This window comes from Litoreibacter roseus, from assembly GCF_009811795.1.
GTDB lineage: Bacteria > Pseudomonadota > Alphaproteobacteria > Rhodobacterales > Rhodobacteraceae > Litoreibacter > Litoreibacter roseus.
Map to the genome: position 1 here is coordinate 571,999 of NZ_BLJE01000001.1, position 55,933 is coordinate 627,931.

At 59.2% G+C, this 55,933-nt stretch carries 56 protein-coding genes, 1 tRNA gene and 1 other RNA gene (2 of these 58 running past the window's edge); 36 read left to right on the forward strand and 22 right to left on the reverse strand.

What is annotated here, in order from left to right:
• The 3 genes from KIN_RS02850 to KIN_RS02860 all read right to left on the reverse strand — a co-directional run.
• A protein-coding gene (locus KIN_RS02850; RefSeq protein ID WP_159804437.1) for a capsule polysaccharide biogenesis protein crosses the window boundary here: on the reverse strand, window positions 1-1,480 show its 5' portion. The gene continues 566 nt to the left of window position 1, outside the view; 1,480 of the gene's 2,046 nt are visible here — the first part of the coding sequence; it begins with the start codon at window positions 1,478-1,480; its stop codon lies beyond the left edge, outside the window.
• Between the two features lies 1 nt (window position 1,481).
• Complete coding sequence (locus KIN_RS02855) at window positions 1,482-2,618, reverse strand: polysaccharide biosynthesis/export family protein (RefSeq protein ID WP_505712030.1); 1,137 nt, start codon at window positions 2,616-2,618, stop codon at window positions 1,482-1,484.
• Between the two features lie 81 nt (window positions 2,619-2,699).
• Window positions 2,700-3,986, reverse strand: a complete 1,287-nt coding sequence (locus tag KIN_RS02860; RefSeq protein WP_159804438.1) for a capsule polysaccharide biogenesis protein — start codon at window positions 3,984-3,986, stop codon at window positions 2,700-2,702.
• Window positions 3,987-4,175: 189 nt separating this feature from the next.
• Between KIN_RS02860 and KIN_RS02865 the strand changes: the two genes are divergently transcribed.
• The 6 genes from KIN_RS02865 (at window position 4,176) to KIN_RS02890 (ending at window position 7,906) form a co-directional block, all read left to right on the forward strand.
• On the forward strand, window positions 4,176-4,775 hold the full coding sequence (locus tag KIN_RS02865; RefSeq protein ID WP_159804439.1) for a riboflavin synthase: 600 nt from the start codon (window positions 4,176-4,178) through the stop codon (window positions 4,773-4,775).
• Window positions 4,772-5,344, forward strand: a complete 573-nt coding sequence (locus KIN_RS02870) for a hypothetical protein (protein WP_159804440.1) — start codon at window positions 4,772-4,774, stop codon at window positions 5,342-5,344. The genes KIN_RS02865 and KIN_RS02870 overlap by 4 nt, the downstream gene beginning before the upstream one ends.
• Before the next feature lie 89 nt (window positions 5,345-5,433).
• Entirely contained in the window at window positions 5,434-6,531 is a 1,098-nt protein-coding gene (gene ribB / locus KIN_RS02875) for a 3,4-dihydroxy-2-butanone-4-phosphate synthase (protein ID WP_159804441.1), read from the forward strand.
• Between the two features lie 2 nt (window positions 6,532-6,533).
• Window positions 6,534-7,073: a 6,7-dimethyl-8-ribityllumazine synthase gene (locus KIN_RS02880; protein ID WP_159804442.1), complete on the forward strand. Its 540-nt coding sequence runs from the start codon at window positions 6,534-6,536 to the stop codon at window positions 7,071-7,073.
• On the forward strand, window positions 7,070-7,546 hold the full coding sequence (gene nusB, locus KIN_RS02885; RefSeq protein ID WP_159804443.1) for a transcription antitermination factor NusB: 477 nt from the start codon (window positions 7,070-7,072) through the stop codon (window positions 7,544-7,546). Before KIN_RS02880 ends, nusB begins: the two co-directional genes overlap by 4 nt.
• A 75-nt stretch (window positions 7,547-7,621) precedes the next feature.
• Window positions 7,622-7,906, forward strand: a complete 285-nt coding sequence (locus tag KIN_RS02890) for a hypothetical protein (RefSeq protein ID WP_159804444.1) — start codon at window positions 7,622-7,624, stop codon at window positions 7,904-7,906.
• Between the two features lie 2 nt (window positions 7,907-7,908).
• Here KIN_RS02890 and ssrS read toward each other — a convergent pair.
• A non-coding RNA gene (gene ssrS, locus KIN_RS22800) (6S RNA) lies at window positions 7,909-8,067 on the reverse strand.
• Window positions 8,068-8,168: 101 nt separating this feature from the next.
• Between ssrS and KIN_RS02895 the strand changes: the two genes are divergently transcribed.
• Window positions 8,169-8,633, forward strand: a complete 465-nt coding sequence (locus tag KIN_RS02895) for an MmcB family DNA repair protein (RefSeq protein ID WP_159804445.1) — start codon at window positions 8,169-8,171, stop codon at window positions 8,631-8,633.
• Window positions 8,634-8,643: 10 nt separating this feature from the next.
• Here the strand turns inward: KIN_RS02895 and KIN_RS02900 are convergent, their stop codons facing one another.
• Both KIN_RS02900 and KIN_RS02905 read right to left on the reverse strand, forming a co-directional pair.
• A complete protein-coding gene (locus KIN_RS02900; RefSeq protein ID WP_159804446.1) occupies window positions 8,644-8,844 on the reverse strand; it encodes a DUF6324 family protein in 201 nt (66 codons plus the stop codon).
• A 154-nt stretch (window positions 8,845-8,998) separates the two neighbouring features.
• Window positions 8,999-10,105: a serine hydrolase domain-containing protein gene (locus KIN_RS02905; RefSeq protein ID WP_159804447.1), complete on the reverse strand. Its 1,107-nt coding sequence runs from the start codon at window positions 10,103-10,105 to the stop codon at window positions 8,999-9,001.
• A gap of 210 nt (window positions 10,106-10,315) precedes the next feature.
• Between KIN_RS02905 and KIN_RS02910 the strand changes: the two genes are divergently transcribed.
• Window positions 10,316-10,804: a GNAT family N-acetyltransferase gene (locus KIN_RS02910; protein ID WP_159804448.1), complete on the forward strand. Its 489-nt coding sequence runs from the start codon at window positions 10,316-10,318 to the stop codon at window positions 10,802-10,804.
• A 43-nt stretch (window positions 10,805-10,847) separates the two neighbouring features.
• Window positions 10,848-10,924 (forward strand) — tRNA-His (locus KIN_RS02915).
• Window positions 10,925-10,927: 3 nt separating this feature from the next.
• Here the strand turns inward: KIN_RS02915 and KIN_RS02920 are convergent.
• Window positions 10,928-11,236, reverse strand: coding sequence for a DUF6476 family protein (locus KIN_RS02920; protein WP_159804449.1), 309 nt, complete (start codon window positions 11,234-11,236; stop codon window positions 10,928-10,930).
• On the opposite strand from KIN_RS02920, the gene KIN_RS02925 reads away from it, so the two are divergent.
• Window positions 11,235-12,263, forward strand: a complete 1,029-nt coding sequence (locus KIN_RS02925) for an RluA family pseudouridine synthase (RefSeq protein WP_159804450.1) — start codon at window positions 11,235-11,237, stop codon at window positions 12,261-12,263. The genes KIN_RS02920 and KIN_RS02925 overlap by 2 nt on opposite strands.
• Window positions 12,264-12,423: 160 nt before the next feature.
• Window positions 12,424-13,320 (forward strand): RNA polymerase sigma factor RpoH, encoded by an 897-nt coding sequence (rpoH, locus tag KIN_RS02930; RefSeq protein WP_159804451.1) that lies wholly within the window; start codon window positions 12,424-12,426, stop codon window positions 13,318-13,320.
• Window positions 13,321-13,421: 101 nt separating this feature from the next.
• On the opposite strand, the gene KIN_RS02935 is transcribed toward rpoH, so the two are convergent.
• Window positions 13,422-14,582 carry an IS30 family transposase gene (locus KIN_RS02935; RefSeq protein WP_159804452.1) on the reverse strand — a complete coding sequence of 387 codons (1,161 nt, stop codon included), beginning with the start codon at window positions 14,580-14,582 and terminating at the stop codon, window positions 13,422-13,424.
• Between the two features lie 130 nt (window positions 14,583-14,712).
• Here KIN_RS02935 and KIN_RS02940 point away from each other — a divergent pair, with 130 nt between their 5' ends.
• Entirely contained in the window at window positions 14,713-15,105 is a 393-nt protein-coding gene (locus KIN_RS02940) for a RidA family protein (protein ID WP_159804453.1), read from the forward strand.
• A gap of 203 nt (window positions 15,106-15,308) precedes the next feature.
• Here the strand turns inward: KIN_RS02940 and KIN_RS02945 are convergent, their stop codons facing one another.
• From KIN_RS02945 to KIN_RS02970, 6 genes are all read right to left on the reverse strand, one after another.
• A complete protein-coding gene (locus KIN_RS02945; protein ID WP_159804454.1) occupies window positions 15,309-15,767 on the reverse strand; it encodes a cyclic nucleotide-binding domain-containing protein in 459 nt (152 codons plus the stop codon).
• Window positions 15,764-16,711 carry a cyclase family protein gene (locus KIN_RS02950; protein ID WP_159804455.1) on the reverse strand — a complete coding sequence of 316 codons (948 nt, stop codon included), beginning with the start codon at window positions 16,709-16,711 and terminating at the stop codon, window positions 15,764-15,766. Before KIN_RS02950 ends, KIN_RS02945 begins: the two co-directional genes overlap by 4 nt.
• Window positions 16,712-16,730: 19 nt before the next feature.
• Window positions 16,731-17,249, reverse strand: a complete 519-nt coding sequence (locus tag KIN_RS02955) for a VOC family protein (protein ID WP_159805321.1) — start codon at window positions 17,247-17,249, stop codon at window positions 16,731-16,733.
• Window positions 17,246-17,824 (reverse strand): nuclear transport factor 2 family protein, encoded by a 579-nt coding sequence (locus KIN_RS02960; protein ID WP_159804456.1) that lies wholly within the window; start codon window positions 17,822-17,824, stop codon window positions 17,246-17,248. Before KIN_RS02960 ends, KIN_RS02955 begins: the two co-directional genes overlap by 4 nt.
• A 61-nt stretch (window positions 17,825-17,885) precedes the next feature.
• Window positions 17,886-18,746 (reverse strand): SDR family oxidoreductase, encoded by an 861-nt coding sequence (locus KIN_RS02965; protein ID WP_159804457.1) that lies wholly within the window; start codon window positions 18,744-18,746, stop codon window positions 17,886-17,888.
• A gap of 46 nt (window positions 18,747-18,792) precedes the next feature.
• Window positions 18,793-19,641 (reverse strand): oxidoreductase, encoded by an 849-nt coding sequence (locus KIN_RS02970; RefSeq protein ID WP_159804458.1) that lies wholly within the window; start codon window positions 19,639-19,641, stop codon window positions 18,793-18,795.
• 118 nt (window positions 19,642-19,759) lie between these two features.
• Between KIN_RS02970 and KIN_RS02975 the strand changes: the two genes are divergently transcribed.
• The gene (locus KIN_RS02975; RefSeq protein ID WP_159804459.1) at window positions 19,760-20,668 is read left to right on the forward strand and encodes a LysR family transcriptional regulator; all 909 of its coding nucleotides are present in this window, start codon (window positions 19,760-19,762) and stop codon (window positions 20,666-20,668) included.
• Window positions 20,669-21,062: 394 nt separating this feature from the next.
• Here KIN_RS02975 and KIN_RS02980 read toward each other — a convergent pair whose 3' ends face one another.
• The 5 genes from KIN_RS02980 to KIN_RS03000 all read right to left on the reverse strand — a co-directional run bounded on the left by KIN_RS02980 (window position 21,063) and on the right by KIN_RS03000 (window position 28,816).
• Complete coding sequence (locus KIN_RS02980; protein ID WP_159804460.1) at window positions 21,063-21,653, reverse strand: VPLPA-CTERM sorting domain-containing protein; 591 nt, start codon at window positions 21,651-21,653, stop codon at window positions 21,063-21,065.
• Window positions 21,654-21,809: 156 nt separating this feature from the next.
• Window positions 21,810-23,642, reverse strand: a complete 1,833-nt coding sequence (locus tag KIN_RS02985; protein WP_159804461.1) for a M3 family oligoendopeptidase — start codon at window positions 23,640-23,642, stop codon at window positions 21,810-21,812.
• Between the two features lie 91 nt (window positions 23,643-23,733).
• On the reverse strand, window positions 23,734-24,120 hold the full coding sequence (locus KIN_RS02990) for an MAPEG family protein (RefSeq protein ID WP_159804462.1): 387 nt from the start codon (window positions 24,118-24,120) through the stop codon (window positions 23,734-23,736).
• Window positions 24,121-24,170: 50 nt separating this feature from the next.
• The gene (locus KIN_RS02995; RefSeq protein ID WP_159804463.1) at window positions 24,171-27,608 is read right to left on the reverse strand and encodes a pyruvate carboxylase; all 3,438 of its coding nucleotides are present in this window, start codon (window positions 27,606-27,608) and stop codon (window positions 24,171-24,173) included.
• Window positions 27,609-27,673: 65 nt separating this feature from the next.
• Entirely contained in the window at window positions 27,674-28,816 is a 1,143-nt protein-coding gene (locus tag KIN_RS03000; RefSeq protein ID WP_159805322.1) for an alpha-hydroxy acid oxidase, read from the reverse strand.
• Window positions 28,817-28,918: 102 nt separating this feature from the next.
• Between KIN_RS03000 and KIN_RS03005 the strand changes: the two genes are divergently transcribed.
• On the forward strand, window positions 28,919-31,303 hold the full coding sequence (locus KIN_RS03005) for an ATP-dependent helicase (protein ID WP_159804464.1): 2,385 nt from the start codon (window positions 28,919-28,921) through the stop codon (window positions 31,301-31,303).
• Between the two features lie 23 nt (window positions 31,304-31,326).
• Entirely contained in the window at window positions 31,327-31,965 is a 639-nt protein-coding gene (locus KIN_RS03010; RefSeq protein ID WP_159804465.1) for a DUF998 domain-containing protein, read from the forward strand.
• A 157-nt stretch (window positions 31,966-32,122) separates the two neighbouring features.
• On the opposite strand, the gene KIN_RS03015 is transcribed toward KIN_RS03010, so the two are convergent.
• Window positions 32,123-32,722, reverse strand: a complete 600-nt coding sequence (locus tag KIN_RS03015; protein WP_159804466.1) for a LysE family translocator — start codon at window positions 32,720-32,722, stop codon at window positions 32,123-32,125.
• A gap of 73 nt (window positions 32,723-32,795) precedes the next feature.
• On the opposite strand from KIN_RS03015, the gene KIN_RS03020 reads away from it, so the two are divergent.
• A complete protein-coding gene (locus tag KIN_RS03020) occupies window positions 32,796-33,248 on the forward strand; it encodes an Lrp/AsnC family transcriptional regulator (RefSeq protein WP_159804467.1) in 453 nt (150 codons plus the stop codon).
• A gap of 196 nt (window positions 33,249-33,444) precedes the next feature.
• Here the strand turns inward: KIN_RS03020 and KIN_RS03025 are convergent, their stop codons facing one another.
• The gene (locus KIN_RS03025; RefSeq protein WP_159804468.1) at window positions 33,445-33,654 is read right to left on the reverse strand and encodes a DUF1127 domain-containing protein; all 210 of its coding nucleotides are present in this window, start codon (window positions 33,652-33,654) and stop codon (window positions 33,445-33,447) included.
• 304 nt (window positions 33,655-33,958) lie between these two features.
• On the opposite strand from KIN_RS03025, the gene KIN_RS03030 reads away from it, so the two are divergent.
• The 9 genes from KIN_RS03030 to murD all read left to right on the forward strand — a co-directional run bounded on the left by KIN_RS03030 (window position 33,959) and on the right by murD (window position 44,644).
• Entirely contained in the window at window positions 33,959-35,029 is a 1,071-nt protein-coding gene (locus tag KIN_RS03030) for an Mrp/NBP35 family ATP-binding protein (protein ID WP_159804469.1), read from the forward strand.
• A 519-nt stretch (window positions 35,030-35,548) separates the two neighbouring features.
• Window positions 35,549-36,070 (forward strand): division/cell wall cluster transcriptional repressor MraZ, encoded by a 522-nt coding sequence (gene mraZ / locus KIN_RS03035; RefSeq protein ID WP_159804470.1) that lies wholly within the window; start codon window positions 35,549-35,551, stop codon window positions 36,068-36,070.
• A gap of 4 nt (window positions 36,071-36,074) precedes the next feature.
• Window positions 36,075-37,073 (forward strand): 16S rRNA (cytosine(1402)-N(4))-methyltransferase RsmH, encoded by a 999-nt coding sequence (gene rsmH / locus KIN_RS03040; protein ID WP_159804471.1) that lies wholly within the window; start codon window positions 36,075-36,077, stop codon window positions 37,071-37,073.
• Window positions 37,073-37,441: a cell division protein FtsL gene (gene ftsL / locus KIN_RS03045; protein WP_159804472.1), complete on the forward strand. Its 369-nt coding sequence runs from the start codon at window positions 37,073-37,075 to the stop codon at window positions 37,439-37,441. Before rsmH ends, ftsL begins: the two co-directional genes overlap by 1 nt.
• Complete coding sequence (locus tag KIN_RS03050) at window positions 37,438-39,222, forward strand: peptidoglycan D,D-transpeptidase FtsI family protein (RefSeq protein ID WP_159804473.1); 1,785 nt, start codon at window positions 37,438-37,440, stop codon at window positions 39,220-39,222. The genes ftsL and KIN_RS03050 overlap by 4 nt, the downstream gene beginning before the upstream one ends.
• A 13-nt stretch (window positions 39,223-39,235) precedes the next feature.
• Window positions 39,236-40,720, forward strand: coding sequence for a UDP-N-acetylmuramoyl-L-alanyl-D-glutamate--2,6-diaminopimelate ligase (locus KIN_RS03055; protein WP_159804474.1), 1,485 nt, complete (start codon window positions 39,236-39,238; stop codon window positions 40,718-40,720).
• On the forward strand, window positions 40,720-42,153 hold the full coding sequence (locus KIN_RS03060; protein WP_159804475.1) for a UDP-N-acetylmuramoyl-tripeptide--D-alanyl-D-alanine ligase: 1,434 nt from the start codon (window positions 40,720-40,722) through the stop codon (window positions 42,151-42,153). The genes KIN_RS03055 and KIN_RS03060 overlap by 1 nt, the downstream gene beginning before the upstream one ends.
• Window positions 42,154-42,155: 2 nt before the next feature.
• On the forward strand, window positions 42,156-43,241 hold the full coding sequence (mraY, locus tag KIN_RS03065) for a phospho-N-acetylmuramoyl-pentapeptide-transferase (protein ID WP_159804476.1): 1,086 nt from the start codon (window positions 42,156-42,158) through the stop codon (window positions 43,239-43,241).
• Between the two features lie 2 nt (window positions 43,242-43,243).
• On the forward strand, window positions 43,244-44,644 hold the full coding sequence (murD, locus tag KIN_RS03070; RefSeq protein ID WP_159804477.1) for a UDP-N-acetylmuramoyl-L-alanine--D-glutamate ligase: 1,401 nt from the start codon (window positions 43,244-43,246) through the stop codon (window positions 44,642-44,644).
• On the opposite strand, the gene KIN_RS03075 is transcribed toward murD, so the two are convergent.
• Window positions 44,641-46,353, reverse strand: a complete 1,713-nt coding sequence (locus KIN_RS03075; RefSeq protein WP_159804478.1) for a tetratricopeptide repeat protein — start codon at window positions 46,351-46,353, stop codon at window positions 44,641-44,643. The two genes, murD and KIN_RS03075, sit on opposite strands and share 4 nt — an antisense overlap.
• 222 nt (window positions 46,354-46,575) lie before the next feature.
• Between KIN_RS03075 and KIN_RS03080 the strand changes: the two genes are divergently transcribed.
• The 11 genes from KIN_RS03080 to ftsA all read left to right on the forward strand — a co-directional run.
• A complete protein-coding gene (locus KIN_RS03080) occupies window positions 46,576-46,869 on the forward strand; it encodes a response regulator transcription factor (protein WP_159804479.1) in 294 nt (97 codons plus the stop codon).
• Window positions 46,870-46,996: 127 nt separating this feature from the next.
• Window positions 46,997-48,163, forward strand: a complete 1,167-nt coding sequence (locus KIN_RS03085) for an FtsW/RodA/SpoVE family cell cycle protein (RefSeq protein ID WP_159804480.1) — start codon at window positions 46,997-46,999, stop codon at window positions 48,161-48,163.
• A gap of 2 nt (window positions 48,164-48,165) precedes the next feature.
• Window positions 48,166-49,260, forward strand: coding sequence for an undecaprenyldiphospho-muramoylpentapeptide beta-N-acetylglucosaminyltransferase (gene murG, locus KIN_RS03090; protein ID WP_159804481.1), 1,095 nt, complete (start codon window positions 48,166-48,168; stop codon window positions 49,258-49,260).
• Complete coding sequence (gene murC / locus KIN_RS03095) at window positions 49,257-50,669, forward strand: UDP-N-acetylmuramate--L-alanine ligase (RefSeq protein ID WP_159804482.1); 1,413 nt, start codon at window positions 49,257-49,259, stop codon at window positions 50,667-50,669. Before murG ends, murC begins: the two co-directional genes overlap by 4 nt.
• A 64-nt stretch (window positions 50,670-50,733) precedes the next feature.
• Window positions 50,734-50,988 carry a DUF2484 family protein gene (locus tag KIN_RS03100; RefSeq protein WP_159804483.1) on the forward strand — a complete coding sequence of 85 codons (255 nt, stop codon included), beginning with the start codon at window positions 50,734-50,736 and terminating at the stop codon, window positions 50,986-50,988.
• Window positions 50,985-51,257 carry a DUF2484 family protein gene (locus tag KIN_RS03105; protein ID WP_159804484.1) on the forward strand — a complete coding sequence of 91 codons (273 nt, stop codon included), beginning with the start codon at window positions 50,985-50,987 and terminating at the stop codon, window positions 51,255-51,257. The genes KIN_RS03100 and KIN_RS03105 overlap by 4 nt, the downstream gene beginning before the upstream one ends.
• A 40-nt stretch (window positions 51,258-51,297) precedes the next feature.
• On the forward strand, window positions 51,298-52,482 hold the full coding sequence (locus KIN_RS03110) for a hypothetical protein (RefSeq protein WP_159804485.1): 1,185 nt from the start codon (window positions 51,298-51,300) through the stop codon (window positions 52,480-52,482).
• Between the two features lie 132 nt (window positions 52,483-52,614).
• The gene (gene murB, locus KIN_RS03115; protein ID WP_159804486.1) at window positions 52,615-53,538 is read left to right on the forward strand and encodes a UDP-N-acetylmuramate dehydrogenase; all 924 of its coding nucleotides are present in this window, start codon (window positions 52,615-52,617) and stop codon (window positions 53,536-53,538) included.
• Window positions 53,539-53,625: 87 nt separating this feature from the next.
• Window positions 53,626-54,540, forward strand: coding sequence for a D-alanine--D-alanine ligase (locus tag KIN_RS03120; RefSeq protein ID WP_159804487.1), 915 nt, complete (start codon window positions 53,626-53,628; stop codon window positions 54,538-54,540).
• On the forward strand, window positions 54,528-55,436 hold the full coding sequence (locus KIN_RS03125; RefSeq protein ID WP_159804488.1) for a cell division protein FtsQ/DivIB: 909 nt from the start codon (window positions 54,528-54,530) through the stop codon (window positions 55,434-55,436). Before KIN_RS03120 ends, KIN_RS03125 begins: the two co-directional genes overlap by 13 nt.
• A gap of 3 nt (window positions 55,437-55,439) precedes the next feature.
• A protein-coding gene (gene ftsA, locus KIN_RS03130; protein WP_159804489.1) for a cell division protein FtsA crosses the window boundary here: on the forward strand, window positions 55,440-55,933 show its 5' end (the start). 841 nt of this gene lie beyond the right edge of the window; only the first 494 of its 1,335 coding nucleotides appear in the window; its start codon is at window positions 55,440-55,442; its stop codon lies beyond the right edge, outside the window.

The window sequence follows — 55,933 nt, forward strand, 5'->3', positions numbered from 1 at the left end:
CCGGCACCAAGATCACTGTTTTATCAGTATCGAACGATGGGACCTCGCCGCCCAGATTGTACTTCGTTAGCGCCTGCTGAACGATGCTGTGTCGTAAGAGCTCAGCCCGCCGAATTGCACCCTTCGGCAATTGGACGGACGCCGCAATGAAGTCTTCAAGGGCACTGGGGGCAGCCGGGTCATAGTAGATGCCCTCGGGATCGGCGACCAGGGACAGCGGCGCCACGAGCTCAGCGCCCAAGCCGCGCGAGCGCAGAAATCCATCTTCCACCCGGACAAGTGGGCGACCTGAACCAACCGAAATCGCGGACATATCCGGCGTGGCACGGTTTGCCCAAGTCAAGAGTGGGGCGGTCCCGCTTGGGGATTGCTTGTATCTGACCGGGGCCCCGGCTCGACCAAAAAAGTCTTGAATGGCGCGGCGCTTCCAGAGGCGTATCCCCGCCGCCTCATATCCCTGCCGATCTTCTCGGCATGCGCGGGCCTGCGCAGCAAGCGTTGCAATTACATCCTCAATCTCGCAGAGGCGGTCGCGGTACGGATCGTACCATTTTGAATAGAGCATCATCGCGCCTGCAAAAAGCTGAGCTCGGGTTAGGCTTCGCTGCCGTCGGTCTATGGGATTTCGATCATCGGTAAGACCCCATCCCGCGTAGAAGGGCTGACCAAATACAATTGGCCTGTGGCCCGCCAGGACCGCCTCAAATCCCATCGTCGAGCTGACGGTGTAGACGGCGATCGCGCCTTCCAGCAGGGCATAACTTGGGACGGCATCGGAAAGACGGAGTATGTCAGGGCCAAGGGAGGCCCCGTCAAAATGGCCTGCCCGGGCCCCATGCGCTGTTTCTGGATGGCTCTTTACAATAATACGCGCACCGGGATGTTCTTCCTGAGCGAATGCGAGCATTTCCCGAAAGCTATTGGCGTCCGCATTGCCATGGGTGATTGCAGCGTCCCCTTTTGTCTGGTCCAGCACCAGAACGTAGCCGGGTGCGGGCAGGTCGATCGTGGGGTCGAAATCGCTGTACTTTGAAATCTGATGATAACGCAGAAGATCCATTGCATTGCGTGCGCGGTCCAGCACGGCAGTGTCGTCAAACGGCGCGGTCGCCAGCAATGTTTCCAGATCGGATGGTCCGCCGCTGTCAAAGTAGGGGCGTTGAGTGTCGATGGTCAGACCAATTGGTGGTTCTGCCCCGATGCGACCCGGTTTTACGGACCGCAGAAACGCATCCTCGATATGGACCAGCCGGGAATTTGTCCGGTCGGCAACTGCGGTGCCCCTGCCAGATGTCGGACTTTTGCCCCAGACTGCCACCAGATCGTCGGGGCCGGGTTTTCCCAGCTTCAGATCATATCCTGAAAGGGTGAGTATGCGGCGCACCTGCTTCTGCGTGAAGAACCCACCGTTGAAATAGAAAAGCCGCGGGCGAGGGGGCTCGTCCGCGGCTTGGGGTGTTGGTCTCTGCGCCCGTGTCACGTCATTGGGTGCCGGTCGCGGCAGTCAAGGCATTCGCTGATTGGAGCGAGCCCGTCAGAGCGCTGATTGTTTTGTTCCATGTGACAAACGGCGCTTCGGTGACGTAGATCGTGTCTCCATCGCGGATCGAGAAGTCACGGGCATCGAACACGCCAGTGGGTCGTGTCAGATCGAGAATGTAGGCGAGCCGTTGCGTGCCGTTGATATCGTTTCGTCCCAAAACGTTCTGGGCGATGTTTTCCGGCTCGTCCCGGAAAATAAAAATGCCAGTTGGATCGGCGATATTGGTGCTGAGGCCACCGACCTGCGCCAAAGCTTCAATGGCCGAAAGCATCTGTGTTTCGAATTCGACCCGTGCCTGACCGCCTGTCGCACCGAGGACCGTAAAGGCGCGGCTGTCCTGCTCGACAAGGATCCGATCATTCCCACGTAAGGCGACGTCAAACTCAGGATGGGTGAACAGATCTTCGAACCAGACCGTGCTGCGATGGCCGCCCCGTAGAAGGGTGATGAGTGCGACCTCCGTCGGGATGGCAACGCCACCGGCTTGTGCAAGCATCGCCGACAAGGTGCGGGTGGGGCGCTCAATCGGGAAGACGCCCTGCTGGCTGACACCGCCCACGACGGTCACAGTTGAGCCGTCACCGGCCAAACGCCGGACGAGAACCTGCGGGTCGGGGGTCTGACTTTCCAGCTTTCCTGTGATGACACGGCGCAACCCTTCCGGCGTATTGCCGCTGGCCTTCATCCGGCCCGCGTAAGGTACGAAGATGAAGCCGTCGCCATCAACCTGAACTTCGGTCAGATCGGTCGCACTTGCACCCGCTTGCGCCAGAAGCCCGTCATCTACATTTTCCCAGATGGTCAATCCAAGGACGTCACCCGGGCGGATGATATCGGATCCGACCACGCCTGCGCTCAGAAAGCCGTCCGTAAAGCCGAGTGCTGGTTGTTTGCTTGCTTCGCGAGCGACCCTTTGATCCACGGTCACGATGTAGGCGTTGCCTTCTTGTTCAACGGAGCCTGAGAAAATTTCGGCTTTGCGGGGCCCGGATCTGGGCAGACCGCAGGACGCGACCATCAAAGCTACGAGGAAAAATAACGCAACGCGGGCGCTGCGTGGTCGCAAGTGTTTCACTGCCAGGGCTCCTTGACTGGAAAATGCCTCAGTTTTTTTCTGACACCCTACGCAATTCGGTCCGAATTGGAAGAGTCCCGCCTATCCCACCACATGTAACTGTTGCCGGGGCGTCGCAGTGCCTGTTGTTAGGGCGTCATAAGGATCTTCGATCACCAGCATCATATCCACGACTTGCCGTAGCAGCCGACGCCTTGACCGGCTTGCGTAATAGCCACCGGTTACTTGCGAGGTCTCAAGCAAATAGTGCCGGTAGTCACGATAGGCCGCCCCATCAGGTCGCTGGGGATTGGCGAAGAAATCCGGCAGCGTCTGACTGGAGGTAAAGCTGCGTTTTTTGTAAACGGCATCCCCGAAGGCTTTCAGGGGAAGGCCCCGCCAAAGCACCTGTTGTGCGGCTGTGGAATTGACCGTTACCGCGCTCGATGCGAAATTCAGAAGACGCGCCAGCTTTCCGCCACGCACGTAGTGGACCCGTTTGCTGATGCCGTGGTGTTTGGCAAGGGACCGGATGATCTGACGGATCGGCACGCGGCCATCCTCTAGCGGGTGTGCTTTGAAGACCAGATGATGGTGACCCGGTGCGCCGTCCGCAAAGCCTTTCACCACCAGCTCAAGGAACTCTCCCAAGGTGGAAAAAGGCGAGTGATTTTGGAAGCTTGCATCGTGTTCCAACTGCAGCAGGCACAGATGATATGGAAAGCCGCCCGAACTGATTTTTGTGGTAGCTAGAGCGCGCTCTGTGGCGGTGAAAGGCAATAGGATCAGGCGTTTAAGATAGAGAAGAAATTCTTTCGGAACACTCAGCGCTCTATGTGGTCTGAAATTCGGGTAGCCTTGGTTAAAGAGCAGGACGAAGAAGTGATATGCCATACCGTAGAATATGTGCTGGCGCATGTCGCCCCAGCGGGCAGGGGCATCTGGAACGTCCAAATCAAGCCCTTCTAAGGCCGCGCGCATTTGGTCCACGGTCATACTCATGAGGCGCGAATGTCCGTTGCTGCCATCGCGTTCATAGGTGATCCAGTAGGGCCGCAAGTAGCCTTCTTCAAAGACATGGATCCGTAGACCACGTTCTTTGGCCAACGCGATCGCCTGCACGTGAATTTCTCGTGTATCGCCGTAAAGCACGACATCGGTGATCCGCTTGTCTGTCAGAATCTCACCGACGGCGCTTGGCCAGGTTTCCGCAGTGCCGGTGAACGGAATGTAGGTCTTGCGGTCGAACCAGAAAGCCTCGTCACCCTTGTTGAAGCCGATGCGCCAGACGTTCGAACCCGCCTCGCGCAGCATTTGCGACAGGCGATAGAAAAAAGGCCCGTGGGGGCCCTGCAGAAACAGGAAAGTTTTGCCGCGGCCTGACACCATGGGCCAGAGATCCTCTCGAAGCTCGGATTCATGCTTAATTGCATCTCTACATGTTAAATCCCCGTTAAATAGGGCACGGGCGTGGTCTTGGTTAATTCCATTGCAGGTGTTGTGGCGCGGCGTCAGGGGAACTTGCACGCGTTTTTCACTCGCGCTACGCAGAAACCGCAGACACGAAGGAGCGGCGGAATGTTTACGGGGATCATCACGGATGTCGGAACCCTCAAGGCGTTGGATCAGCGCGGCGATTTGCGAGCGCGCATTGGTTGCCGGTACGACCCGGCGGGTATTGATCTGGGTGCATCCATCGCCTGTGACGGCGTTTGTCTGACAGTGGTCGATAAGGGCCAGGATGACACACCTTGGTTCGATGTGGATATCTCGGGCGAAACCGTTTCAAAAACCAACATCGCGAACTGGGCGGTTGGACGCGGCGTAAACCTTGAGCGGGCCCTCCGCGTTGGCGACGAACTCGGCGGGCATATCGTGTCGGGTCATGTGGACGGTGTTGCCCACGTCACAAATGTCGCGGAAGACGGTGACAGTACGCGGGTGACCTTCGAGGCACCCGGCGCGTTGGCCCGGTTCATTGCACCAAAGGGGTCAGTTGCCCTGAACGGCACATCACTGACCGTCAACGAGGTCGATGGCGCCTCCTTCGGCATCAATTTCATTCCGCACACGAAGACATCGACGACATGGGGAACGGTTAAGGCTGGCGATCGCATCAACTTGGAGATCGACACGCTGGCCCGTTACGTTGCCCGGCTGAACGAGGTCGCCGCATGACGATGCTGGGTCACAACAACGGTCCGACCATGGAAGGCGGCCGAAGCTGGCGCAAGCACAGTTGGACCAAGGCCCGCGCGGCTCTTTTGCCGACACTACCGATCGAGGTTGTGCGCTTGCGTGTGCGCCGCGCGAAAGAGCTTGGCCTGCCCTACAAGACCTATGCGTCCGTGCGTGCCAGCACCGGGCGAGACGTGGTGGGATTTCTATTCTCATCCAATGCGCTTGGCGCGCATGCGGGATCTATATCAGTGCCACGCGGTGCGAAATTAAGGGATCTGCAAAATGTCGCCATTGCCGGTTTGGCTCTTCCCCCGCTATCGCCCGACGCGCTCGCCTCCCTGATTGCGGCTGAAACGGGTATTCAGCCGGTCTGTGGCAGCCCGCCAAAGCTATCAGATGGGTGGTCGTCTGCGCGGACAAAGATTCACCTGCCGCTCAAGGTGATGAAGCTGCCGCGCGACGGCGTGCTCGTGATTGGAGAGACCGATCTAGAGCGGGAATGGTCCGATATTGGCCAACTTGCGGGCTACCTCAAAGCTGAGACATACTTTGCAACCGCCTCTTAAAGTGGTTGCGACGTCACGATAGCGCCGCACCCCCTTTCCAACACAGCGTGCAGGGGCTATCTGCCCGGAAGAACAGGAAAGATCCAAGTATGAGCGACGTCGATTATTCAGATGCCATATCCTCGGTCGATGAGATCATCGACGACGCCCGAAATGGCCGGATGTTCATTCTGGTGGATCACGAGGACCGGGAAAACGAGGGCGATCTGGTTATTCCTGCGCAGATGGCGACACCGGAAGCGATCAATTTCATGGCGACGCACGGGCGCGGATTGATCTGCCTGACGCTACCAGGCGAACGGATCGACGCTTTGGGTCTGCCCCTGATGGCATCCTATAATTCGTCCCGCCACGAAACCGCCTTCACGATTTCCATCGAGGCGCGGGAAGGTGTGACAACCGGTATCTCGGCCCATGACCGGGCGCGGACCGTCGCGGTTGCCATTGATCAGTCCAAGAGCGCGGCTGATATTGCGACGCCGGGCCATATATTTCCCCTGCGCGCGCGCGATGGTGGGGTTTTGGTCCGGGCCGGTCACACGGAAGCAGCAGTTGATGTGGCGCGCTTGGCGGGCCTTAACCCATCCGGCGTGATCTGCGAGATCATGAACGAAGACGGGACCATGGCCCGGTTGCCCGATCTGGTCGCCTTCGCACAGTTGCACAATCTCAAGATCGGTACGATCAGCGATCTGATTGGATATCGGCGCCGTCACGACAATCTCGTGAAAGAAGCCTCTCAGAAAGCAGTGTCTTCCGTTTACGGTGGCGACTGGATGATGCGGGTTTTCACCGACGAGACACAGGGCGCGGAACATATCGTTCTGACGAAAGGCGACCTTAACCAGCCGGGGCCGGTTCTGACCCGGATGCATGCGCTTAACCCGTTGGAAGATGTGCTGGGCATTGGCGGCGGTGGGCCGGAGCTGCCAGCGGCGATGAAAGCCATCGGGGAAGAGGGGCGCGGAATTGTTGTCCTTCTCCGCGATACCACGATGAAACTGGTCATGGCCGGGGAAGCTTCACCCCAGACATTGCGCCAATACGGTCTGGGTGCGCAAATCCTCGCGGCCCTCGGGCTGAGCGAACTTGAGCTGTTGACCAATTCGCCCTCACCCAAGGTTGTCGGGCTTGAGGCATACGGCCTGCGCATCACGGGCACACGGCCCATTCCGAAGGACAGCTGATCATGGCAACTGCAGAAACGCACCACGTACTCGATACGCCGACCTTTGACGAACCAACGAAGCTGCTGATCGTTGTATCACCCTATTACAAGGATATCGCGGACAACCTCGTGTCAGGTGCACAGGCCGAATGCGAAAAGGCAGGCGCGACATGCGAGGTAGTCGAAGTGCCCGGCGCTTTGGAAATTCCCCCGGCGATCCGCATCGCTCATCGTCAGTCAAACTTTGATGGGTTTGTTGCTTTGGGCTGCATCATTCGGGGCGAAACCACACACTATGAAACGGTCTGCAACGACAGTTCGCGGGGCCTGATGCTGCTGGGGCTGCAAGGTGCAAATATCGGCAATGGCATCCTGACCGTCGAAAACCGAGAGCAAGCCGAGGTGCGGGCCGATGCCGATGGCCAGAACAAAGGGGGCGGTGCCGCCGCGGCGGCCTTGCACCTGATCGCACTACAGCGCAAATACGGTCAGAAATCCAAGGGCGTTGGCTTCAAACCGCGCCCCACACTTGATGACGACGAAAGTTTTCAAATCGCATGACAGCCACCACTCCGTCCGGCAATCAAAAACGTCAGATGAAATCGGCGGCCCGGCTTTACGCGGTGCAGGCCCTGTTTCAGATGGAACATTCTGATCAGACGGTTGACGCCGTGCGGGAAGAGTTCGAAACCCACCGGTTCGGCGCCACTTACGAGGGCGATGAAATGGCGGAAGGGGACATCGACACGTTCCGCGGCCTTCTTGAGCGCGTCGTAGACAGCCAATCGGCGATTGATCAGATGACAGATCGGGCGTTGGTGGCGAAATGGCCGATCAACCGGATCGATCCCACGTTGCGCGCGCTGTTTCGGGCTGCGGGTGCCGAACTTTTGCAAGCCAAAACACCGCCAAAGGTCGTGATCGTCGAATTCGTCGACGTGGCCAAGGCGTTTTTTCCTGATGGGCGGGAGCCGAAATTTGTGAATGCCGTCCTGGACCACATGGCACGAGAGGCCCGTCCGGAGGCGTTCTGAAGGCTGCTTCGCAGTGTGCGCAGGTCAGAAAAGTACTATATATTCTGGAATAGATAACTGATCAGAGGTTCCAAGATGCCCGATCATATCAAATTTATGCTCCGCCATGCAGGATTTGGCGCATGCGCCGCGCTCGGATTTGTCGGGCTGCTTCTTTATTTTAACGTTGGAAATCTGTGGTATCTGGTGAGCCATTCCGCCGGTGGATTTCTCGCACTTGCCGTGATGACAGTCTTTTTCATCATCACCTTCGGAAGCGTTCAAATAGGCATTGCGATCATGGGCTTGGCCGACCCTGAACAAAAAGATCCGCCTCGCGGAAAACTTCAGCCAGTGCGCGTGCCAGCCAAGTCAAGATAAGCGACGGAACCACCAACAACCGTGGGGGAGCTTATTCCCGCAGACCTGTATGTACAGGTGGGTGCCAGGTAACCGAACCAGGGTCCGGACAGAGCCAGCTCCCGCGGAATTGCTTAAGGCCACCGGAATGTAGTCCCCATTTACGTGAAGGGCAGAACCGTCCGAACTGACTTAGGCGTCACCACGGTCTAAAACAAGGCACGGAACGCCGCATCCGGTCTTCAGACTTGCATTTTGTTTACGGTTTGTTCACATTGAGCGTATGCCAGAGGATCTTTCGCCAAATGCATCGCTTCAACCGGGCCAATTGCTGGCTCGCGGTGTTTGCCGCCATCTGGTTGGCCATGGCTTTGCTTGTGTCGAGGAATTCGTCCCGGATCGCGGATTGCGCGTAGATGTGATCGCACTTGGTCCAAAAGGAGAGGTTTGGATCGTGGAGTGTAAATCCTCCCGTGCGGATTTTCAGGGGGACCAGAAATGGCAAGGCTATCTGGACTGGTGCGACAGGTATTTCTGGGCCGTCGACGAGAGCTTTCCGACAGAACTGCTGCCTGACGAAACAGGTCTTGTCATTGCAGATGCCTATGATGCCGAGATTATACGTATGGCACCCGAGGACAAACTCGCGGCACCCAGGCGGAAGGTGCTGACCCAGAAATTGGCCCGAACCGCCGCACTGCGTCTGCAAGGATGGCGTGATCCGGATTTCGCGGCCCCGTGGGGCTGACCACTGGGCGCTAGCTTTTCATGACCCGCGCACGGGCTGCAGCTGCCCGCAGTTCCTCGGCAATCTCATCGGCTTCGTCCGGGTCGAAATCCAGCGGCAAGTCCACCCCGTCTGCCTCTATATAAAGACGCACCATGCCCAGGGTCGTCGGCCCAATCTGCAAATTCGCCGCGATCTCGCTTTCCTTGTTGATGCCCGATGATTTGGCCATGAGCCGTCCTCCGATCCGTCGTCCGACCTGTCTTACCGGGAAAGGAAAGAGGGGGGAAGAGCGGGTGAAGGGAGGGGATGCTTCTGTTGGAACTCAGGAGCCATTCGCGGCTGGCTGCCAATGACCGACTTCCGTTCTCTCTAAAACAAGCCGTTTATTGCAGTCCCAGTTCGTAAAGCGTTGAGTGCAGCAACTGCGGGCGCTCGCCAAAGCGGACAACGACCATGTCGCTGTCGGGCAAAAGGTACAGCATCTGACCTCCGCGTCCCATGAAATAGGTAAAAGGACCCGCCAGCGCTTCGCCGTCGCGATCCAGAACATCATGCCTTAAATGCCATCCGTAGGCACCTTCGCGCCGCTGTGAAATGGTGAGGTCAGGCCGAATGAAGTCTTGCCACAAATCCTCAGGTAAGAACGGATCCTCAGGCTTTCCGTTGTCCAGAAGAAAGCGTCCAACGCGAATCCAGTCTTCAGCTCTAGCAAAAAGGCAGCAATAGGCCGCGACCCCCTCTGCCTTTGAATAGGTCTGCCAATCCGCACCTGCAGCCCCGGCTGGTCGCCAAATCAGATCTGAAAGAAGTTCATGCAGAGGTTGATCATAGGCGTTTTCCAGGACTGCACCCAAAAGCGCAGTGTTTATGCTTTGGTAGGCGAATTGGCCTTTTGCCAAGTGGTCAACATTGAGGTCCGGCAGGACGGTCTCGGTGCCATAGACGTGCAGCCGGGCCAATGGGCCAAAAGGCGAAAATCCTGCATCGTCCACCGACTTTGGCGGCTCGCCAGCATAAAGCAGACCCGAAGTCATGGTCAGGGCATCGAGAACGCTAGCATCCGGTGCCTCTGGGCCCAGGTAAAGCGCCAGAGGATCATCTAAAGATACAATACGTCCATCCGCCAACGCGCGGACAACAAGAGCGCCCACGAGGCTTTTGACAAGCGAAAATGAATTGAAGCGATCTGTGGGTCCAAAACCTTCGCCATAGCTTTCGAAAACCCGTGTGCCACCTTGGTCGACGAGCAACGCACGGCCAGCTGCAGCGTCGAAGCGCGTTTGTGCCGCTTTGGGAATAGCCGGAGCATTGATCGTATCTTCAACCACTATTCCATCCACATGGGCATAGCGCCTTGCCCCGGTCCAAATCTCGGCTGGAAAACCCTCCCACAGCAGAACGGGGACTTGCGGGGCAACAGAGAAAACACCGGCGATCATGGCCACAGCTGCGACGAGAGTGCCCCAGCTTCGCCAGAACGACATATTCATTTTTTGCGCCTTTCCTTTTCGCTAGGCTTGTCTGTTTCTTGGGCTAATGCCACCGTTTAGTTGTGCAGTTTATGAGCAGTTCCTCAGGATCGCAGACACTGACCGGGCCGCAGAAATTTGGAAGGATAGCCTCGAACCGGATCGCCGCTACGCTTGTGTAATAGGCGCTTCAAGCTTCCCACCCGGCCGAAATTCCCCCACACTCTGTCCATGAGCGACGATACGATCATCCTGCGTCCGTACATGCCGAACGATGCTGAATGGCTGGCGGCGCGGCATGGGGCGCTCTACGCGCAGCAAGAGGGTTTTGATGATACGTTCGCACTGCTCGTGGCTCAAATCTTGACAGATTTCGCCGAGACCCACGACCCGAAGGTCGAGCGGGGATGGGTCGCCCAACGGGGAACCGAGCGATTGGGCAGCATCTTCTGTGTCAGGCTGGATAAAAAAACCGCGAAACTCAGGCTTTTCCTGCTTGAACCGGCGGCGCGAGGGCAGGGGTTGGGGCAGCATCTGCTTGAGACCTGTTTGGATTTTGCGCGGGACGTCGGCTACGATCGGTTGACGCTTTGGACCCATCAAAGCCACCACGCAGCCTGTGCGCTCTATCGGAAGAACGGCTTTGCTTGCATCGAAGAAAAACCTGTCCATTCCTTCGGTCGGGATCTGGTCGAACAGACGTGGACGATCTCGCTTTAGAGGTCTTGCAATCACGGCCCTGCATGGGTAAATCGAAGGCCGTGCCGCCTTAGCTCAGTTGGTTAGAGCGCTTGATTGTGGATCAAGAGGTCCCTGGTTCGAGACCAGGAGGTGGTACCACCCTCACTCGATCTCTATCGTCTGGCGCAAGTCACCGGTTTCAATATCGAAAATCAGGATTTGATCATCCTCTGTGACAACCGCATACCACGTGCGCCCACGGGTAAAAGATTGGGCCGTCACGCCATTGGGCAGGGTAATCGCGTCTGGCAAAGCCAAAGTGGCGGGCTGCAGGCGGATGACAAACAGGGCAATCAGGACTAGAAGCCCTAAGATCATAACTGCGGTCAGGGTCGTCACCAAACGCCGCAGGAAACGCAGATTGGCGGGTTCCTCCGTCGGGATATCATCAAGGCCGGGGCCATCATTCATGTCGTCACACTCCCGCATCATTGAGGTGGAGATTGCAGAAAATCCGCCTGCGCGGCTTGATAAGGCATTGGCGCTCAACGTGCCAGTCGAGGCAGCGCTGAGCCGGTCACGCCTGTCGCGGCTGATCGCAGAAGGGGCCGTGTCCCTTGAAGGTCGGGTGGAGACGGATGGCAAGGCGAAAGTATCCGAAGGCCAGCGGTGGCACATCGCCGTGGCCCCTGCGGCGGAGTACGACACTCAACCGGAAGATATACCGCTAGATGTCATATACGAGGACGCATCTCTGATCGTGGTCAACAAGCCTGTCGGTATGGTTGTCCACCCTGCACCGGGCACGCCCTCTGGCACGCTCGTGAACGCGCTCTTGCACCATTGCGCGGACAGCCTGTCTGGCGTCGGGGGGGAGAAGCGACCGGGCATTGTACACCGGATCGACAAGGACACTTCAGGCCTGCTGGTCGTCGCAAAGTCCGATCTCGCCCACCATGCCCTTGCCAAGCAGTTTGAGAAACATACGGCGCAGCGCAAATACATCGCCTTGGCGTACGGAGTTCCGGACGCCGCTGATCCCAGATTGGCAGGTTTGGCGGGCGTCGGATTTGAACCAGGAAATATCCTGCGCATCACGGCCAATCTGGCACGGCACAGGACGGACCGGCAGAAACAGGCGGTCGTCAAGAATGCAGGTCGTCACGCCGTGACCCGCGCCCGCGTGATCGAGCGGTTTGGCGCCCCGGCGGTTGTGTCGCTGCTGGAATGTTGGCTTGAAACTGGCCGGACACATCAGATCCGGGTTCATCTGACGTATGCGGGCCACGGGCTTGTCGGGGATCCGGTCTACGGGGGAAGTCGCAAGCTGCCAAAGACCGCCTTGAGTGACGCGGCTCAGGCTGCCTTGATAGGATTCAACAGACAGGCGCTCCATGCGGCGACACTGGGTTTCACACACCCGGAAAGCGGTGAATTCATGGAATTTGAGGCCCCGATTCCGCATGATCTCGAACAGTTGATGAACCTTTTGCGCTAGGAAGCGTTAGGAAATTAACGTGATTATGCCCGCCGCATTTACGCAAATGTCCAACATTTGCGCTGTTTGAGCGGTCTGCACACTATCTGTGCGGCCTCAAATCTTGCAGCTGAACCGATCAGTTTATATGTTGTAACAAACGTTATTGGAGGGGAGCTACATGGCAACCTATACAAATCTGCCTGCACCAAGCCCTGAACAAGGCTTGAATCGCTATATGCAGGAAATCCGCAAGTTTCCGATGCTTGAGCCGGAAGAAGAGTACATGCTGGCAAAAGCATGGGTCGAAAACGAAGATACCGAATCCGCGCACAAGCTGGTGACATCACACCTGCGTTTGGCAGCAAAGATCGCAATGGGATACCGTGGCTACGGTCTTCCGCAAGCCGAGGTAATTTCCGAGGCGAATGTTGGTTTGATGCAGGCGGTCAAGAAATTCGACCCTGAAAAGGGCTTCCGTCTGGCGACCTATGCGATGTGGTGGATCCGCGCATCCATTCAGGAATATGTGTTGCGGTCATGGTCGATGGTGAAGCTGGGCACGACCAGTGCGCAAAAGAAGCTGTTCTTCAACCTGCGGAAGGCCAAGAACCGGATCGGTGCGTTGGAAGACGGTGATTTGCGTCCGGAGCACGTCCAACGCATTGCGAACGATCTGAACGTTACTGAGGATGAAGTCATCTCAATGAACCGTCGCATGTCCGGCGGGGATGCATCATTGAACGCGGTGATCTCGGCAGACGGCGAGGGCGCCACCCAGTGGCAGGACTGGCTGGAGGACGAAGACGCTGATCAGGCCGCAGATTATGAAGCAAAGGACGAGCTGGAAGCACGCCGGGAGCTTCTCAGCGAAGCGATGGACGTGCTGAATGATCGCGAAAAGGACATTCTTGTCCAACGTCGCCTGAAGGACCAAGTCGTAACGCTTGAGGAACTGTCGGGTCAGTATGACGTCAGCCGGGAGCGTATTCGGCAAATCGAGGTGCGTGCGTTTGAGAAACTTCAGTCTCGCATGCAGGAGCTTGCGAAAGCTAAGGACATGCTGACTACCGCATAGACCTAACCCAAGATTTAACAAAGAGACCTGCCTTACGGCGGGTCTTTTTTATTCCGCTTTGCCAAAGTGTGCTATCGGGCGTCCGCTTTGCGGGTGTGGGTTCAATTGATCGCCGCAACACAGGCTTCAAATTTCTCGGCTGGGGTCTGGTATTGCAAGGTCTTTCGTGGCCGTTCATTGAGTTGGCGGGCCACGGCGCTGAGTTTGGCTTGACTATAGGCCGACATATCGATGCCGCGCGGGAAGTACTGGCGCAGAAGCCGGTTGGTGTTTTCGTTGCTGCCACGTTGCCATGGGCTTTGCGGATCACAGAAGAAGACGTCGATCTTGGTGGCCATGGTGAACCTCGCATGGCCGGTCATCTCCGAGCCACGATCCCAAGTCAGCGACCGATAGAGCTCTTTGGGGAGTTTTCGCGCCTGCTTGATCAGGGCGGTGATGACGCTCTGCGTATCCTTGTTGGCAACCTTCGCCAGCATCACAAACCGGGAATGACGCTCAACCAGCGTGGCGATATAGCTGTTGTTGGCTCCGACGATCAGATCGCCTTCCCAATGACCCGGCACCGCGCGGTCCTCAATCTCGGGCGGTCGTTCACTGATCGGCACCGCATCCTTGATCTTTCGTAGTTTCAAACCCTTTTGCGTTGCATGGCGGGACCTGCGGATGGCGCGCGGGATACGCAGGCATTGCTGAAGCTCCTTCTTAAGAACACCCCGCGTCTGCACATAAAGGCTGCGATAGATCGTTTCGTGCGACACGCGCTCTTGCTCTTGGTCGGGGTGCCAGCGCCTAAGCCATCCCGCAATTTGCTGAGGCGACCACTTCGACCGCAGCTTTCGGGCAATGAACCGGCACAAGGGTTCGTTGAACGAGAGCTTACAGGCTTTGGGCCGCCTTGCGCAGTCCCACGCGCGCTGATCCGACAGTGCCGCGCGATAGGTCTTACACCCGCCGTTCCTGCGAACTTCCCGGCTGATGGTCGAGGGGGCACGTTTGAGGTCGCGTGCAATAGACCGCAAGGAACGATCCACGGCCAATCCGCGGGAGATTTCTTCGCGCTCCTCAAGGCTCAATACCAGATGAGACCGGGTGCGCGCAGGCGGGCGAATGCCACCCGTCAAAGCCAGATGCGGAAAGATCGACGACGAAGCCCGATTAAACCTGCGGCCAATGGAACTCAGCGACTCGCCACGTTGCCACCGATCCCACATCTCGGATTTCTGCTTGTCCGTGTAGAACGTCCTCGTCCGATACTTCATCTTCAACACTCCATCTTTCTCAAAAGATTAAAGTGTTGCGACCACCCGTTGAATCCTCAGGGACGGAGCTGCCGTTGGGAAAATTAGCGATGTCGGTTTATCGTGAAACGAAACCGAGGAGATCCGACGCATGATCGAAAGAACAAATCCCACTACCCTGAGCGCTTCAGTTGACTACGGCTATTCTCAACTAACAGCGATCTCGGCTACATCGAAGATTGTTTTCGTGTCAGGTCAGCTAGGTGATTTCGCGGACGGGCAAAAGGCAGAAGGCTTTGAGAAACAGGTTGGAAGGTCTTTTGAGAACTTGCGATTAGCTTTGGAGGCTGTCGGCAGTGGCCCAGAAAAGGTCGTAAAGGTGACGATCTTAGTTGTGGGCCATACCGAGGATCGCCTAGCCATAGTTTCTGAGCATCGTCGCAGATTTTTCGGTGACGCCCGACCCGCCAGCACGCTTATTCCAGTCCAAAGGCTTGCAGGCGATTGGATGGAGTTCGAAATCGACGCCGTCGCAGTGGTGTGATCTACACAAGGGGCTCATTGCGGTCATCGGACATTTTTCGTCAGACGAAATGAAGCTGTGACTGCTTCAAATGACGGCTAAGCGGACAAAGCGGACCTGTGCCGCCGGGCCGCAAAGGTCCGCTTTCAACAGTTCGTTGGGTGAACGGTCCTTTCGTTATGAGGGACAACGACCTTGGCTGGATCGCCTGCACGTCGATTTGGTTAGTGAGGTTGTGTTGAGGCCCAAAGCAGTTCGGCCCCGCCATGGATGCCGCGTAACATGTGACGCGCGACTGTTGGCTCGGTACGCAGGAGGGGCAGCATGACCGAAGCCGGGACGAACATCATGTGGCTCGGCGTGTCTGCCCAAACATCTGCGGGTGCTATGGCATCGATGGCGGGGACACCGCCATGCCAAGACCCGGGTCTGTCATCCACCCAGACAACGGGGGTCTCCACGCCGGGCAAATGCCGGTGCATCGTCCAACTGCCCTCCAGCAGGAAGGTGAATCCGTGCGGTGGGCGATCCCGATCCAGAGCTTTCTCGCCTGTCTGGGCGGTCATCAATCTGCTGGCTGTGATCAGCGTATCAAAGGCCTGCTCTGAAAGTTGCGCGAAGATGGGGAGCGCTCTGGCCGCACGTTGGGCCTCATCCGGCCAAGAGATGGTCTTTATACTCATCGCATGGCCACCGGGTTGATCCAGGAACTGGATGCGCCGACAAAGGGCAGGGGCGCCGCGATGAACGCAAACTCTGACCAGCCACCGACCACCAGTCGTTCGGTGGCGATGTTTTCCAGGATGTGCACGCCGTTTTGGGCCAGCAGGATCTGGTGCACTGGATAGAGAATGCCCGGCTTTTCATGGGGCACGGCCTCCATCGAGCCACTGTCGCCCCCGACGGCGACCACGCCGCGCTCAACCAGCCAACGCGCCGCATCCATGCCGGGGCCGGGCTGGCCGGAGAGGAACAGCTCTCGCTCGCCTTCATCCAGTAGGGTGCGGTGGCCGGTGTGGAAGATCACGACGTCGCCGGACCGGATGTCGTTGATGCCCTGCCGTGCCATTGCCGCCTGAATGTCCTCGACCGTGATGACGTAACCGATCTCGAGCCGATCGACACCTTTCAGCCCGGGAATGTCGAGGAGGAGGCCTCTTGTGATGATCGGTGGCGTGTTTTCAACCCCGAGGCGGGCGAGACCTGCGGGATCTTGAATGTCTACGCCACGATTGCCGTTGAAGAAGACGCCATCCACGCCAAAATGCGCGAGCCCGTCAATCTGCGTACCGGTGTTCACCGGGCCAAAGATGATGTCTTCGTTGTTGGAATAGTTGGTGCCGCCATTCGTGCCGACAATCACCTCGAACCGACGCCAACCATAAGCAGGTGTGTCGCGGTCGAGCGGGATGCCGAGGCTGAGGACCTCGCCGGTTTGCACCAGCGACAGGGCAGAGAGCACGGTATCCTGTGTCAGCAGGTTGGCTGCGCCTCTTTGATCGTCTGCGCCATAGGGGCTGCTGAGCGTTTCAGGATCGACGACCCAGCGTTCGTCCTGGGTCTGCGCCAAGGCTGTGCCGCCGGTGATGGCCATCAGAAGTGCTGTTGTTGTAAGAAAGCGTTTCATAGGTTCATTCCTTTTTGAGTCATTTGGATGAAAGGGGTGCATAAAGTTCGACAAAGCGCCCGCTGGGGTCGCGAATGAGAACGATCTCGACGCCATAGTCGGCGCGTGTCACGCGGTAGTCCGGTGTCACGCCATGGGTGGCGAGGTGGGCCAGCACCGGCTCAAGGTCAGCGACCATGAAGCCGACATGCTTGTAGCCTGCTGTGCTGTAGTCGGCGGCGATGTCTTCCGGCGCACCCGGATCAACCGGGCTGCCGCCGCCGACAAGCTCAATGTGAAATCCACCCGATATGTGCAGGAAGGCAATCTCGATCTCGGGGTCGAGCGCTGGAACGGCTGAACGCCGCACCTCTCGCGCACCGAAGAGGTCGGTCCACCATGTGACAGCCTCCTCAAGATCGGCGACGCGCATCGCCACGTGATTGCCGCGGTATTGCAAACCAATGGCCGTCTCGGCGGGGGTTGCGGGAGGTGTTTCGGCTCGGACAGGTCCGGCTAGCGCCGTGGCTGCCATCAAAGCAAGAATCAAGCGTCTCATTGGCTGATCCCCGCTGCTTTTTCAAAGACATACCAATTGCCTTCATTCCAGGTGATATGCTGGATCATCTTGCGGATTTTCCAGCCATGCTCGGTGCGGACCAGCCAGTTGTCGTAGTAGCCAACCATGGTCTGCACTGCGCCCCCGCAGGTGTTGGGCAGGTGATGGGAGGCATTCAGCAAAGAACGAACGTAGGCCTCATCCCCGTCAATCTCGATGATCAACGGCATGGCGATATGCTGTGTGCCTTCGAGATTGGCAAAGAAGGGCTGCACAGCCGATACCCAATCATCCGCCTGCATCGTCACCAGCCCGTCGCCAATGGAGGCAGAGAAATCCATCTCGATTTCATCGGTGAAGACCGAGCGGTGTAGGACCCAATCCTGCATGTCGAAGGCGAGGCCGTAATTGACGATGACCTGTCCGATTTCCTCTCGGTCAACCAGCATCTGCAGCTGCGCCTCTGGGGACGGATAGGCTGGTGTTGGACCAGTAATCGCGGTGGCCAGCGCAATCGCACCTGCCAGTGCGGACAGTTTGATTGCATCAGGCTTGACGTGTTTCGCTTTGAACATGAGAAATCTCCTTGAAAGGGGGCCTGCCCCAGCTTCCAGCCGGGGCAGGTGGGTATCGCGGCTAGCGCGTGGCAAAAGCCCCGTTGATCCAGATGGTTTGGCCATTCACCCACCGTCCTTCGGGCGAGGCGAGGAACCGCACGAGCGGGACGACGTCTTCGATCGTACCAAGTCGATTTTCCACGGACCGGCCTTCGAGATAGGCCACCGATTGAGGTGTCTCAGCGGCATGGAAAAACGGCGTATCGATTGGGCCAGGAGCAACGGTGTTCACGGTGATTCCGCGGCCCTTATGCTCTTGCGCAAGCATCCGCGTGTATTCCTCGACAGGTGCTTTGGTCGCGGCATAGAGCGCATATTGCGGCGCTTGCGCGGCCAGCAACGTGGTGCCGATATTGATGATCCGACCTCCGTCGTGGAGGCGCGCGGACGCTTCGCGCAACGACCAGAACAGTGCACGATTGTTGACGTTATCGAGTTCTTCGAACTCGGTATCCGTCACCTCGGCAAAGGGCTTTTTGAGCACTTTGCCCGCATTATTGACGACCACGTCGACGCCGCCGAATTCAGTCTCTGCCAAATCGTACATGCGACGCACGTTCTCGGACTGGCCCAGATCGCCCGCGGTCAGAACCGCACGTAAGCCGGTCTCGCGCACCAATCGTGCCGTCTCTTCGGCCTGATTGCGGGTCTCTTCACGGTAGTAATGCACAACGACGTCAGCACCCATTTCGCCAAGGGCGACGGCAAAGGCGCGACCCATGTTGTTGCGTGCGCCGGAGACAATGGCTGCTTTGCCTGCAAGAGGTTTGGCAGTTGCAGTTGCCGCGCGCACCGATGCGGCGGTCAGACCGGCGGCGGCGATGCCACCCGCGCCAAGGCCCAGCATTGCGTTGCGGCGGGAGATCGAGTTGGTAGACATAATAACTTCCTTTTCGGTTTCGTGTTGAGTTGAGGGTGATGAGTGGTCAGACGGCGGCCTGGGAAAAGACCGTCGATGCCGACAGAGTCTTCCAGCGGTCGATATCGCCTTTGATTTGATCGAGTTTCTTCGACATCACGCCAACGGCGTCTTGCCCAAGGGCGAGGTGCAACGGCGGGTCCTCGGCTTCGACGATCTGCAATATGGCCTGCGCGGCCTTTTCCGGATTGTTGGGCTGTTTGCCGTCGAGTCCGCCGATGAACCCCCGGAACTTGCCTGCGGGCGTCTCGGCGTATTCAACCATTTCCGCGTCCGTGAACCGTAACGAGCCTGCCGCAAACTTGGTACGGAAAATGCCCAGTGTCAGGATCGTGGTCCGAATGCCAAAGCTCGCCACTTCCTGCGCCAGGGCCTCGCTCATGACATCCGCGGCGGCTTTGGCGGCAGAGTAAACGCCGAGCCCCGGGAAGCCAGTAAAGCCGCCAACGGCCGAGAATGTGAGAATGTGACCCGATTTCTGCTTGCGGAGCACCGGCAGTGCCGCCTGAATCACATTAAACTGTCCGAAGAAGTTCAGGTCGAAGATCGAGCGCGCTTCGGCTTCGCTGGTTTCCTCGACAGCGCCCACAGTACCTGCGCCCGCATTGTTCGCGATAACATCGATACGGCCAAAAGTGGCCACCGTGTCACTGACAGCCTGTTCAACACTGTCGCGGTCGGTCACATCGGCGATCAGCGCCTTGGCCCGACCTGGAGCCAGCGCCTCGAACGCGGCGATCTGATCAGTGTTGCGAAGCGTCCCCGCCACGCTTTCTCCTGCGGCCAAAACTGTTTCTGCGAGCGCGCGGCCAATGCCGCTGGATACGCCGGTGATGAAGAAAACCTTGTTGGTCATTTGTTTAACTCCGTTGATGCGCGGAGCGGCTGCCCCGTCTGATGCATTGGAACATAAAGGTTGCGGAAAAAACGGATATCTATTGAGATGGCATCTTTAAGATGCGATTATTGCATCTATGAAATCGAATCTCGACGACTTGCACCTCTTCTGCCGAATTGTGGAAACCGGAGCCCTGCGCGCTGCCGCCGCCGAAATTGGGACGGACCCATCCAACGTTTCACGGCGCCTGTCGGGTCTTGAGGAACGATTGGGAGTCCAGCTGATTGCACGATCACGGGCGCGATCGACTACGACGGATGCTGGTCGAACATATTACGACCAGCTCAAGCCGTTGCTCGAAAGGATGGAGGCGCTGGAGGACGATGTTTCCGGAGCCGCGAACGACCCACGCGGTACATTGCGCATATCCGCTCCAATCGATTTCGGCACTCAGTACATTGGCCCGTGGTTGCGCGAACTGGCGTCACAATCGCCACGCCTATCGGTCGATTTGATTGTGAGTGACAGCTATGTGGATTTTGAGGGCGAGGGGTTGGATATCGCAATCCGGATCGGGCAGCTTTCAGACAGCGCCCTGATGGCACGGCGCATCGGGGCGATGCCACTAGCCGTCGTTGGCGCCCCGAAATACCTTAAAGAGCGCGGTACGCCCCAGACACCAGATGATCTGACCGCGCATGACTTCATTCTCTACTCCGGGCTCAGGGCAGGAGCCAAGCTTTTGCTGACGCATAGGGATGGGATCGAAAAGCAAGTTGTGACGCCTTCGCGATTCAGTGTGAACAACCTTGGCGGCGTGGGCCGCATAGTCTTGGCGGGTGGCGGACTTCATGCTGGACCCACATGGTTTTTTTCCGAAGCGTTGGACAGCGGTGACCTCATCAATGTTCTGCCAGACTGGGCACCACCCACCTATCCAGTCTATGCGCTTTACGCACCGGGTGCCTACGTGCCGGCCAAGATCCGTCGGTTCATAGACCTTGCGGCAATCCGCATGCGCAGCACCAACGGAATCATCGCTTAGCCGTATAGATGTATGCTCTTATCGCTCGAGCATGGTGTGTAAGATGCCGACCTATAGAGGTAATCTGATGGTAAAATCTGCTTTCAAATGTAAGACAGCGAGAGAAAGAACTACCATTTCTTAATCCGAAAAGCTACCATTCGTTCACATTGCAGCATCAGTCATTTTGGGCTCCCAGCAGCCGCTCCCCGGAGATGATTGTGGGGCTAAAGTACTGCGAAATCTATCCCAGCAAGGGTGTCGCTTCCCTTGGAAGTCCACACAGGACCGCTTCATGATGGGGTCGTAAGGAGAGGTGATCACGAGGCGCGCTATTTCACGGACAGCAGGCCCGTGGAAAAAGAAAAAGACCCCACGCGGTGGCGCAGGGTCTTCGAAGTTTTCGAAAGAAAGTTTACTTCTTGGCTGAGCGGCGACGTGCGATGCCAAAGCCAGCCAAGGCAGTTGCAAGCAGCAGACCACCCGCAGGCAGTGGAACCACCTCGATGGAGTCGATGCCAGTTGCGGTGACGCTGAAGTCTGCACCAACGCCCTGTGTGTTCAGCGATACGACGAAGAACGAGTAGACGCCGGTATCTGTCGCCGTGAACGTGAAGCGTGGATCGCCCCATGGGCCGTTGAACGCATCTTGTTCCGTGTCGTCTTCACGGTCGATGAATGTCAGGCCAGCAAGTGGTGTGACGGTCCCGTAGTTCCCGCTGCGCGTTCCGAAATCGCTTCCAGTGACGTCGCCAAGGTAAAGCTCAGCAGCCAGATCAGGCCGGCGCTCTTCACGGTTGATGTCGATGTCGATTGTCTGACCGGCGGTGGCATAGAACGTGAACCAGTTGGCATCGTTCAGAAGACCGCTGTCGTCTTCAATGTTAACGGTTGCGTTGACGGTTCCGTCGCCAAGCAAGCCCGTCGGGCTGATAGTAGCAGCAGAAGCAAAACCCGCCCCGAACAGGACAGGCGCAACTGCGAGGGCGGCAAGTAGTTTATTCACCAGACTCTCCAAAATTACAAACGTCGCCCCCAACCTTGATGCAGTTAATCAAAGGTAAAGGTGGCACTTGCGTGACGGACCCGTGACGCGGACTGGGCCTTACGCTTTCAACGCGGCGAAAATGGAAAAAGTCTGTTTCCGAACTGCGGTGTGATCTCAGTCCTCCATCGCCTCCAATTCGTCGATCATGCCGGAAATCATGCTAAGCCCCTTGTCCCAGAATTTCGGATCGGAGGCGTCCAGTCCAAACGGTGCCAAAAGCTCCTTGTGGTGCTTTGAGCCACCCGCTCGCAACATTTCGAAATACTTTTTCTGGAAGTCGTCGCCGCCTTCTTCGTAGACCGCATATAGCGCATTCACGAGCCCGTCGCCGAATGCGTAGGCATAAACGTAGAAGGGCGAATGGACGAAGTGGGGGATGTAGGCCCAGAACGTCTCGTAGCCGTCCATGAACTCAAATGCCGGGCCAAGGCTCTCGCCCTGCACGCTCATCCAGAGCGCGTTGATGTCGTCCGGCGTCAACTCGCCATTGCCACGAGCCTCGTGCAGCTTGCATTCGAAATCGTAAAACGCGATCTGGCGCACGACCGTGTTGATCATGTCCTCAACCTTGCCCGCCAGCAGAACCTTGCGCTGAGCGTCTGTCTCAGCGCCATCCAGCATCTTACGGAAGGTCAGCATCTCGCCGAACACGCTGGCCGTCTCGGCAAGGGTCAACGGGGTGGAACTGAGCAGTTCACCTTGGCCTGCTGCAAGAACCTGATGGACGCCGTGGCCCAGTTCATGGGCCAGTGTCATCACATCGCGGGGTTTGCCCAGATAGTTGAGCATTACATAGGGATGGACGTCACTGACTGTTGGATGCGCAAATGCACCGGGCGCCTTACCGGGTTTCACCGCCGCATCAATCCAGCCCTTGTCGAAGAACGGTTGGGCAATCTCCGCCATTTCGGGGGAGAAGTCGGAATACGCATCTAAAACGGTCTTCTGTGCGCTGCTCCAGTCCACCACTGTCGGGTCTTCCATAGGCAGGGGCGCATTACGGTCCCAGACCTGCAGCTTGTCCAGCCCAAGCCATTTGCGCTTCAACTCATAGTACCGGTGGCTCAGTTTGGGGTAAGCGGCCACGACTGCGTTGCGCAGGGCCTCCACCACTTCTGGTTCCACGTGGTTGGACAGATGGCGGCCTGTTTGCGGCGTCGGCATCCCGCGCCAGCGGTCTTCAATCTCTTTCTCTTTCGCGAGCGTGTTGTGAACGCGGGAGAAAAGCTTCACGTTCTCACCGAAAACATCCGCCAGCGCCCGCGCGCCTGCTTCCCGCTTTTCGCGGTCGGCGTCCGTCAGCAGGTTCAAGGTGCCTTCGATGTTTAGCGTCTCGCCGTCTACGTCAAATTCCAGACCGGCGATCGTTTCGTCAAACAGTCTGTTCCACGCCGCAGATCCTACGGTGGACTGGTCGTGCAGAAACTTCTCCAACTCATCGGACAGCTGATAGGGCTTCATCGCGCGCAGCCGCTCGAAAATTGGCTTGTAGCGCGCCAGATCCCCGTTCTCCGCAAACAGCGCGTCCAGCGCCCCGTCGTCGATCCGGTTGATCTCAAGTGAGAAAAACACGAGCGGCGTCGTGAAGGTGGTGATCTTGTCCTGATGATCAGCCATGAACTTGGCGCGGTCAGCGTCGGTCGTGTTCTGATAGTAGCGCAGGCCCGCGAACGACATGATCCGACCCGCGATTAGGTCGATCTTCTCATAGCGCAACACGCAGTCCAGCATTCCGGACGCATCCAAATTCGCCAGCTTGCCTTCATAGTCCGTCGCGAAATCCGCGCAGGCTTTCTCCAACCAGTCCATGTCACGCTTGAGTTCTTTGGCATCGGGCGCGGTATAGAGATCGCTCAGGTCCCATTCCGGCAGGTCACCAAACGCGCCGCCGCCCTCCTGAGCATCACGAAGCAAGGTCGGCAAGGTCGGGCGGAAGGGGTGATGCATTGGAATGTCCTTTTGAACTGGTTTTACAGAAGGTAAGGCCCCCTGCGGGGAGCCTCAAGCGCCGCCGTAAAAATAGCAGACAAAACAGCGGTCAAAAAAGCGCGTGGGCCAGATTTCCGAAGGCCAGAAAGATCAACAGTCCGAACGTCGTCGCCATGGTGATCTGACGTTTGCCGACTGGCTCCGGCACCTGAGACATCCAGTAGGCATGACCCATACGCGACGCCAAGATCAACGCGCCGAATATGTGAAGCACCCATGCTGGGGTGCCCTGAAGCTCCGCGCAGAGCAGCAGCAGGATTAAAATCGGCGCGTATTCTGAGCAGTTGCCATGGGCCCGTATCCGTTGCCTTAGATCAGCATCTTCACCATCGCCATAGATTGCTTTGGCGGCCATTCGGCCTTTCACGACCCGCATCGTCAGCGCGACGTATAGAAGCGCCGTAAGCGCCAGATAGATGGGTGTCACGCTGATCATCTGGTCCTGTCCTTTTCTGCAAGGGGGTGGCTACGTGCCCACCGTTCGGATCATTCCAGTTCAATCAGCAGGTCCTTGGCATCGATCTGCCCGCCAGGCGTCACATGAACTGCCTTGATCCTGGCGTCCCGCTCTGCGTGAATCCCGGTTTCCATCTTCATCGCTTCGATGGTCAACAGCAGATCGCCGCTTTTCACCTTGCTGCCCGCCTGCGCAGCGACCGTCGCCACCACGCCTGGCATCGGCGCGCCGATATGATCAGCGTTGCCGACCTCGGCCTTGGGGCGTTTCGCAGAGACAGCCGCGACCTTGCGGTCAGGCACGCGAATGACCCGCGGCTGGCCGTTCAACTCGAAGAAGATCTTGGCTTCGCCGTCGTCATTCGTCTCGCCACGGGCCTGCATCCGGATCTCAAGGGTTTTGCCAGGCGCGATCTCGACGCTGATCTCCTCTCCGGCGTCCATGCCGTAGAAGAAGGTTCGAGTCGGCAGGGTCCGAACCGGACCGTACACCCGATGGCGCCCCATATAGTCGAGGAAGACCTTCGGATACATCAGGTATCCGTTCAGATCTTCATCATCAATTGCCATCCCTTCCAACTGCTCAGAGAGGCTGGCGCGGGTGGCTTCCAGATCGACCGGCTCCATTTCCGCGCCGGGGCGCTTTGTGAACGGTTTTTCGCCCTTCAGGATCTTCTTCTGGATCGCCTTTGGCCAGCCGCCGGGCGGTTGCCCAAGATTGCCACGCATCATGTCGATGACGCTTTCGGGGAAGGCCACGTCGGTCTTGGGGTCTTCCACCTGTTGCCGGGTCAAACCTTGGCTCACCATCATAAGTGCCATATCCCCCACGACCTTCGACGACGGCGTCACCTTCACGATGTCGCCGAACATCTGGTTCACATCCGCATAAGTCTGGGCAACTTCGTGCCAGCGATCCTCAAGGCCGACCGAGCGCGCCTGCGCCTTCAGATTTGTGAACTGACCGCCGGGCATTTCGTGCAGATAGACCTCCGAGGCGGGGGCCTGCATACCGCTTTCGAAGGCCGCATATTGTCCGCGCACCGCTTCCCAATAGTCGCTGATCTGGCGTACGGTTTTGATGTCGAGCCCCGTATCGCGGTCCGTATGGGCCAACGCCTCGACCACCGACCCCAACGTCGCCTGAGAGGTATTCCCGCTCAGCGCATCCATGGCACAATCCACCGCGTCCACGCCCGCCTCGGACGCCGCCAGAATGGTGGCAATCGCAACGCCTGCGGTGTCGTGTGTGTGAAAGTGGATCGGCAGCCCCACTTCTTCTTTCAGCGCTTTGATCAGCTGACGTGCTGCTGCAGGTTTCAGCAGGCCGGCCATGTCTTTCAAACCCAAGACATGCGCGCCCGCCGCCTTCAGATCCTTGCCCATGGCAACATAGTATTTCAGATCGTATTTCGCACGATCGGGGTTCAGGATGTCGCCTGTGTAGCAGATCGTGCCTTCGCAAACCTTGTTGGCCTCTTGCACGGCATCCATGGCGACGCGCATATTTTCCACCCAGTTTAGGCTGTCAAAAACGCGGAAGACGTCGACGCCGGTCTCGGCAGCCTGCCGGACAAATTCCTGCACCACATTGTCAGGGTAGTTCGTATAGCCAACCCCATTCGAGGCGCGCAGCAACATCTGCGTCATCACATTGGGCATGGCCTTTCGCAGATCGCGGAGCCGCTGCCACGGGCATTCCTGCAGGAACCTGTAGGCCACGTCGAATGTGGCGCCCCCCCAGCATTCCATCGAAAAAAGCCCGGGCATATTGGCTGCATAGGTCGGCGCAACACGTATCATGTCGATGGACCGCATCCGGGTGGCCAAAAGCGACTGGTGTCCGTCGCGCATGGTGGTATCGGTGATCAGCAATTGCTTCTGCGCGCTCATCCAATCGGCAGCCGCTTGCGGCCCATCCTCTTCAAGGATGTTTCGTGTGCCGCGCGGCGGCTCACCTTTCGGGGCGGGCGCTTTCGGGATTCGCCACTCGCTGGGCATAGGGCGGCCCTCGGTCTCGGGGTGTCCGTTTACGGTGATGTCGGCGATATAAGTCAGGATCTTGGTCGCACGGTCCTGCCTACTCTTGAAATCAAACAGCTCCGGCGTGTCGTCGATGAACTTGGTCGAATATTCATAGTTCAGAAATGTCGGGTGCTTCAGCAGGTTCTCGACAAAGGCGATGTTGGTCGACACGCCCCGAATCCGAAACTCACGCAGGGCGCGGTCCATCCGCTTGATTGCCGCTTCGGGCGTCGGCGCCCATGCAGTGACCTTTGTCAAAAGCGAGTCGTAATATCGCGTGATAACGGCGCCGGAATAGGCCGTACCACCATCCAGGCGTATGCCCATGCCCGTGGCGGAGCGATAGGTGGTAATCCGGCCATAATCCGGAATGAAATTGTTTTGCGGGTCTTCTGTGGTCACGCGACATTGCAAGGCATGGCCATCCAGTTGGATATCGTACTGGCTTGCGCATCCCGTCGCCTCGACCAGAGACTTGCCTTCAGAGATCAGAATCTGCGCCCGGACGATGTCGATGCCCGTGACCTCTTCCGTCACGGTGTGTTCGACCTGCACGCGCGGATTGACCTCGATGAAGTAGAACTCGCCCGAGTCCATATCCATCAGAAATTCGACCGTGCCCGCGCATTCGTAATTCACATGTTCGCAGATTTTCTTGCCCAACGCGCAGATCTGTTCGCGCTGGGTGCCGCTCAGATAGGGGGCCGGAGCGCGCTCGACCACCTTTTGGTTGCGCCGCTGGACCGAGCAATCCCGTTCCCACAGGTGGTAAATCTGGCCATGATGGTCGCCGAGGATCTGAACTTCCACATGGCGGGCTCGGGTGATCATCTTTTCCAGATAACCTTCGCCGTTGCCAAAGGCCGCTTCTGCCTCCCGGCGGCCTTCAAGCACCTTTTCTTCCAGCTCATCCTCGCCGAAGATCGGTCGCATTCCACGACCGCCGCCGCCCCAGGACGCCTTCAGCATCAGCGGGTAACCGATTTCCGCCGCTTCTTTCTTGATCTTGGCCATGTCGTCGCCAAGAACTTCAGTGGCGGGGATGACGGGCACGCCGGCCTCGATGGCGACCTTCCGAGCCGAGGCCTTGTCGCCAAGGGCGCGCATGGTATCGGCCTTGGGGCCGATGAAGGTGATGTTGTTAGCCGCGCAGGCATCCACGAAATCAGGGTTTTCGGACAACAAGCCATAACCCGGATGGATCGCATCGGCACCGGACATTTTCGCCACGCGAATAATCTCTTCAATGCTCAGATACGCTGCGACAGGTCCCAGACCTTCGCCGATCCGGTAGGCCTCGTCCGCCTTGAAGCGATGCAGACCCAGCTTGTCCTCTTCGGCATAGACCGCGACCGTCTTCTTTCCCATCTCATTTGCCGCCCGCATGATACGGATCGCAATCTCACCGCGGTTCGCAATCAAGATTTTCTGGAAGTCGGCCATCGCACATGCCCCTCTTATTTTGCAGTCGCAGCATCTCTAAGGAGTTAACGCCGCTACGTAAACACTCACAACTGGGTAGCGCGCAGTCGTTCTGGGACATCGGTCAGCGTACGGGTGCCCATCTGGCCCATATTGGCCTGCATATCCTTGATCAGGATATCCGCCAGATGGGCAGGACCAGCCTCGCCCAATGCACCGAGGGCATAGTGCCATGCCCGGCCCATCATGACGAAATCCGCCCCAAGCGCGAGGGCGCGCAGAATGTCGAGTCCGCTTTCAATGCCGCTGTCGAAAATCACCGGTAGGCTGGTTGCCGCTCGAATAACAGGAAGCGCCTCGATCGTAGCGGGGGAGGCATCAAACTGGCGACCTGCGTGGTTCGAGACCCAGATGGCATCGACGCCTTCGTCCTCGAGCTTCGCCGCGTCCTCGGCCTGCAGCACGCCCTTGACCAGAAGCGGCCCGTCCCACGCCTCGCGCAGGACTTTCACGTAGTCCCAATCTGGCGACGTACGCAGAATATATCCCACATGCTGGTTCGACGGCAGAGAGCCTTGATGGTTCGAATAGCTGTCCATCAGCTTCATACGCGGCATTCCGGTCTGCCGGATGCCATTGAGCCAAACGGGACAGCGGGCCGCCTGTGCAATAAGACGTCCGGTCAATTTGGGTGGCTGAGTCAGACCGCCCCGCGTCTGACGCTCTCTGCGCGAGGCGACCGGCACATCCACAGTCAGGATCAGCGCCGTGAACCCCGCCGCCTTGGCCCGCGCCAGCATATCCGCGCGAATGTCCGGATCACGCGGCGGATACATCTGAAACCACGCGTGGTCCCCCAGATGCGGCGCGACGTCCTCGGGTGTTTGTGTGGCGACGGTGCTCAGCCCATAGGGAATGCCCAGTGTCGCGGCGGCCTTGGCCAGTGTCTGTTCGGCACCGGGCCAGATCAGTCCTGACATGCCCACAGGCGCGATCCCGAAGGGCAAGGGCATGTCATGGCCGAACAGCGTTGTCCTGAGGCTCGGTTCGAATTCTCCATGCAGAACCGACGGGTTCAACAGCACTTCATCCAGCTTGCTGCGATTGCGCGCCAGCGTCGCCTCGTTGCCCGTGGCGCTGTCCAGATATTCCCAGACGAAATGGGGGATGCGACGTTTCGCGCGGGTTTTCAGATCGGAGATCGCGGGGTATCGGCTGTGCAGGTCCATCATTTCCTTGTCAGGACAATCGCTTGTGATGTCCAGTCCGGCAAATGGAACGAAATGCGAACAAGTCTTTAACTTGCAGACCTATCGCGCTATCTTTTCGCCATGAGCACTTTTGATGATGCAGATGCCTTTGAGGCCGCCGTGACGCCCTTGTCCCAACGCGCGATGAGCGCGCGCGCTGCGCCGTATCTTGACGATCTCAATCCGGCCCAACGCGAAGCGGTCGAGACGCTGGACGGTCCTGTCCTGATGTTAGCGGGTGCAGGCACCGGGAAAACCAAGGCCCTGACCACGCGCATCGCGCATTTGCTGACCACTGGCCGCGCGCGCTCGAACGAAATTCTGGCGGTGACCTTTACGAACAAGGCTGCGCGCGAGATGAAAAACCGCGTCGGTCGTCTGCTGGGCGAGGCGGTCGAAGGTGTTCCGTGGCTGGGCACTTTTCATGCCATCGGCGTCAAGCTTCTGCGCCGCCATGCGGAGCTGGTCGGCCTGAAGTCGAACTTTACCATTCTGGACACAGACGACCAACTGCGCCTGCTCAAGCAGTTGATCGCGGCAGAAAACATCGACGAGAAACGGTGGCCGCCCCGGATGCTTTCGGGGCTCATCGACGGTTGGAAAAACCGCGCTTATACGCCGGAAAGTCTGCCAGCGTCCGAAGCGGGTGCATTCAATCACCGTGGCGGCGAATTGTACGCTCAGTATCAGGACCGCCTGAAAACCCTGAATGCCGTGGACTTCGGCGATCTACTCCTGCACATGGTCACGATCTTTCAGCAGAATGACGACGTGCTGGCGCAATACCAGCGATGGTTCAAATACATCCTCGTGGACGAATATCAGGACACAAACGTTGCCCAATACATGTGGCTGCGCCTCTTGGCGTCCGGTCACAAGAACATTTGCTGCGTAGGCGATGACGATCAGTCGATCTATGGCTGGCGCGGGGCAGAGGTGGGCAACATCCTGCGGTTCGAGAAGGATTTCGAAGGCGCGAAAGTCGTACGTCTGGAACAGAATTACCGCTCCACCGAACATATTCTGGGGGCGGCATCGGGCGTGATCGAGGCCAATAAGGGCCGCTTGGGCAAGACGCTGTTCACCGAAGCCAAGGGTGGCGAGAAGGTCCGCCTCATCGGTCACTGGGATGGTGAGGAAGAAGCCCGCTGGATCGGTGAAGAGATCGAAGCGATGCAATCCGGTACGCGCGGGATGCATCCGTTCTCGCTCAACCAGATGGCCATTCTGGTGCGCGCCTCCCATCAGATGCGCGCCTTCGAGGACAGATTCCTGACCATCGGTCTGCCTTACCGCGTCATCGGCGGGCCCCGGTTTTACGAACGTCTCGAGATCCGCGATGCGATGGCCTACTTCCGGCTGGTCGTATCGTCTGACGATGATCTGGCCTTTGAGCGCATTGTGAATACGCCCAAACGGGGACTAGGCGACAAAGCACAGCAGAAAATCCAGATGATGGCGCGGACCAATGGCGTGTCTCTCTTTGAGGGGGCCAAGCTTCTGCTGGCCGCGAAGGGATTGACGGGCAAGGGCGCGGCAGAACTTCAGAAGCTGGTTGATGGCTTGGATCGCTGGGGCCGCATTCAACGCGGGACCGAGATGAGCCATATCGAACTGGCCGAAATGGTACTAGAGGAGTCCGGCTACACCGAGATGTGGCAGAACGACAAGACGCCCGAGGCGCCGGGGCGGTTGGATAACCTTAAGGAACTGATCAAAGCGTTGGAGCAGTTTGAAAACCTGCAAGGTTTCCTCGAACACATCGCGCTGGTGATGGACAATGATAGCGAGGATGCGGCTGAGAAAGTCAGTGTCATGACCCTGCACGCCGCCAAGGGGTTGGAGTTTCCCGCGGTCTTTCTACCGGGCTGGGAGGACGGCTTGTTCCCGTCCCAACGCTCCATGGATGAAAGCGGCCTCAAGGGGCTCGAGGAAGAGCGCAGGCTGGCCTATGTGGGCATCACCCGCGCGGAGGAGGTCTGCACGATTTCCTTCGCGGGCAACAGGCGGGTCTACGGACAGTGGCAGTCGTCCATGCCGTCGCGTTTCATTGACGAATTGCCTGAAGAGCATGTTGAGGTTTTGACGCCCCCCGGTCTTTACGGCCATCAGGGTGGCAACGCGGCCACCGCATCCCCTGTCATGGCCGCCTTGGGCGAAAGCGATCTGCAGGAAAAGGCCGCAAACGCAAATGTCTACAACTCACCTGGCTGGCGGCGTCTTCAGGAGCGTCAGACCAGACGCGGCATGAGCCAACCCCGCGAAAGCGCCAATATCGTGATTGATGCGCAGGCCATCTCGGCCTTTACCGTGGGAGACCGCGTGTTCCATCAGAAGTTCGGCTACGGCGAAGTGGCCGCCATCGAGGGCGACAAACTGGACGTGGCCTTCGACAAGGCCGGAACCAAGAAGGTCGTTTCCAAGTTTATCGTAGCAGCGGAGAGTGCGGGCGACGTACCCTTCTGACCGCGCGGTTTTGGGGGTGAGACATGTCTGGTAAACTCGAGCACGCACGCACACTTCACCCCTCGCTCCTGAAATTCTGTGGCTATCTGGCTATTTTCGGGGCCATCGCACTGGTGGTGGGTAACATCTGGGGCAGCCTCGTGGTGCCCGATCATGACTGGGTCGCCGATACGGTCTCTGACTTGGCGGCGGGCGAATACGAAATCATTCAGGACTTTGCGCTTTATCTTTATGCGGCGGGCCTTCTTGGTTTGGCGCTGGCGGGTGCGCATTTCCACGCGGGCAAGCGCTGGTGGTCTGCAGGCATCCTGTCCCTCGCCATCCTTGCCGCGCTGGTCGTCGTCATCGGCGCACGCAACGAGTATGGCGACGGCGACAACGAGGGCGTCGTTATTCATATCTACCTCGTCTACGGGCTGGGGGTCTTCTTCCTGATCGCCCCCCTCAGTCTGGCCCGAGGTCTTGCCAAACGGTCCACTCGGGACGCCATGATCTCCCGCGGGTGCGCCATCGCGTGGGGCATCGCCGCGCCGATTTTCTTCTTTTTGCCGACGGAATTCGACGGCCTCTGGGAGCGCGGGCTTGGCGTCATCACGGTGATTTGGGTCATCATGATGGGCCTCCATTTCCTAAGGGCCGCGCAGGATTTGGCAGAGAGCTAAGATCCCAGATCTACGCGGATCAGCAGCCGGGAATAATTCTTATTGCCACTTGCGGTGATCGTGTAAGTGCCGCCGCGTGGTCCGGTATAGCAACGGGAGGTGTAGGTTCGGCGGGGCGTGTAGGTTTCGCGGTTTGGACGGGTTGAAGCGCGAGATCTCATCCGTTCGGCCAGATCACCGGATAAAGTGACGCCACCAGAAGAACAGCCATCAGCCAGTTGAAGGCGCGCAGGCGGGCAGGGTTTGTCAGAACGCGGCGCATTTGCTGGCCAAGAATTGTCCAACTGCTGACCGACGGCAAATTGATAGCCCCGAAGATCACGGCGACCATACCGATGGCAAACAGCGTCTGTTCGGGGGCGTAGACGCTGACGGCGGTCAGGGCCATGGCCCAGGCCTTCGGGTTCACCCATTGGAAGGCGGCCGCCTGCAGGAATGTCATGGGTGTGCCGCCGGCCTCGCCCTCTTTGGGCGGTGCGGCATTGGCGATCTTCCACGCCAGATACAAGAGATACGCCACGCTGAAGACCTTCAACACGGTGTGGCTGACGGGATAGCGGTCGAAAATCTGCACCAGACCGACGCCCACAAGAACGACCATCAGCACGAAGCCCAGCCCCACACCAAGCATATGCGGGATCGTCCGTCGGAACCCGAAATTGGCACCCGACGCCATCAGCATCAGATTGTTGGGCCCAGGCGTGATCGACGACACGAAGGCAAACAGGGCAAGGGCGGAGAGGATGTCATAACTCATACCGCAACGTTAGGCTGGTCCAGACCGATTTTGGTTGCGTCTTGATGGGCCTCACGGCAAAATTGCGCAATTGATGACGAAATTTGATCAGATAAACGAGAGAATATTGCAAGCTCTGTCCGAAGATGGACGTATGAGTAACATTGATTTGGCCGAAAAGGTGGGCCTGTCGCCCTCCGCCTGTCTCAGACGCGTGCAAGATCTTGAGCGAACCGGTGTGATCCGGGGATACCGGGCCGTGCTGGACCGCGCCAAGCTGGGCGCGGGCTTCGTGGCCTATATCGGCGTCGGCCTGTCGGATCACTCAAAGGCCAGCCAAGAGGCCTTCGAGCGCTCGATCTCCCGCTCGTCCCATGTGCGCGAGTGCCATAACATCACCGGCACAATTGAATACCTCTTACGCGTCGAATGTATCGACATCGCTGACTACAAGCATTTCCACACCGAAATTCTGGGGGTCCTGCCTCAGGTGAACTCCATCACCTCCTACGTCGTCATGGGATCGCCCAAAGACGAACGCGCTTAAAAGGGTCGACGCATAAAAAAACGGCGGTACCAGGGAGGAGGCGGTACCGCCGTTCGCAGTCACGAGATACCCAGGGAGGAGGAAGGGCAGCCCGTATTCGGTTGTTTCGTGGCGACGATCCCGAGGGAGGATCGAGATCGTCGCCGGAGACATAATGGGATCCAAGGGAGGAGGCAGATCACATTATGCTAACTGGTCAGCTATAGGCCGCCTCGTAGGCGATGCGGCGCAGGATCGAACGGCTCAGGCCGAGGTCATTCAACTCACGGTCTGTCAGGGCCGACAGCTCGTTGAGCGTCTGGCGATAAAGACGGTACTGCGCATAGCGCTGCTTCAATTCCGCGACGAACCCGCCAAGATGTGCGGCGGAGCCTGCGCGCGACTGGGATTGGGTTGTGAACGACATTCTTTTTCCTTTAAACTTTGCCTGTAAGAGCTTTGGCCCGCACGGCCTGCTCTCGTTTCTTGTCTCAATATTTAGGGAATTGCTGCGCCGCCACAATAGCGCAAGTTTCAATGCTGCTATGCAGCAAATGCATGGCTTAACTATCTGTAAACATTGCGTTACCTAGCGGAAGATTGGCCAGAATTCGCGCAAAATTTAGCTGAAATCCTGTTCACGCCGCCCACAATATAGCCGTTTCATGTATCAAGCCTTGCACCTGCGCGCGGGGCGTCTCATTTAGATCACAGGTCAAGGGGGAAATGGCATGTCGGTCACGCGCGAAAATGTGCTCAACGCACTGTCCACTATCGGGCTGCCCAGCGGCGGGGACCTTGTTTCGCTCGATATGATCCGCGCTGTCTCGATTCAGAACGACTCCGTCAGCTTTGTCATCGAAGCCCCTGCAGATGATGCCCCACGCATGGAACCTGTCCGCGCCGCCGCCGTGAGGATGGTCGAGGCCCTCGACGGCGTCAGCCAAGTGTCTGCTGTTCTGACCGCCCACCGCCCCGCAGATGCAAAACCCGCGGCGCCTTCCCTCAAAGTGGGACGGCATCCCACCCCGCAGGCGGGTCCGACAAAACCTGCAGGCGTTGACCGCATTGTTGCGATCGCGTCTGGCAAGGGCGGTGTCGGCAAGTCCACACTGTCTTCTAACCTCGCCATCGCGCTGGCGCGGCAGGGGCGGCGGGTTGGCCTGCTTGATGCCGATATTCACGGCCCCTCTCAACCGCGCATGATGGGGGTGTCTGGAAAGCCCGCATCCCCGGACGGCAAAACGATCCTGCCCCTGCACGGCCACGGCGTCACTGTTATGTCCATTGGTCTGATGATGGACCCCGACAAGGCGGTCGTCTGGCGGGGTCCTATGTTAATGGGTGCCTTACAGCAGATGCTGGGGCAGGTGGCATGGGGCGATCTGGACATTCTTTTGGTTGATCTGCCACCGGGCACCGGGGATGTGCAGCTCACACTTTGTCAGAAAACCCAGATGACCGGCGCCATTGTCGTATCGACCCCTCAGGATGTGGCACTTCTGGATGCGCGCAAGGCACTTGATATGTTCGACACCCTAAATACCCCGGTTCTGGGGCTGGTGGAGAATATGTCTATGTATGTCTGCCCTGATTGCGGGCGAGAGGCACATATCTTTGGCCACGGCGGTGTGCGGGATGAGGCCAAGCGCCTGAACCTGCCGTTTTTGGGGGAGATCCCGCTTGATCTGGATATCCGACTGGCGGGCGATGCAGGCACGCCCGTTGCTTTGACCGACGGTCCGGTTGCAGATGCCTACAAAGCTCTGGCCAAACGTTTGATCGACGACGGCTTGGCTTAAAGCTGGATTCGCGATCCACGAATCACTTTTTCCTGACAGATCTGTGCAAAGAGAGGTGGATTTCGTCGGTTTCCAAAGTTTTTTGGAAAAATATTGCACTTTATCCCACCCCCATTACGGCACCTCATGTAGTAGGCAGCGCATATCGAAGGCGCAATCTGTAGATGCTACGAAGCTCTAAACACCCTTGGGTTGCATCAGATTCCATCGTTACCCATAGAAAACCCATAAAGTGGGATTGATTTCCAAACGGCTTCCGGTAAGTTGGTTTCCAAGATGAGCAGAGCATAACAAGGGGCAATAAGAACCCCATAAGGCGACCGAAAAGGTTTCATACAGGCACCCTGTTTCATCAAACATCGTTCGGTCCTGCGCGAGCAGACATCCCCCCAGGTGGCGCGGACCGAACACCTCCCCTAGTGGGACGAGGGCGGCGGATTGGGCAGTGGCAGCAGCTCAATCCGCCGTTTCCATTTCAAGCAGACATCTGGGCGGGACGGGACAAGGGCGCGCGGCAACGTGGCACGGACGTTTAGAGGCGACAGCATCCATAAGGTGGATGCGAAGGGCAGGGTGTCTATCCCGGCCAGCTTCCGTCGTGCATTGGAGGAAGGCGATCCCGACTGGACCGAAGGCCTGTCCCCTAAGTTCGTTCTGGTGTTCGGCGGCAAGCAACAGAAATTCCTCGAAGTGTACACGAAAGAAGCGGCGGCAGAGGTCGATGACCGGATCCGCAAGCTTCCGCGCGGCACACCACAACGCCGCGTGCTGGAAAACCTCTTTGGCGCTCAGGCGGTGGAACTGTCCATCGACGACGCGGGCCGTATGATCCTGTCGCCGTCCTTGCGCGAAAAGATCGGCATCGACGACCAAGCCAACTTTATCGGCGCAACAGACACATTCCAGATTTGGGCGCCCGACGACCGTCAGGATCAGGTCGAGGACCTCGATGACTGGATCAGCGCACAGGGCGACGATTTCGATCCGCTCACGCTGTTGCAGCTGGCGGACGCGCCGAACCCTGTGTCCCGGCAGGAGTAGGTCGATGATCGCTGCCGCGTCTGATCATCCAGAAGGGGCCGCACCGCATCTGCCCGTTCTCATTGATGCAATTCTCGAGCGCGTCGAGTGCACGGGCACTTGGCTTGATGGCACATTCGGCGCCGGTGGCTACGCCCGCGCGCTGCTGGATGCGGGGGCCACGTCTGTTATTGGTATTGACCGCGATCCACTGGCCTTCGAGATGGCGGCACCTTGGGCCGATACATATGACCGACTTACGCTTATTCCCGGCGTATTCTCGCAACTGGACATCTTGGCGGGCGATCACGGCCCCCTGAGCGGCGTCGTGCTGGATCTGGGTGTTTCCTCCATGCAGCTTGACCGGGCCGAGCGCGGCTTTTCCTTCCTGCGCGACGGGCCGCTCGACATGCGTATGGGGCAGGATGGGCCGTCTGCGGCGGATCTGATCAACACGGCTTCCGAGGATGTGCTGGCCGATATTCTGTTCCAATACGGGGAAGAGCGCGCCTCCCGCCGGATCGCCAAGGCCATCATCGCGGCTCGGCCCCTGTCCACCACGGGTCAGCTTGTGACGGCCATCGAAGGCGTTCTGCCAAAAGGCAAGCCGGGACAGAGCCATCAGGCCACCCGCAGTTTTCAGGCCATTCGCATCGCGATCAATGACGAGCTGGGCGAGGTGATCGGCGGGCTGGAAGCCGCAGAACGCGCCTTGGCCCCCGGCGGGTATCTCGCCGTCGTTACCTTTCATTCTCTGGAAGACCGAGTGGTGAAGAAGTTTTTTGCGTCGCGCGCAGGCCGCAGCGGCGGCGGCAACCGGTATGCGCCCGAAACAAAGACAGAGGCCGCAACCTTCGAACCCGTCACCAAGCGTGCGGTCGTGGCGGACGCGGACGAATTGGCCCGAAACCCCCGATCGCGCTCGGCCAAACTGCGCATCGGTCGCAGAACACAGGCACCCGCGCGTGCGCCGGACCGGGCCGGACTGGGGCTGCCGAAACTTGTCGGAAGGAGTGTCTTGTAATGCGTGGTCTTTTTTATGCGATGGCCGCTTTGGCCGTGATGGGGCTGGCGTACTGGGCCTACAATGAAAACTACAAAACCCAGGACGCCCTGCGCGAAGCCGCCCAACTCCAGCGCCAGATCGGCGACCAGCGCCAGACGCTTGCGATCCTGACGGCCGAATGGGCGTATCTCAACCGCCCCGAACGCCTGCGCGAACTGGCGGACATGAACTTTGCAAGACTACGCCTTCTGCCGATCACGCCGGAGCAGTTCGTGCCAGTCACCCAAGTGCCCTATCCGGTGCCTGTGTTCGACCTCAACGAGATCATCAACGCCATTGAGGTCAGCGGCGACGCAGATCCTGCCACAGAGGAGCCAGCCCAATGATCCGCACCCCGCTTCGCCCTCTGGCTCAAATTCTCGAAGCCCGGTCCGCCGGGCAGAACCCTGACCGGATCGAGCGTGAAAACATCCGCCTGCGCCACGAGCAGATGCGCGACAAGCTGCGCCAGCGGGCCGAAACCCGGCTTCTGGTTCTGGGCGTGCTCTTTCTGGTGGGCTTCACGCTTATCGGCACGCGGATGACCGTTCTGGCGTCGTCTGACCCGGTGGAACCGCAGGCCTCCGCCAGTGCCGCGCGCATCGTGGCGCAGCGGGCCAACATTGTGGACCGCCAAGGCCGCGTTCTGGCGACCAATCTGGCGACAAATTCCTTCTACGCGCAGCCCCCCCTGATGGTCGACCCAACGCGAGCGGCCAGCGAACTGATAAAGATCTTCCCCGACCTCGATGAAAAGGACCTGCTGGAGAAATTCACAGGTCCCCGTAAATTCCTCTGGATAAAGAAAAAACTCAGCCCAGAGCAGGTGCAGGCGGTGCACGATATCGGCGAGCCGGGGCTTTTGTTCGGTCCGCGGGAAATGCGGCTCTACCCCAACGGACGGCTTGCAGCCCATATTCTGGGCGGTGCGAGTTTCGGGCGTGAAGGCGTCCATTCGGCCGAGGTGATCGGTACAGCGGGCGTTGAGAAGGCGTTTGACGATTATCTGCGCGATCCCGCTCTGGACGGTGCGCCGCTGCAACTCAGCATCGACCTGTCCATTCAGGCCGCCGCGCGCCGGGTGCTCATGGGTGGCATGAAACTGATGAACGCCAAGGGCGCCACTGCGATTCTGATGGATGTCAAAACGGGCGAGTTGATCTCCATGACCTCGTTGCCCGATTTCGACCCGAACAGACGACCAAAACCCCTGATCAAGGGCGATCCCTCAGACAGCCCGCTGTTCAACCGGGCGGTGCAGGGCGTGTACGAACTGGGCTCCACCTTCAAGATATTCGCCGCCGCGCAAGCTCTGGAGCTGGGGCTTGTGAACCCGGCGACCATGATCGAGACCAAAGGACCCATGCGGTGGGGACGCCATCGCATTCGCGATTTCCACGATTACGGTCCCGAGTTGAGTGTCACGGATGTCATCGTCAAGTCCTCCAACATCGGCACGGCCCACATGGCGATCAACATCGGCACCGCCCGTCAGAAGGAGTTTCTGGCGCAGCTTGGCTTCACCACGCCAACCCCGGTCGAACTGGTCGAAGCACCCGGCGCGAAGCCCCTGCTGCCGCCGAAATGGTCCGATATCTCGACGATGACGATCAGCTACGGCCATGGTCTGGCCGCCAGCCCGCTGCATCTTGCTGCGGCCTACGCCACGATTGTAAACGGCGGCACCAAGGTCACCCCGACGCTCGTCAAGCAAATCGGCGAGCCGCCTCTTGGGCCACGCATCATCTCTGAACGCACGTCACTTCAGGCCCGTCAGATGCTCCGCGCCGTGGTGACCTCGGGCACCGCCTCCTTTGGCGAGGTGACCGGCTACAAGGTCGGTGGCAAGACAGGGACGGCAGACAAACCCAAACCGCAGGGCGGCTATCATAAGGACAAGGTCATCGCGACTTTTGCGTCGGCCTTTCCGATGGATGATCCGCAATATGTCCTGATCGTCACCCTTGATGAGCCGTCCGAGAACTCGGGCACGGAACCGCGCCGCACGGCTGGCTGGACAGCCGTTCCCGTGGCTGCTGAAATGATCCGCCGGGTCGCGCCCCTTTTGGGCTTGCGCCCGGCGTTGGACCCGGGCGATTTAGTGGGCGTGTCGCACACACGACTGTAGCTTGGGGGCAGATATGGCGCAGCAGAGGCGGAGAAGTCTCGCAGATCTGGGATTGACCGCGCAGGGCGGGCGCGATGTGACCATCACCGGGCTGTCTTTCGACAGTCGCGAAGTAAAACCCAGCCATCTCTTTGCGGCGCTTCCCGGTACCAAGTTTCACGGCGCCGATTTTATCAAATATGCGATCCGGATGGATGCCGCCGCGATCCTCACCGACCCTGTCGGAGCCGAGATCGCCGCCGACGTGCTGGACGATAGCGACGTAGCCTTGGTGATCACCGAAGACCCACGACAGGCGCTGGCCTATGCTGCAGCGCTCTGGTTCGGCGCGCAGCCCGCGCACATGGTGGCCGTAACTGGCACGAACGGGAAAACGTCCGTGGCCTCGTTCACCCGGCAGATCTGGCTGGAGCTTGCGCTGGAGGGGGTCAACATCGGCACAACAGGCGTCGAAGGTGCCTGGACCGCGCCGATGACCCACACCACACCCGAGCCGATAACCCTGCACCGGATGCTGGCAAAAATGGCCAGCGAAGGCGTCACCCACGCCGCGATGGAGGCATCGTCCCACGGCCTTTCCCAACGGCGGCTTGATGGCGTTCGGCTCTTGGCGGCGGCGTTCACCAATTTCACACAAGACCATCTGGATTATCACGACACGTTCGAAGCCTATTTCGACGCAAAGGCGCGGCTGTTCTCCCGCGTTCTGTCCCCGGATGGCGTAGCCGTTATCAACATGGACGACTCGCGCGGTCCCGACATGGCGGCGGTCGCGAAACGCCGGGGGCATAAACTGTTGCGCGTGGGGCATGATGACAAATGTGAGCTTCGCCTGATCGGACAGCGCTTCGATGCCACGGGTCAAGACATCCGGTTTGCCCACGGGGACGAGATGCATCAGGCCCGGTTGAACCTCATTGGCGGGTTCCAGGCCTCCAACGTGCTGGTTGCGGCCGGGCTTGCCATCGGGGCGGGATGTATTCCCGGCGAGGTCTTTGAAACGCTTCCGATGCTTCAAACGGTCCGGGGCCGGATGCAGAAGGCGGCCACCCGTGAAAACGGCGCGACGGTCTTTGTCGACTACGCCCATACCCCGGACGCCTTGGTGACCGCACTGCAGGCGATGCGCCCACATGTCATGGGGCGCTTGATCGTGGTGTTTGGTGCCGGTGGTGATCGTGACACGGGCAAACGTCCCCTCATGGGGGCGGCTGCGCGGGACCACGCGGACGTGGTATTTGTCACCGATGACAATCCCCGCAGCGAAGACCCCGCCGCGATCCGCGCCGCGGTGATGGAGGCGGTGCCCGATGCCACCGAAGTGGGCGACCGGGCCGAAGCCATTTTGCGCGGCGTCGATGCCCTCGGTCCCGGCGACACGCTTCTAATCGCTGGCAAGGGCCACGAAACGGGCCAGGCCGTTGGCGACGATATTCTGCCCTTTGACGATGTGGAGCAGGCCAGTGTCGCGGTTGCTGCGCTGGATGGGCGGCTTTGATGGCGCTCTGGACCGCGTCCGAGGCTGCGGCGGCCACCCATGGTCGCGCCACAACGGACTGGACCGCCGAGGGCGTGTCCATCGACACCCGCACGCTGGCGCCGGGCGATCTGTTTGTCGCCTTAAAAGACGTGCGCGACGGCCATGACTTCGTCGCTCAAGCGCTGGAAAACGGTGCCGCGGCAGCGTTGGTGTCCCGTGTGCCGGAAGGGGTGTCCGAAGATGCCCCGCTTCTGATCGTTGAGGATGTTCTGACCGCGTTGGAACAGATGGGCCGCGCCTCCCGCGCCCGGACACAGGCTAAAGTAATCGGCGTCACGGGCTCGGTTGGTAAAACCTCCACCAAGGAAATGCTGCGCGCCTGCCTTCAGGTGCAAGGCAAGACCCATGCGGCAGAGAAGAGCTACAATAATCACTGGGGTGTTCCCCTGACCCTTGCCCGGATGCCGCAGGACAGCCAGTTCGCGGTGATCGAGATCGGGATGAACCACCCCGGAGAAATCGCGCCGCTGTCCCAACTGGCCCGCCCGGATGTCGCGATCATCACCATCGTCGCCCCCGCCCACCTGGAGGCGTTCAATTCGGTCGAGGAAATCGCCGAGGAAAAGGCGTCGATCTTTGCTGGGCTCACACCAGACGGCATGGCCATCGTGAACGGTGATCTGGACCTGACGCCCATTCTGACCGCCCGCGCGCCGGGGACGTGCCTGACCTTCGGCCAGTCTGACACCTGCGACTGGATGCTGCTGGACGCCACGCCCGGACCGCTTACGACAGTGTGCCGCGCCCGGTTTGAAGGGCAGAGCTATCTGTTCAAGATCGGCGCGCCGGGCAGGCATTTTGCAATGAACGGTCTTGCTGCGCTCGCTGGTGTGGCGGCGGTGGACGGCGACATCGCGCAAGCCATCTTGGCACTGGGCAACTGGCAGCCCCCGGCGGGGCGCGGGCTGCGGTGTTTCATCGCGCTGGACGACATGGATGACCAGATCGGCATCGACCTGATTGACGACGCCTACAACGCCAATCCCGCCTCCATTGGCGCGGCGCTGGATATGCTGTCAGTTGCGGCACCTTCTGCCCCCCACGGCCGCCGCGTTGCAATTCTTGGGGACATGAAGGAGTTGGGGCCGACCGAGATCGAGCTTCACAGGGCGCTGGCCCGCCACCCGGCGATGGATCGGCTGGATGTCGTGCATTGCGTCGGGCCGCTGATGCGGCATCTGAGCGAGGCCTTGCCCGCTGAAAAACGGGGCCTCTGGGCCGAGACATCGGCGGAACTGGCCAGCCGCCCAACAAAGCTGACCCATGCGGGCGATGTCGCGATGGTCAAAGGCTCTTTGTCGATGAAGATGGCAGCAATCGTTGACGCGATCAGCAAATTGGGGGAAGCGGTTCCAAAAGAAGACCGCGAGAACAAGATGGGACAGCAGTAGATATGCTATATTGGCTAACGATTTTTTCAGACGGTGGCGATTTTTATAACCTTTTCAGATATATAACCTTTCGGGCCGGGGGCGCGTTCTTCACCGCGCTGATCTTCGGTTTTTTGTTCGGCAAGCCGCTCATCAATCTCTTGCGGCGGAAGCAGACCCACGGACAGCCTATTCGCGATGATGGTCCGGAAAGCCATCTGCTGACCAAGCAGGGCACGCCCACTATGGGCGGTGTGCTCATTCTGGGGGCCCTGATCCTGTCCACGCTGCTTTGGGCGCGGCTCGACAACGGCTTTGTCTGGGTTGTGCTTCTGGTCACCATGGGCTTCGGCGCCATCGGGTTTGTCGATGATTATGCCAAGGTCAGCAAGAACACCCATGCGGGTGTGCCCGGCAAGGTGCGCTTGGCTGTCGGGTTTGCCATTGCTGCGGTGGCGGGGTTCGTTGCGACCCAACTTCATCCGGTCGAATTGACCAATCAACTGGCCCTGCCGGTGTTCAAAGACACACTGATCAACCTCAGCTTTATGTTCATCCCGTTTGCGATGGTCGTGATCGTAGGAGCCGCGAACTCGGTCAACCTGACAGACGGTCTGGACGGGCTGGCCATCATGCCCGTCATGATCGCCGCCGCTGCCCTTGGTGTGATTGCCTACGCCGTGGGCCGGGTCGATTTCACCGAATATCTGGACGTGCATTATGTGCCCGGCACCGGGGAGCTTCTGATTTTCACCGCCGGTCTGATCGGGGGGGGCCTCGGGTTTCTCTGGTACAACGCCCCGCCCGCCGCGGTCTTCATGGGCGACACCGGTTCACTGGCCTTGGGCGGCGCGCTTGGCGCCATCGCGGTGCTGACCAAACACGAGCTTGTGCTGGCGATCATCGGTGGGCTTTTCATCGCCGAGACCCTCAGCGTGATCATTCAGGTACTCTACTTCAAACGCACGGGAAAACGCGTTTTCCTGATGGCCCCGATCCATCACCACTTTGAGAAAAAGGGCTGGGCCGAGCCGCAGATCGTTATCCGCTTCTGGATCATCTCGCTCATCCTTGCGATGATCGGGCTGGCCACCCTGAAGGTTCGGTAAGGATGATCCCGGCTCAGGGATATGTCGACCAGAAGGTCGGAGTTCTGGGCCTTGGTCGGTCCGGTCTCGCCACGGCGCGCGCACTCAACGCGGGCGGCGCACGCCCTTTAGTCTGGGACGACGGCGCAGATGCCCGCGACGCGGCAGAGGCGGATGGATTCGAGGTCTTGGATCTGAGCAAGACCGTGAACCTTGAGGATATGGTCTCCCTGATCGTTTCACCGGGCATTCCCCACCTCTACCCCAAACCACATCCGGCGGTTGCGGCTGCGTGGGCTGCGGGCGTGCCTGTGGACAATGACATCGGGCTCTTTTTCCGGTCCTTTGCGACGCAGGACTGGGAAAGCTTCGACCAGATGCCCAAGGTCATCGCGGTGACCGGCTCCAACGGCAAATCCACCACATCCGCCTTGATCCATCACATTCTGACCGAGGTGAAGAAGCCCACCCAACTGGCCGGAAACATCGGACGCGGCGTTCTGGACATCGAGCCTGCGATCGAGGGCGAGGTTGTCGTGCTCGAGCTCAGTTCCTACCAGATCGATCTGGCCCGCGCCCTGACCCCTGATGTTGCGGTCTTCACAAATCTGACCCCGGATCATCTGGACCGGCACGCGGGCCTCGGCGGGTATTTCGCGGCCAAGCGCAGGCTGTTCGCCGAAGGCGGGCCGGACCGCGCCATCATCGGTGTGGATGAACCCGAGGGCGCGTATCTGGCCAATCAAACCAACGGCGGAAACGGTGACGACCGGGTGATCCGGATCTCCAGCGGCCAAAAGCTGAGCGGACCGGGCTGGTCTGTGTTTGCGCGCAAGGGGTATCTCAGCGAATGGCGCAAGGGCCGTCAGGTGGCCTCTATTGACCTGCGTGCCATCGCCGGGTTGCCGGGGGCGCACAACCATCAAAACGCCTGTGCCGCTTACGCCGCTTGTCGGACCGTCGGGTTGGCCCCGCGCGTTATTGAACAGGCGTTTCACAGCTTCGCCGGATTGCCCCATCGCAGCCAATTGGTGGCCGAACGGGGTGGCGTCCGGTTCGTCAATGACAGCAAGGCCACCAATGTGGACAGCGCGGCCAAGGCTCTGCAGGCCTTCAAGCGCATCCGTTGGATCTGCGGCGGGCTTGAGAAAGAGGGCGGGTTGGATGCGCTTCTGCCCCACACGGACGATGTTCTCAAAGCCTATGTCATTGGGCGGGAGGCGCGGAATTTCGCGCTGAAACTGGGCGGTGTGGCCCATCAAGTTTGCGACACGATGGAGGCCGCTGTGACCGCCGCCGCCCAAGACGCCAAGGCGGGTGACACGGTGCTGCTGGCACCGGCTGCGGCCAGCTTCGATCAATACGACAGCTTCGAGCGGCGCGGCGACGATTTCATGCGCTGCGTCAAAGCGCTGGACGACTAACCCTCGGGGATCTGAACCTCCACGCCTGCGTCTGCAAGGACCTCCAGAACGGCCGAGGTCGTCTCAGGCTCTGCCAGCAAAGCGCGCAGCCCGCCCAGCGGATCGCCCCCATTGGCGACGGCATAGGCCTGAACGTCGGCGCGAAACTTTTCGACACGGCCCGCGTCGCCCTGCAATTGAGCTGCGAGCAGTTCAAGCACGGGCCGGTAAGGGGCTTTGGTGCGTGTTGCTGTGATCGCCGCGCGGGCCACTTTCAGGGGATCCCGCGTCAGCACACCATCGAAAAACGCCGGGAAATGATAAAGCGGCAGCCGCGTCTTGCTGTGCAGTTGCGCCAGCCGCGCACTTTCCACAGCGCGGGTCCAATCGCCCTGCTTCATATAGGCCAGCCCCAACGACCCCAGGGCTTGCGCGTTCGATGGGTTCAGCGCGATGGCCTGACGCAAGGATCGGATCGCGGCGCCGATCTCACCCCGAAAGAACTCCGCCCCGCCGATCACCACATGGGCCATGTCATAGCCCGGATCCATTGCGACGGCATTGCTGGCCAGCGCGTGCGCCTCGTCAAGCGAATAGGTCTCCACCAGCCGGTCCGTGTCGATCAGGCGCAGCTGCGGGATGGATTGAAGCGCCAGAAACGCCCGCGCCGTGGCCAGTGCCGCATCGTTTGGGTTCGCGCGAAGCCGTGCATCGATGCAATCATGGGCGACGTTGAACAGATCGGGCGTGCGTTTCTCGTAAAATTCCTCGTAGAGCACGATGCACCGGTACGACGGCAAATGCTGCGCCTCGGGCAACCCAACAGCAAGATTGACGTCCGTCATCTCGGCGAACTCATGCTTTTCGATGGCGCCTGACGGCCCACCCACACGTCCACTGATCTCGGCGGAGATCCCCGCCATCAGATCGTAGTAATCCAAGGCCCCGGCCAGCCGCCGAAACCGTTGCCGCAGCACAGTGCGGTAGGTCTTCAGATCGACAAGGGACAGCAGAATATCGACCTCGTTGCTGAGCGACATGATCTTGCCTGTCAGCGCGAACTCCGCGTCGCCGAAATAATGCGCGGTCTCGGGGGAGACGACCTGCTCGTTGGACAATGACACCCGCATCGTTCGGAACCGCTGCAGATCGGCTGCCACCTGACGCTGAAAGCCGCGCTCGAAAACATCGTTTCCCGGATCGTCTGTCGTGTTTTCGAAAGGTAGGACCGTCACCAGCGGATAGTTCTGAACACTGGTATTCCTGACGGACTGGTCCGTGCGCAGAAAGAAAAACGCGGCCACACCGATGCCGACGAGAACGACAAGCGATAGCGCGATCAGCCGGGTCGGAAATGCGCGCGGCTCTGGCTCGAGCGCTGTCACCTCGGCCTCACCGAAAAGCGCGGGCCGGTAACCGCCTTGGGGCAGGGCAAGACGCTCCGTCGCGTCGGGCGCTTCAGCATCGTAGTACTTCGCAAGCAGATCCCGCAATCTGCGCATCTGTACCCGAACCACGGGGTCTTTTGAGGGATCAAACCCCGCATCCCGGGACAGCACATCCTGTGCAATGACAGTTTCGTTCAATCCGTCCCGGCGCCCGGCCAGCGTTTCGTCGATCAGATATTGCAAAAGGTCCCGGCTGCGCGCGGATCTTTTGAAGGTGGAACTGCTCAGAACGCGCTCCGCCTCCGACGCAAGACGCGTATACTCGTTTTCAACACCACCCATGCAGCAACCGCCCCCGCGTTGCGCAGATAAAACGCATGTAACATGTTACACGCGTTCAACGCCCTAAAATCTAAGGAATAATTGCTGCTTCCGCGGCGTAAATCAACCGTTCATCCTGCCGCATCCGCCCCGCATGTAACGGGCTGAGGATCGATTCAAAGCGCTTTGTATGACATTAAAACGGCACAACACGGAGTTTTGTAAGATAGGTGAAGCGTCATCATGGAAACGATTTCTTTAAATACATTTACGCCATCGCATTCTAACTTTGTCCCGGTCATGGCCCCCGGCATTACGCCGCCCGATGATCTCAAGCCAAGCCTGACCCGGCGCGAGACCGAGGTGCTGACATGGGTCGCTTGCGGCAAAAGCAACGGCTGCATCGCCGACATTTTGGGTATTTCCTACCACACCGTCGACACCCATATCAGACGTATCATGCTGAAGTTTGACGTGGTCAGTCGCACCACTGCCGCCGTCAAGGCTGCACAACTCGGGATGCTGCCCGCCGTCTGATCCCTGCAAACCCCCGCAAATTTGGGGGTTCGCCGCAACTAGTCCTAGATCGTCGCGCTGTTTCGGGATAGCATTCGCCCACAGACCCGAAAAATCGGGCAGATGAGGCAGTATTGGCGGTATTCTCATGACTGAGATGGTGTATGGCAGCGTGGCTGCGCGCCCCGGGGAACCTATTCTTCCCAAATGGTGGCGCACGGTGGATCGCTGGTCTTTGACGTGTGTGTTTGCGCTCTTCGGAATCGGGCTGTTGCTAGGGCTGGCCGCGTCGCCACCTTTGGCGGCCAAAAACGGGTTGGAGCCTTTCCACTACGTCTCCAAACAGGCGTTTTTTGGATGCGTCTCGCTCAGCATCATGGTCATCGTCTCCATGCTGTCCGTGGATCTGGTGCGCAGGCTCGCCGTGATGTTCTTTGCGGTCACCTTCGTGGCCTTAGTGCTGCTTCCGGTCTTTGGGACGGATTTCGGCAAAGGGGCCACGCGCTGGTACTCCCTTGGCTTTGCCTCTCTGCAACCCTCCGAATTCCTCAAGCCGGTTTTCATCGTGCTGTCGGCGTGGCTGATCTCAGCCAGCCAGGAAATCAACGGTCCACGCGGACGGTCGATGTCCTTTGTCCTGACCTGCATCGTCGTGGCGTTTTTGGCGCTGCAACCGGATTTTGGGCAGGCCTGTTTGGTGCTGTTCGGCTGGGTCGTCGTCTATTTTGTGGCAGGCGCGCCGATCATCGTCTTGCTTGTCGTCGCCGCCATCGTCGTTTTTGCGGGCATGACCGCCTATGGCATGTCCGATCACTTCGCCCGCCGCATTGACGGGTTTCTGTCCGCAGAGGTAGACCCAACCACGCAGCTTGGCTACGCGACGAACGCCATTCGCGAAGGCGGATTTTTCGGTGTCGGCGTGGGCGAGGGGTCGGTCAAATGGTCCCTGCCGGACGCACATACGGATTTTATCATCGCTGTCGCGGCCGAAGAATACGGACTGGTCATGGTGATGACGATCATTGCGCTCTATGCGATTTTCACCGTGCGCGCCCTGCATCGCCTGACCAAGGAACGGGACCCGTTTACCCGCCTTGCAGGTACCGGGCTGGCCGCAATGTTTGCCATGCAGGCCACGATCAACATGGGCGTCGCCGTCCGATTGCTGCCCGCCAAGGGTATGACGCTGCCGTTCGTCTCCAACGGCGGGTCCTCCCTGATCGCAGGCGGCATAGCTTTGGGCATGCTGCTGGCGTTCACCCGCCGCAGACCGCAGGGCGAGATCAGTGACATCCTCATCAATCGGAGGGCGTGAGCATGACCAAGCCGCTTCTCGTTATCGCCGCCGGGGGAACCGGGGGCCATATGTTCCCGGCGCAGGCCCTTGCGGAAGCGATGCTCGCCATGGGGTGGCGGGTTACCCTGACAACTGATGCGCGCGGTGCCCGCTATGTGGGCAACTTCCCGGACGCGGTGAAGATCGAAGAGGTGAACGCCGCCACCTTCGCGCGCGGCGGTATCGCTCAGAAAATCACAGCACCGTTCAAGCTGCTGGGCGGCGTGGCCTCTGCGCTGATGGCCTTCCAGAAAGACAAGCCCGCCGTTGTTGTTGGTTTCGGCGGGTATCCGTCCTTCCCGGCAATCGCTGCGGCAAGACTTCTCAACCTGCCGCGCATGATCCACGAACAAAACGGCGTTCTGGGTCGCGTGAACCAACTGTTCGCCAAACGGGTCAACGCCGTCGCATGCGGGACGTGGCCCACCGAACTGCCAGACGGCGTGGAGGGTGTCTTCACCGGAAACCCTGTCCGCAACGCCGTTCTGGAACGCGAAGCCGCGCCGTATATACCGCCCGGCGACTACCCGATGAGCCTTGTGGTGATCGGCGGTTCCCAAGGCGCACGGATCTTGTCGCAAGTGGTGCCGGAGGCGATCACCAAGCTGCCCGAGGATCTGAAATCCAGATTGCGCGTCGCCCATCAGGCCCGCGATGAAGACGCCGAAATGGCCGAGAGCGTTTATGCCGAGGGCGGCATTCAGGCCGAGGTCGCACCGTTCTTCGATGACATCCCCAACCGCTTCAGTGAGGCGCAACTGGTCATTTCGCGTTCCGGTGCTTCGACCGTGGCGGATCTGTCGGTGATCGGCCGCCCGTCCATTCTGGTACCCTTCGCCGCCGCCGTCCGGGACGAGCAGACCGCCAATGCGCGCGGTCTGGTCGACGCAGGCGCGGCCATCTTGATCCCCGAAAGCCGCTTCACGCCCGAGGCGGTCGCCGAGCAGATCTCCACGATTCTGTCGGCCCCCGACGGCGCGATGAAGATGGCCCACGCGGCCATTTCCGCCGGCAAGCCAGACGCCACGGAAAATCTGGTGAACCTTGTTGAAACCCTAGCAAAGACCCGGTCATGAACGCAGCAGCCACAAAACTCCCCCTCGAGCTTGGCGCCATCCACTTCGTCGGAATCGGCGGCATCGGCATGTCCGGCATCGCCGAGGTGCTGCTCAATCACGGCTACACCGTTCAAGGCTCGGACCTGAAAACAACCAAGATCACCGACCGCCTGAAAGACCTTGGCGCCACGATCTACGAAGGCCAGACAGCCGACAATCTGGAAAATGCCGAGGTCGTCGTGATCTCCAGCGCCATCAAACCGGGCAATCCCGAACTTGACGCCGCCCGCCAGATGGGCCTGCCGGTCGTGCGCCGGGCTGAGATGCTGGCCGAGCTCATGCGCCTGAAATCCAACATCGCCGTGGCAGGCACCCACGGGAAAACCACCACCACCACCATGGTCGCGGCCCTTCTGGACGCGGGCGGCATCGACCCCACCGTGATCAACGGCGGCATCATCCACGCCTACGGCTCGAACGCGCGGGTGGGACAGGGCGAATGGATGGTGGTCGAGGCGGACGAGAGCGACGGCACCTTCAATCGGCTGCCCGCCACCATCGGCATCGTCACCAACATTGACCCCGAACATATGGAGCACTGGGGCGATTTCGACACGCTCCGCAAAGGCTTCCTCGATTTCGTCTCCAACATTCCGTTCTACGGCCTGGCCGTCTGTTGCACCGACCACCCCGAGGTTCAGGCGCTGGTGGGCAAGATCACCGACCGCCGCGTTGTGACTTTCGGCTTCAATGCCCAGGCCGACGTGCGCGCCGTCAATCTGCGTTATTCCGGCGGCACCGCGTTTTTCGACATCGCGCTGCAACATGACGAGATGGTCATCGAGAATTGCAGCCTGCCCATGCCCGGCGATCACAACGTCTCCAACGCGCTCAGTGCCGTCGCCGTGGCCCGCCATCTGGGCATGAAGGCCGAGGAGATCCGCTCTGCGCTGGCATCTTTCGGGGGCGTCAACCGCCGCTTCACGAAGGTGGCAGAGGTGGACGGCATCACCATCATCGACGATTACGGCCACCACCCGGTCGAGATCGCCGCCGTCCTCAAGGCCGCGCGCCAAGCCACGAACGGGCGGGTCATCGCGGTCCACCAGCCTCACCGCTACACACGGCTCCACAGCCTGTTCGAGGATTTCTGCACCTGTTTCAACGACGCCGACGTTGTGGGCATCTCCGAGGTTTTTGCCGCAGGCGAAACCCCGATCGAAGGCGCGTCGCGCGATGATCTGGTCGAAGGCCTCTCGCGCCATGGCCACAGAAACGCCTACGCCGTGACAGATGAAGACCACCTGACGCGCCTCATAAAAGAGCACGCACAGCCCGGCGATATGGTCGTGATGCTGGGCGCGGGAACGATCAGCGCATGGGCCAACGGGTTGCCAGCAAAATTAGGGGCCAAAGGTGAGAAATGACTGACTTTTCCACAGCCCCGATCCGGTGCAAACTGTAGCCACATTTCATGTGTATGATAGCCGCATGAGTATATCCCTCGCCCTTGCTGCCGTTTGGGTGCTGGCCGCGACGATAACAGCAATGCTGCCGATGCGTCTCCAGTATCCGCCGGGCCTCACGCTTTTGGTGATGGCTCCGGGGCTCATCTGTTTTATGGGCTATCAGCATGGGGTGTGGGTGGCGTTGATCGGGCTGTTGGCCTTTGTCTCGATGTTTCGCAACCCGTTGATGTATTTTTACCGCCGCGCCCGGGGGGAGCGGCCAGAGGTTCCGAAATGACCACATCCCTGATCTTCGCGCTGATCTGGCTTGTTATGGCCAACGTGCTTGCCATGTTGCCCAGCCGGGACAACCACTGGCAACGCGCCTATGTTCTGATCGCCCTTGGCGTGCCACTTCTGGGCTGGGTGACGTTACAGAACGGCCCATGGGTTGGGCTGTTGTGCATGGCCGCAGGCATCTCCGTCCTGCGCTGGCCCGTCCGTTACTTCGGCCGCTGGATCGGCCGCAAACTGAGCAAACCCACCTCCACCAACCCCGCCGAATAGCCTGCCTTGCCAGATGCCCGCCAAAAGATAAGGTGCGGGGATGGTAGAGATTTCAGACATTGTTGACAGCGACAGTCTGGAGACGTGGCTCAAATCGCAGAATGACAGGAAAACGAGCCTGACGACTGCGTACCGCTGTGCAATGCGTGTCGCACCACTGACTTTGGAAAATCTGCTGGCCGACCCGAAGAAAGCCGACTTCGTAGTCGCAATCTATCTGCGGCAACTTCTCATTTCTGGTGTCGGCACAAAATACACAGACGCAGAATTGTGGGAGGCGGCTGCAACTGCGGCAACGGTGGATGCTTCATGGGTTGCGGCGGATTTATTTTCATCACGGACTTTTATCATGACAGCGGCGTCTGCAGCAGTCTCCACGGTCGCAAGAACTGATAGAGCAGGGGCTGCAAGTAAGGCTGCCGAGGCAGCTGAAAATGCGACATGGGTAGCGGCGGAATCTGAGGCTTTGCCTGATTTGTTCCCGCCGCTCAGGCAGGACTGCTCGGCTTTATCGGCCGGCGGTGACCTTGAGCACGCGGCGCTTTGGCCAGGAACCGGTAATCCTCTTGCCAATTCTTGGCGAACCCTCAAATCGGATCTTGCGACATGGAGCGTTAAAGCTGGAACTTCTGATAGCGAAGTTGGGCATATTGACTGGTCCTTTTGGATCGACTGGTACGAGCGGGCTCTGAACGGCGCCGAAGACCGCTGGGAGATGCTGCGGGAGGTTGCGCTTCTGGACCGGGAAATTTGGGAAGGCGATCCTGTAACCCTAATGGCCCGGATATATGCAACCGAGGAGAAACACCGACTTCTAGAACTGACCAAACAACTAAAGTCGGAGTTGGAAGATACGCGACAGCAAGCTGCCTCAATAGTCCAGAGATCCCACAACCGACCGCCGGGATTGGTAGAGTCTGAGCGCCGAACAGCTCCACAAATCCTTGTAATTTGGAACAGGTTGGAGGAGGCAGAACAGGAACTCGAAAGGGCAGCGCCCGATCCGCGTATTCTAGGAAGAATTGGCGAAGCAATTCTTAAGGCGGTGGCAACGTGCGCGAGCTACAGCGCTCAAAAACTTGATGTGGTCGCCACAAACGCCGCGAAGGCAATCGGTGCCGCAGGCGGTGGTGCGATTGTAACAGTTCTGGCTGCGAAGCAACCCGCGATCCAAAATCTTGCCAAGGCGCTTATGGATTATGCGGCGAAGCTCCCGCTTCCCTGACCGTACTCTTCAAAAGAGACAAAGAGCCCGAAAAAAGTGCGATAGAAGTCCGACGGTAGTCCGATGGGTTTCCGATGCCCTAATGGAACATTCTCCCTTGCCCCTTTCCGGGTGGGAACGTAGCACGATGCCATGACTGATTTCCCCGAAACCCGTGGCGCGCTGACCCCGGACCGATCGCTGGCCGATCTCACATGGCTGCGGGTGGGCGGCACGGCCAAGGCGCTGTTTCAGCCCGCAGATCGTGATGATCTGGCCGCCTTCCTGAAGGCCTTGCCGCGGGATATTGCGGTCTTTCCCATGGGCGTAGGCTCTAATCTCATCGTCCGTGACAGGGGTCTTGACGCTGTGGTGATCCGCCTGGGACGCGGGTTCAACAGCATCGAGATCGACGGCAGTCGGGTCACGTGCGGTGCCGCCGCGCTCGATGCTCACGTTGCCCGAAAGGCTGCTGACGCTGGCGTCGATCTGACATTCCTGCGCACCATTCCCGGCGCAATCGGCGGCGCGGTTCGCATGAACGCTGGCTGCTATGGTGCTTATATTGCTGATGTCTTTATCGAAGCGACGGCGATTTCCCGTGGTGGTGATCTGGTCCGCTTCACCGCCGCAGATCTGAACTTTCGCTATCGTCAGACCGACCTGCCCGAAGGGATGGTGCTGGTCGAGGCGGTATTCGAAGGGCCTTCCGGTGACCCCGCCGACCTGCACGCCCGCATGGACGCGCAACTGGCCAAGCGCGATGCGACCCAACCCACCAAAGACCGCACCGCTGGCAGCACGTTTCGAAATCCCGTTGGCCACAGTTCGACCGGCGCCGAGGGCGAGAGCCACGACCTCAAGGCGTGGAAGGTCATCGAGGACGCAGGCCTGCGCGGGGCAAGGCTGGGTGGGGCGCAGATGTCCGAGAAACATCCCAACTTCCTGATCAATACCGGAGGTGCCACAGCCGCCGATCTGGAAAATCTCGGAGAGCTCGTGCGGAAAAAGGTTTTCGAAACCAGTGGAATACAGTTAGAGTGGGAAGTGCTTCGCGTCGGAACTCCGGCGGACTGAGGCACACACAAAGATGTAGCTGCCAAAAGGCGGCACACCTCAAGAATTGGGTCTGAAAACGGACCCGGCACAGGCACAGGATCGGGTATGTCGAGCAGGGCACCCCGTAAAGTTGCAGTATTGATGGGCGGACCTTCGGCCGAGCGCGAGGTGTCCTTGTCCTCTGGGCGTGATTGCGCCGCTGCGCTGCGGGACACAGGATACGAAGTGACAGAGCTGGACGCAGGTCCGGACCTTGTGGCACGTCTGCGCGAAATCGCTCCGGATGTTGTTTTCAACGCGCTCCATGGACGTTGGGGCGAGGACGGATGCGTGCAGGGCATGCTGGAATGGCTTAGGCTGTCGTACACCCATTCGGGCGTTCTGGCCTCCGCCTTGGCTATGGACAAGCAGAAATCGAAAGACACGTTTCGTAACGCGGGCCTGCCCGTGGTCGAGAGCATTCTTGCTGACAAGGATGACGTTCAGGCCAGCCATGTCATGACCGGTGCCTACGTGGTGAAACCCAACAATGAAGGCTCTTCGGTCGGTGTCTATCTCGTACAGGACGGGGCCAATCGTCCCCCGGCTCTGGGAGATGAAATGCCACAAATTGTGATGGTGGAGGCGTTTGCGCCCGGCCGCGAGTTGACCACAACGGTAATGGGTGACCGCCCGCTGGAGGTCACCGATATTCTGACGGACGGCTGGTACGATTATGAGGCGAAGTACGCTGAGGGCGGATCACGCCACGTCGTTCCCGCAGAGATACCTGCCGACATTCGCACGCTTTGCCTCGAGTATGCCGTCCGGGCGCATGAGGCGTTGGGCTGCCGGGGGCTCAGTCGGACAGATTTTCGATGGGACGAAACCAAGGGCGCGGACGGTCTTATCCTTTTGGAAACCAACACGCAGCCGGGCATGACGCCAACCTCACTAACGCCGGAACAGGCGCAGGTGTGCGGTATCAGCATGGCGGAGCTGTGCCACTGGATGGTTGAGGACGCATCATGCGACAGATGAAGGAAAACCGACCGGATCCGGCGCCATCTCGGGTGTCCTACAGATTAAACCGGCTATGGCTCACACCGATGTTTAGGACGTTCATTCGCGTCGTGATGCCCATCTGCCTCATTTTGGCGCTCGTTGTCGTATGGGCGTCCGATATAGAGCGTGTTCGCCGGGTAGGTGACAAGCTGGCCGAGGTGCGCGCCTCGATCGAAGCGCGTCCCGAATTCATGGTGAAGCTCATGGCGATTGATGGGGCAACGCCTGATCTTGCAACCTCTATCCGCGACGTCACGCCCTTGAACTTCCCGATCTCCAGTTTTGATCTGGATCTGGAATACCTGAAGTCTCAGGTTGAACTGCTGGACGCGGTAAAGCGGGCCGATGTGCGGATCAAATCCGGCGGCGTGCTTCAGATTGATGTGGTGGAACGGGTGCCTGCCGTGGTTTGGCGCAGCCCGGACGGACTGGTTCTGTTGGATGCGCAAGGCCATCTTGTGTCATCTCTGGAGGCTCGGATCGCACGTGCTGATCTTCCGCTGATTGTCGGGGCCGGGGCTGGTGACCATGTACCCGAAGCTTTGGCCTTGCTGTCTAGGGCGACACCTATTCGGGAGCGCATTCAGGGCATTATTCGCCTGTCGGAAACCCGCTGGGACATCGTGCTGGACGACAATCAACGCCTCATGTTGCCGGAGGTGAACCCCCTCGATGCGTTGGACCGCGTTCTTGCCCTTGATGAGGCGCAGGATCTTTTCGGTCGCGACATCACCCACATCGACATGCGCAACGGCGCGCGTCCAACCCTTCGGATGAGCGAAATTGCCTCCGACGAACTCAAAGCCATGCAGGCCATTCAAAGAAACGCGGCACTGGCAGCCCAGAAAGCCGCGTCGAGACAAGGGAACTAGACCATGAGCGATTTTTACCAATCTCAAAGGGCCATGCGGAACAAGCGTCAGACCGCTATGCAGCGGGGCGTTGTGGCAGTGTTGGATGTGGGGTCCTCGAAAATTGCGTGTCTGGTTTTGCGATTCGATGGACCGGAAGCGTTTCGCGACAGCGACGGGATAAGCTCGCTTGCGGGACAGTCGTCTTTCAGAGTTATTGGTGCTGCGACAACGAGGTCTCGGGGTGTGCGGTTTGGCGAAATCGATGCCATCCATGAGACCGAGCGCGCGATCAGGACGGCGGTTCAGGCGGCCCAGAAAATGGCGAACGTCCGTGTTGATCATGTGATCGCCTGTTTCTCCGGAGCGCGTCCGCGCAGCTACGGTTTGGCAGGACAGGTGGAGCTTGATGACGGCACGGTCAGCGACAACTGTGTGGCGCGGGTTCTGGCCTCGTGCGATGTGCCCGATTATGGGTCTGATCGAGAGATATTGCATGCTCAACCTGTGAATTTCGC

Excerpts from the sequence above, each read along its gene's own strand:
- KIN_RS02950 (WP_159804455.1), bottom strand. The coding sequence starts at position 16,711 with ATGAAACGCTTTCTTACAACAACAGCACTTCTGATGGCCATCACCGGC.
- ribB (WP_159804441.1), top strand. The coding sequence starts at position 5,434 with ATGAGCGACGTCGATTATTCAGATGCCATATCCTCGGTCGATGAGATC.
- KIN_RS02925 (WP_159804450.1), top strand. The coding sequence starts at position 11,235 with ATGTCGTCACACTCCCGCATCATTGAGGTGGAGATTGCAGAAAATCCG.
- KIN_RS02910 (WP_159804448.1), top strand. The coding sequence starts at position 10,316 with ATGAGCGACGATACGATCATCCTGCGTCCGTACATGCCGAACGATGCT.
- KIN_RS02975 (WP_159804459.1), top strand. The coding sequence starts at position 19,760 with ATGAAATCGAATCTCGACGACTTGCACCTCTTCTGCCGAATTGTGGAA.
- murB (WP_159804486.1), top strand. The coding sequence starts at position 52,615 with ATGACTGATTTCCCCGAAACCCGTGGCGCGCTGACCCCGGACCGATCG.
- KIN_RS02985 (WP_159804461.1), bottom strand. The coding sequence starts at position 23,642 with ATGCATCACCCCTTCCGCCCGACCTTGCCGACCTTGCTTCGTGATGCT.
- KIN_RS03025 (WP_159804468.1), bottom strand. The coding sequence starts at position 33,654 with ATGTCGTTCACAACCCAATCCCAGTCGCGCGCAGGCTCCGCCGCACAT.
- KIN_RS03050 (WP_159804473.1), top strand. The coding sequence starts at position 37,438 with ATGATCCGCACCCCGCTTCGCCCTCTGGCTCAAATTCTCGAAGCCCGG.
- KIN_RS02895 (WP_159804445.1), top strand. The coding sequence starts at position 8,169 with ATGCCAGAGGATCTTTCGCCAAATGCATCGCTTCAACCGGGCCAATTG.
- KIN_RS03120 (WP_159804487.1), top strand. The coding sequence starts at position 53,626 with ATGTCGAGCAGGGCACCCCGTAAAGTTGCAGTATTGATGGGCGGACCT.
- ftsL (WP_159804472.1), top strand. The coding sequence starts at position 37,073 with ATGCGTGGTCTTTTTTATGCGATGGCCGCTTTGGCCGTGATGGGGCTG.
- KIN_RS03010 (WP_159804465.1), top strand. The coding sequence starts at position 31,327 with ATGTCTGGTAAACTCGAGCACGCACGCACACTTCACCCCTCGCTCCTG.
- KIN_RS03060 (WP_159804475.1), top strand. The coding sequence starts at position 40,720 with ATGGCGCTCTGGACCGCGTCCGAGGCTGCGGCGGCCACCCATGGTCGC.
- KIN_RS03055 (WP_159804474.1), top strand. The coding sequence starts at position 39,236 with ATGGCGCAGCAGAGGCGGAGAAGTCTCGCAGATCTGGGATTGACCGCG.
- KIN_RS02935 (WP_159804452.1), bottom strand. The coding sequence starts at position 14,582 with ATGAAGTATCGGACGAGGACGTTCTACACGGACAAGCAGAAATCCGAG.
- KIN_RS02900 (WP_159804446.1), bottom strand. The coding sequence starts at position 8,844 with ATGGCCAAATCATCGGGCATCAACAAGGAAAGCGAGATCGCGGCGAAT.
- mraY (WP_159804476.1), top strand. The coding sequence starts at position 42,156 with ATGCTATATTGGCTAACGATTTTTTCAGACGGTGGCGATTTTTATAAC.
- KIN_RS03015 (WP_159804466.1), bottom strand. The coding sequence starts at position 32,722 with ATGAGTTATGACATCCTCTCCGCCCTTGCCCTGTTTGCCTTCGTGTCG.
- KIN_RS02995 (WP_159804463.1), bottom strand. The coding sequence starts at position 27,608 with ATGGCCGACTTCCAGAAAATCTTGATTGCGAACCGCGGTGAGATTGCG.
- KIN_RS02955 (WP_159805321.1), bottom strand. The coding sequence starts at position 17,249 with ATGAGACGCTTGATTCTTGCTTTGATGGCAGCCACGGCGCTAGCCGGA.
- KIN_RS03075 (WP_159804478.1), bottom strand. The coding sequence starts at position 46,353 with ATGGGTGGTGTTGAAAACGAGTATACGCGTCTTGCGTCGGAGGCGGAG.
- nusB (WP_159804443.1), top strand. The coding sequence starts at position 7,070 with ATGACAGCCACCACTCCGTCCGGCAATCAAAAACGTCAGATGAAATCG.
- rsmH (WP_159804471.1), top strand. The coding sequence starts at position 36,075 with ATGATCGCTGCCGCGTCTGATCATCCAGAAGGGGCCGCACCGCATCTG.
- KIN_RS02870 (WP_159804440.1), top strand. The coding sequence starts at position 4,772 with ATGACGATGCTGGGTCACAACAACGGTCCGACCATGGAAGGCGGCCGA.
- KIN_RS02920 (WP_159804449.1), bottom strand. The coding sequence starts at position 11,236 with ATGAATGATGGCCCCGGCCTTGATGATATCCCGACGGAGGAACCCGCC.
- KIN_RS03020 (WP_159804467.1), top strand. The coding sequence starts at position 32,796 with ATGACGAAATTTGATCAGATAAACGAGAGAATATTGCAAGCTCTGTCC.
- KIN_RS03125 (WP_159804488.1), top strand. The coding sequence starts at position 54,528 with ATGCGACAGATGAAGGAAAACCGACCGGATCCGGCGCCATCTCGGGTG.
- KIN_RS03100 (WP_159804483.1), top strand. The coding sequence starts at position 50,734 with ATGAGTATATCCCTCGCCCTTGCTGCCGTTTGGGTGCTGGCCGCGACG.
- KIN_RS03030 (WP_159804469.1), top strand. The coding sequence starts at position 33,959 with ATGTCGGTCACGCGCGAAAATGTGCTCAACGCACTGTCCACTATCGGG.
- KIN_RS03005 (WP_159804464.1), top strand. The coding sequence starts at position 28,919 with ATGAGCACTTTTGATGATGCAGATGCCTTTGAGGCCGCCGTGACGCCC.
- KIN_RS02990 (WP_159804462.1), bottom strand. The coding sequence starts at position 24,120 with ATGATCAGCGTGACACCCATCTATCTGGCGCTTACGGCGCTTCTATAC.
- KIN_RS02970 (WP_159804458.1), bottom strand. The coding sequence starts at position 19,641 with ATGACCAACAAGGTTTTCTTCATCACCGGCGTATCCAGCGGCATTGGC.
- KIN_RS02960 (WP_159804456.1), bottom strand. The coding sequence starts at position 17,824 with ATGTTCAAAGCGAAACACGTCAAGCCTGATGCAATCAAACTGTCCGCA.
- KIN_RS02945 (WP_159804454.1), bottom strand. The coding sequence starts at position 15,767 with ATGAGTATAAAGACCATCTCTTGGCCGGATGAGGCCCAACGTGCGGCC.
- KIN_RS03085 (WP_159804480.1), top strand. The coding sequence starts at position 46,997 with ATGACTGAGATGGTGTATGGCAGCGTGGCTGCGCGCCCCGGGGAACCT.
- KIN_RS02890 (WP_159804444.1), top strand. The coding sequence starts at position 7,622 with ATGCCCGATCATATCAAATTTATGCTCCGCCATGCAGGATTTGGCGCA.
- KIN_RS02865 (WP_159804439.1), top strand. The coding sequence starts at position 4,176 with ATGTTTACGGGGATCATCACGGATGTCGGAACCCTCAAGGCGTTGGAT.
- rpoH (WP_159804451.1), top strand. The coding sequence starts at position 12,424 with ATGGCAACCTATACAAATCTGCCTGCACCAAGCCCTGAACAAGGCTTG.
- KIN_RS02860 (WP_159804438.1), bottom strand. The coding sequence starts at position 3,986 with ATGGTGTCAGGCCGCGGCAAAACTTTCCTGTTTCTGCAGGGCCCCCAC.
- KIN_RS03110 (WP_159804485.1), top strand. The coding sequence starts at position 51,298 with ATGGTAGAGATTTCAGACATTGTTGACAGCGACAGTCTGGAGACGTGG.
- KIN_RS02880 (WP_159804442.1), top strand. The coding sequence starts at position 6,534 with ATGGCAACTGCAGAAACGCACCACGTACTCGATACGCCGACCTTTGAC.
- KIN_RS02965 (WP_159804457.1), bottom strand. The coding sequence starts at position 18,746 with ATGTCTACCAACTCGATCTCCCGCCGCAACGCAATGCTGGGCCTTGGC.
- murD (WP_159804477.1), top strand. The coding sequence starts at position 43,244 with ATGATCCCGGCTCAGGGATATGTCGACCAGAAGGTCGGAGTTCTGGGC.
- KIN_RS03080 (WP_159804479.1), top strand. The coding sequence starts at position 46,576 with ATGGAAACGATTTCTTTAAATACATTTACGCCATCGCATTCTAACTTT.
- murG (WP_159804481.1), top strand. The coding sequence starts at position 48,166 with ATGACCAAGCCGCTTCTCGTTATCGCCGCCGGGGGAACCGGGGGCCAT.
- KIN_RS03000 (WP_159805322.1), bottom strand. The coding sequence starts at position 28,816 with ATGGACCTGCACAGCCGATACCCCGCGATCTCCGATCTGAAAACCCGC.
- KIN_RS02905 (WP_159804447.1), bottom strand. The coding sequence starts at position 10,105 with ATGAATATGTCGTTCTGGCGAAGCTGGGGCACTCTCGTCGCAGCTGTG.
- KIN_RS03105 (WP_159804484.1), top strand. The coding sequence starts at position 50,985 with ATGACCACATCCCTGATCTTCGCGCTGATCTGGCTTGTTATGGCCAAC.
- KIN_RS02940 (WP_159804453.1), top strand. The coding sequence starts at position 14,713 with ATGATCGAAAGAACAAATCCCACTACCCTGAGCGCTTCAGTTGACTAC.
- murC (WP_159804482.1), top strand. The coding sequence starts at position 49,257 with ATGAACGCAGCAGCCACAAAACTCCCCCTCGAGCTTGGCGCCATCCAC.